Consider the following 57,671-nt stretch of genomic DNA (forward strand, 5'->3'; position numbering starts at 1 on the left):
CACCAGCCATCCTCGGTACGGGGATCGTCGTCGAGCACGTCGAACATCCACGTCATAGTGCTGATCGGCGCAACTTCGGAAAAACTCGCCATCGCGGCCGGCGGCAATGCATCGGCCAACGCGGCCAGGCCGACCACGACCGGGTCGATATCGCTATCGCGATGGCGTAGCCAGACAACGTATTCCGGCTCGTCGGACTGCGTCACTGGCATGGAACCGCGGGCGAAACGGCCTTCGAAATGCTGGGTGAAGTTGGGGGCAGTCTGGCCGGCGCGCTGAAAGAACGATTCGTACTCATCGGGCCCGGCGACTTGCGGCGCTTGCAAATCGGCATGGGCGATCTTCGAATCCCGTGCCTTGCCAAAACAAAAAGTACCGCGCGCCGCGATCTTGTCGCCGCTGAGCATGTCGACGGTAATGAACGCGGTGGACTTACCCTGGCGCACCACCACGGGGCGCAATGCGACGTCGGGGCCCGCGGGGCCGATGAAACTCAGCAATACGCTGCGCAGCGGCGGCAAATCGCGGCCGTGCTGATCGTAGATCGACTGCAGGCAAAGTGCCGCGGTAAGCCCGCCGTAGATCGCCCGGCCCTGCAGCCAGTCATCGGGTACATGTACATGCGAGACGTCGTTATCGAGCGTCATGCTCGCCAGCAGTTGCGATAGCGGCGTGCGCGCATCGGCATCGGTCATCGTTAAAATCCTTGCGAAAAACAAACACGAAGATTAGCGCAATACGCCAGCGTATGGAAAAGCAGCAGACGCTGTCAGGCGCGACAGGACAACAGCGTGTTCTGCATATCGGCCAGCGTGGGAAAATAATAGTCGGGCGCCTGGGCTTCGAGTTCGGCCCGGCTGCCATAGCCATAGCCCACCGCGGCATTGGCCACGCCGTTGTGGCGTGCGCCCATCAGATCGAAGCAGCGATCGCCAATCATCAGGGCATCGCCGGCGGCGATCTTCTCTTCGCGCAGGATATGCGCGATCAGGGCATGTTTTTCGGTACGCGTGCCATCGAGCTCACTGCCATAGACGCTGCAAAAGTAGGCGTCGAGACCGAAATGCTGCACGATCTGGCGCGCATAGAACCAGGGCTTGGATGTCGCCACGAACAGCTGGCGCCCGCTGCCTTTCAACGCGCGCAGCAGCTCTACGATGCCGTCGTAGAGCATGTTCTCGAACATGCCGACGCGCCCGAAACGTACGCGGTAATCGTCGACCGCTGTTTGCGCCTGGGTCGCATCGAAGTCGTAAAAGTCGATGAAGGACTGCTTGAGCGGCGGCCCGATAAAACGCTCCAGGCGCGACAGATCGTCGACCTGTATACCCTGGCGCGACAGCGCATACTGCACACAACGCGTGATGCCCTCACGCGGATCGGTGAGCGTGCCGTCCAGATCAAAAAGTAGAACCTTGTGGCGCATAAACGACCTCTCTCCTGCCCCTCGCACCGCTTTAATACTTATACGAGCCGCACCGTTGAGGCGGGGCCTGTAGTCGTTATGCAAAAACCCCGCCGCACGCGCCGTGCAAAGCGGTGGCGGGCAGTCAATGCTAGCGTGTGACTCATGATCCAAGACAAACAATTGGTCTTGCGCCCTGCCACGCACAGGCCGATCGCAGTGATTGGCGTGCTGCTGATCGGCACGCTGGTGGCGTTGCTCGGCGGCTGTGCTGCCATGCATGGCAGCGCCGATGTCTACCAACGCGGCGAAGCGGCCTACTATGCCCGCAGCTTTGACGGCCGGCGCACGGCAAGCGGCGAGCGCTTCGACTCGAACCGCCTTACCGCGGCGCATCGCCGCCTGGCATTCGGCACGCGCGTCGAGGTCACCAACGAAAACAACGGCCGTCGCGTGGTCGTCACCATCAACGACCGCGGGCCTTATACCCGCGGACGCATCATCGACCTGTCGCGCCGCGCGGCCGAAAAGATCGGCATGATTCGTAGCGGCGTAGCGCCGGTGACATTACGCGTGCTTGATTAAACCACCCTCGCCGCATGCCGGCCCGCACAACGCCCCGAGAAAATACAACCGCCCAGAAACGTGCCTTCCAGCGCGTTGTAGCCGTGATAGCCACCGCCGCCAAAGCCGGCCACTTCGCCGGCCGCATACAGTCCGGCGATCGGCGTGCCCGAGGCATCGAGCACCTGGCCGTCCAGATTGGTATGCAGTCCGCCCAGCGTCTTGCGGGTGAGAATATGCAGACGCACCGCGATCAGCGGGCCGTTGGCCGGATCGAGCATCTTGTGTGGCGTGGCGGTACGAAACAGCTTGTCGCCGAGGTACTTGCGCGCGCCGTGAATGGCGGTGACCTGCGCGTCCTTTGAATAAGCGTTGTCGATCTGGGCATCGCGGGCGACGATCTGGGCTTCGAGCGTGGCGTGATCGACCAACTCGTTGCCGGCCAGCCGGTTCATACCGGCGACCAGCTCGTTGAGGTTGTCGGCCACGACGAAGTCCTCGCCGTGCTGTTTGAAGGCCTCGACCGGCGGCGGTGCGCCTTTCGAAAGGCGGCTCTTGAGCACTTCGCGCCACTGCTGCGAGGTCATGTCCGGGTTCTGTTCGGAGCCGGACAACGCAAACTCTTTTTCAATAATCTTCTGGGTAAGCACGAACCAGGAATAATCGTGGCCGGTCGCCAGAATTTCGCGCAGCGTAGCCAGCGTATCGAAACCCGGCAGGCATGGTGCCGGCAGGCGTTTGCCCGTGGCATCGAACCATAGCGACGACGGCCCCGGAATGATGCGAATACCGTGCATGGGCCAGATCGGATCCCAGTTCTTGATGCCTTCGGTGTAGTGCCACATGCGATCGCTGTTGATGACCGCCGCCCCCGCGTCCTGCGTGATGCCGAGCATGCGTCCATCCACGTGATGGGGCACACCGGAAATCATGTGCGCAGGGGCAGGTCCCAGCCGTTCGACCGGCCAGTTGGCGCGCACGCGGTCATGGTTGCCGCCGATACCGCCGGCCGTGACCAGCACCGCGCCCGCACTGAATTCGAACTCGCCGGCGATATCGCGGCTGGATTGCTGGCCGCGCTCGACCGTGCTCGGCGCGAGAATCTCGCCGGCCACGCCGGTCGCGGCCCCGTCGGTCATCACCACGCGGCTGACCTGGTGGCGGCATTTGAGCGTGATACGCCCGGTGGCCATATGCTCGCGTACGCGGCGCTCGAAAGGCGCAACCGTGCCCGGCCCGGTGCCCCAGGTCAGATGAAAACGCGGCACCGAGTTGCCATGGCCATCGGCCAGCGAGCCGCCGCGCTCGGCCCAGCCCACCACCGGAAACCAGCGCATGCCCTGCTCGTACAGCCAGGGTCGCATCTCACCGGCTGAAAATTCGATGAAGGCTTCAGCCACCTTGCGCGGCCAGTAATCCGCGTCGCGATCGAAACCGGCCGAGCCCAGCCAATCGTTGAGCGCGAGCTCGGGGCTGTCCTTGATACGCATACGCCGCTGTTCGGGGGTATCGATCATGAACAACCCGCCGAGCGACCAGAAGGCCTGGCCGCCAACCGAATTCTCGCCTTCCTGTTCGACGATGAGCACCGACTTGCCGGCATCGGCCAGCTCGGCGGCTGCGACCAGCCCGGCCAGGCCCGCACCGACCACGATACTGTCTGCTTTTTCAGTCATCCGCTGCCCCTCGTCGCACAGGCCCGTGGTACACGGGCTATAGAAATCGTTGTTGTGCGTCCGAGTGTAGCCACCCGGTTGGTAGGCGGCCAGTCGGTTGGGATCGGCCGGACCGCGTCGGGCGCGGCGCCATCAATCCCGGGCAATCAGCCAGTCCGCGATCTCGCCCCAGGTTTCAGCAAGCGCGGTTTCACTGGAGACAATCCCGACATGACCGCCCCGAATCGTGCGACAGGTGACGTCGTCACTGGATACGAACCGGGTCATCGCCTGGCTGCAGGACGGCGTGACGATCGGATCGCCGCGACCGCTGATATTGAGAATCGGCGCCTGCACGTTCGACAGATCGGCCGGCGGGTCGGGCATGGGCAGACGGCCTTCGCCGAGCATATTGTCGATCCACAGGTAATCGATGAAGTCGGCGACCACGCCGCCCGGGTAGGCCACCATGTCGTCCAGAAACGCGGCGTTGGTCGCGTGATTGCTGACATAGTCTTCGTCGTGAAGATTCGCGGCCAGCCCGGCATAGCTGCGAATCGCTGCCATTGGACTGGTGGCCTTGAACACCAGCGAATTGAGCACGCCGGGCGAGCGCAACAACGTCGGCGGCATGTTGTGGGCGGTCAGCCCGGTCTTGTCGTGTGTCCAGTGGCCCGCCCGCGCCAGCGCCTTGTAACGCTCACCGAGCACGCCGTTGTCGTGATAATCCACCGGCGCGCCCACCAGCACGAGATTGGCAATACCCTCGGGCGCGATCGCCGCATGGCACAGGCTGAACAGCCCACCGAAACTCCAGCCGTGCAGGTTCAGCCGCTCGACACCGCTATGTGCGCGCACGCGATCGAGCGCCGCCGGCAGGAAACGATCGAAATAATCCGCCAGCTGCAGATCGTCCTGGGCACGGGTCGGCCGGCCCCAGTCGACCAGATAAAGCTCGAAGCCGCGCGCCCGCAGATAGCGCACGAGGCTGCGCTGGGGAAACAGATCGTAGATGAGCATGTTTACCGCCAGCGGCGGCACGATTACCAGCGGCGTGCGCTGTGGCGTTTGGGCAACGTCGACGCGTGTGCCGTCGGCCAGCTCGATTTCACTCTCGGCGAGCGGCGGGTAATAGCGCAACGAGACCAGGCCATCCGTGTGGATGACTTCGAACGGCGTATGCCCGGCCTGTACGAGCGCTTCGCGATCGAAAACACGCTGGCGCAGATGCCGCAGGCGTGCCCGGCTGCGGGCGATCTCGCGGCCGAGACGGTCACGGGTAGCAGATAGCAGGGACATGAACGATAAAGCCTCGATCTCGAAAGAAGCCGAAGTCTAGGCGATTTTGCTGCGCTGCAACAACTCGGCTACGCAGCCGAAATCGGGTTTGAAACCCGATCCCGTCATACCAAACTTCAGCTTACATCTATAGACGGAGCCCGACATGCAGTACCGCACGCTCGGCAACAGCGGCCTGAAAATCTCCAGGCTCACCCTCGGCACCATGACCTTCGGCGGCGAGGGCTTCATGTCCAAGCTGGGTAACACCGGCGTCAAGGACGCACGCAAGCTCATCGACATGAGTATCGATCACGGCGTGAACCTGTTCGATACCGCCAATATGTATTCCGCCGGCGTATCCGAGGAAATCCTCGGCAAAGCGCTCGGCGACAAGCGCAACGATGTGCTCGTGACCACCAAGGTACGTTTCCCCATGGGCGACGGGCCCAACGAGGGTGGGCTGTCGCGCCTGCATATTCGCGAACAGGTCGAAGCCAGCCTCAAGCGGCTGAACACCGGCCATATCGATCTCTACCAGCTGCATATGTGGGATGGCACCACCCCGCTCGAAGAAACGCTGCAGCTCATGGACACGCTCGTCGGCCACGGCAAGATCCGCTACTACGGCATCTCCAACTTCTCGGCCTGGCAGGCGATGAAGGTGATGCAGGTCTGCGAACGCGAAGGCTTTACCAAGCCGATCAGCCAGCAGATTCACTACACGCCGCAGGCGCGTGAAGCCGAATACGAGCTCATGCCCATGGCGCACGATGCCGGCCTGGGCACCATGATCTGGAGCCCGCTGGCAGGCGGCCTGCTCTCGGGCAAGTATCGCCGCGACAAGGATGCGCCCGAAGGCACGCGCTTTTCCGAAGGCTGGCAGGAACCGCCGATTCACGACGAAAAAAGGCTGTTCGACCTGATCGAAACCCTCGTCGAAGTCGGCGATGCCCACGGCGTATCAGCCGCCCAGGTGGCACTGGCCTGGATCACCGAACGTCCGGGCGTAACCACGGCCGTGATCGGTGCCCGCAAGGCACACCAGCTCGAAGACAACCTTGCCAGCGCGCAGCTCGAACTGAGCGCCGACGAGCACGCGGCAATCGAACGCGTCAGCCGCCCGCGGCTGATCTATCCGTACTGGCACCAGGCCATGAACGCCAACGACCGCTTCGGCGCGGCCGACTGGGTTCTGCACGCCGATCATGCCGAGGATTATCAGGACTGATAGTCGGTAGACTCGCCTGAGGATCGGCCGTGAATTACGGCCGACAGACTGCCCCGCGGCATGGGAACGTGCCGTGGGGTTTTTTGTTTCAGTCACCGTCTCGGAGCGGGATGCTCGCCGCACGTTCCCAATCGACGCTGAGTTCAAGCTTAGATGGGTTTTTCTCGCTGCGCCGCGGGAAAAATTCGAGCAATGGGTCAAGGCTTGAAGACTTAAAATCCGAACCGTTCGCTTGCGGAATCGACGTTGCGGGTTAATTTCGGCTTGGGGTTTCGCGCTGCTGCGCGAGTGACTTTCATTTGCTTGTCCAAATGAAAGTCACCAAAGCAAAGGACACCCTGTCTTGCGTCGGCGCTACGCGCCGATACCCTCCCATCGCAGCCGGCAAGCGGGACGGCCGGAAACTCGCTGCGCTCAAACATCCGGCCGTCTTTTCCGCTTGCCGGCTGCGCTGCTCGGCGCTGCGCCCAAGGGGCCCTAATACAGGCAAGCGTCGCTATCGCTCGCTCAAGGTCACGTCTTCTGTAGGTCGGCTTAGCGAAGCGTAAGCCGACAAGAACGCAGCCACAGCCCCAGCATCAAGTACATGGTTGTATGGACGCGACGCTACGGGCTAGCTGCCTGTATTCGGACCCCGTGTGGAGCGAACGAGAAGCACAGGACCGAAGGGTGTGCGGCGCACTGCGCCGGTGCGCGTAGCATGTTTGAGGATCGCCAAAGCGATCCGAGTTCTGCGCGCATCCCTTCGGACCGAGCATCGCAGTGGTTCGGCGCGCAGCGCCGACGCGTAACCCGGGCGTCTTTTCCTTTGCTTCCTTTCGTTTGGACGAGCAAACGAAAGGGAGTCACGCTGCAGCGCGAAACGGAAGGTTCGACGAACTTGTGAGCGCCGAAAGACGCCCGGCCCTATCCGTTCACATCTTGAATCAACTCGCGGCGAATTCTTGCTTGAGGTTTCGCATCGCCGGCCGTGCGACCATACAACCCGTGATCGATCTCCACTCCCATTCCACCCGCTCCGACGGCCGCCTGACGCCGACCGAACTGGTCGCCCGTGCAGCCGAGGCCGGTGTCGAAACACTGGCGCTGACCGACCACGACACCATCGACGGGCTGGCCGAAGCACGCACCGCCGCGCAGGCCCACGGCATCCGCCTGATCAACGGCGTCGAGATTTCGGTGACCTGGCAGAAACGCACGCTGCATGTCGTGGGCCTGGCCTTCGACCAAACCCACGCCGGTCTTGCCGGTGGTCTGGCCGCCCTTCAGCAGGTCCGGCGTGAACGGGCCGAACGCATCGCCGCGAAGATCGAAAAACAGGGTGTTGAGAACGCGCTGGAACGCGCCCAGGCGCTGGCCGGCGATGGACAGATCACGCGCCCGCATTTTGCCCGACTGCTGATCGAGGACGGCATCTGTCGCGACAACGCCCAGGCGTTCAAGCGCTATCTACGCCCCGGCCGCGACGGGCACGTGACCGTCGAATGGACGACGCTGATCCGTGCCGTGCAATGGATTCAGGGCGCCGGCGGTATGGCCGTACTGGCGCATCCGTTTGGCTACGGTTTTTCCGGCGCCTGGCGCCAGCGCGCGGTGACCGCGTTCGCCGCCGCCGGCGGCGATGGCCTGGAAATCTGTACCGGGACCACCGATCGCCAACAGGAAGTCACCGCCGCACGCGATGCCGACCAGCACGGGCTGGCCGGATCCGTTGGCTCGGATTTCCATGCGCCGGAACAATTCTGGCTCGCCCTCGGCCGACTGCGCGCGCTGCCGGGCGGCATGCACAGCGTCTGGGACGATCCGCGTTTCGACACCTGACCTCAGTACACGTCGCGCAGATAGCGATGTTCCGACGATAGCGTTTCCACGTAGCGCTTGGCCTGGGCCTCGCTCATCTGGCCCTGCTCCATCACGATATCGTGCAAGGCCTTGTCCACGTCCTTGGCCATACGCTCGGCATCGCCACAGATATAAATCACAGCACCGGCTTCCAGCCAGGCCCAGAATTCGCGTGCCTGTTCGCGCATACGGTTCTGCACGTACACCTTTTCCTTCTGATCGCGCGAAAACGCGAGCGTCAGCCGGCTGATCAGCCCGCTGCTGCGCCATTGCTCGAGTTGGTCCTTGTAGATATGGTCCTTGGCCGATTCCGGGTTGCCGAAGAACACCCAGTTTCTGCCGGCGTCACCGCGCGCCTCGCGTTCCTGAAGAAACGCCATCAACGGCGCGATGCCGGTACCGGGGCCGATCATGATGGCCGGGTGGTCGCCATCGGCGTTCACCCGGAACTCCTGGCTGGGCTGGATATACATCGGCACTTCGCCATGCCGCGACAGACGCTTGGCCAGAAAGGTCGATGCCACGCCCTTGTAACCACGCCCGTAGACGGCCGTTTTCACCACGGCGACGGTGGTATGGATCTCCGTGGGATACGGGCGTGACGACGAGGCAATCGAATATAGCCGCGGCTGGAGCGGGCTAAGCGCATCGATGAGATCCTGCAGCTTCGGCCGCGCGCTCGGATAAACGCGTACGATCTCGAGCAGCGTCTGGCCCTCTTCCACGCCGCGCTCGGCAAGCATGCGCAGGTCCTCGGCCTCGTCCGCATCGCTCGCCGATTCAGCCAATACCGATACCACGTCGTCGCTGGGCTTGGTGATATCCACCTCCTTGAGCAGCACCTGTCGCAGCAACTTGTTTTCGCCGTCGTGCGATTTCACCTTTTCGCCGCCGGAGCAATCGATATCCGCGAGAATCGCGTCTACGGAGCGCGGGTCGTTCTCGGGATAAATGCCCATCGAGTCGCCGGCCTCGTACTCGATGCCGGAGTCGCCCAGGTCAATGACCACATGGCGCGTATCCTTGCTCGAGCCTTCGGCGTTGAGCGGCGTACTCGATTTGAGTTTGGCCATATACGGATTGTCGCGCGTGCCCAGCGGCGCTTTTTTCTTCGGTTTCGGCTTGGGTTCGGGTTTTTCTTCTTCGCCCCCACCGCTATTCGCCGCTTCGTGTTCGGCGACGAGTTCCTTGAGCTTGCGCTCGGTTTCCTTGGCGCCGGGCACACAGCGGTTGAGGTCCTCGCCTTCGAAAGCGATGGCTTCTGCATAGGTCTTGCACAGATAGCCGCATTGACCACAGTCGAGCTGCGCCATGGCCGCCATGAGTTGGCGCTCGTGGGGCTTGCCTTCGGCCAGCTCCATGCGTTCTTCCATTTCCATGCCCGGATCGTGCCAGGGGAAGGATTCCTTGGCTTCGCCGCCGCCCTGCTCGGCGCCGCCCAGCGAGCCTTCCCAACCGGCCAGCGCGGAAATCAGGCCATTGAGCCATTCGCGCTGTTCGACTTCGAACGGCGCGTCTTCGGGAATCAGATCGACTTGTGTGGGCATGTGCTACCTCGTGCTCGTTCGGACTTCTACGTCCTTCTCAAACGACTTTTCGCCAATGACTGGTTTCGAAACAACGGGACTTCAGCCCGTGCGTTGGCCGTCCTGAGCGGCTTCGGCCTCGTCCGGCGTGCGGTCGTAATCGTCTGTGGCGGCATCGTCGCGTTCGGTTTTGACTTCTTCCGGCGTATCCGCCTGTGCTTCGGCCTCGGAATAGGCTTTTTCTTCGGATTCTCTTTGCGCTGCTGCCGCTTTATCCGAGCGCTCGGCCAAACGCTTGCGAAGATCATCGATCTCCTGGCGGCGCGCGAAGGCAACAAAACGCTCGCCGTCCTGGCGTTCTTCGAGATACAACCCCAGCAGGTTTTCCAGATAAGCGTTCAGATGCACGACGGGGATCGAGGTCGCCAGCTCGCGGGCGATGCCTTCCTCGCTTTCGTAGCCGCCGCCGATATAGACATGAAAACCGTCGACCTGGTCGGCCTCTTCTGGATCGTCGGCCTCCGGGTCGGCCACGCGCGCACCGAGCAGGCCGATATCGCCGACATAATGCTGGGCACAGGAGTTCGGACAGCCGGTCATATGAATATTGAGCGGCTCGTCCAGGTCGAGCGTGGCTTCGAGATGGTCGACCAGCTTGAGCGCGTTGCCCTTGGTTTCGGCGTTGGCGAACTTGCAGCCGAAGCTGCCGGTACAGGCCACCATGCCGGTACGCGCGGGGCTGGCGTTCACATGCAGGCCGAGTTGCTCGATACCGCTGACCAGCGCGTTCATGTCGGACTTGTCGACGTTGCCCAGCAACAGGTTCTGCCAGACCGTCGTGCGCATCTTGGAATCGGCATAGCGGTCGGCCAGATCGGCCAGGCCGTGCATCTGGGGAATGGTCAGCTTGCCGACCGGCAATACGATGCCGGCGTATTGCTTGTCGTCGCCGTGATCGTGGATGCTGATATGGCCGGCTTTTTCGACCGGATGCCGGGCTTCGCAACGCGATAGCGGATAGCGCCGCAGCGTGAACGGCAGCTGTTTCTGCACTTCGCGCATGAACTTGTCGAAACCCCAGCGATCGAGCACGTATTTCAGGCGGGCCTTGTCGCGGCTGGTGCGATCGCCGTTGGCAAGAAAGACATGCAGCACGGCATGGGCCACCGGTACACATTCCTCGGGCTTGAGCATGACGCCGGTATCGCGGGCGAAATCCTTGTGGCCGGTGATACCGCCCAGACCCATACGAAAATACGGCCGGCGCGGCAGTGGACCGTCGGCTTTGGGCATGACGGCCGAAAAACCGATGTCGTTGGTGCCTTCCAGGGCGCTGATGCGCCCGCCGCCGTCGAAGGCGATATTGAACTTGCGCGGCAGGCCGTAGAGCTCGCGGTGGTTGAGAATATGGTGGTGCATCTGCTTGCAGTACGGCGTGACATCGATCAGCTCATCCGGATCGATACCGGCGAGCGGGCTGCCGGTGATGTTGCGAATGTTGTCGCCGCCCGAACCCTGAACCACCAGACCGACATCGGCGAGGCCGGTGAGCACGTTGATCGGGTCTTTCGGGCCGATCTCGCGAATCTGCAGGTTCGCGCGGGTGGTGACATGGGTATAGCCACCGCCGTAGGTGTCGGCAAGATCGGCCACGGCCCGGAACTGGTGCGACGAGAAAATACCGCCCGGCATACGCAGCCGGCACATATAGCTGTCCTGATTGGGGGCGACATAGAACATGCCCCGCCCTTTCATCAGAAATACGTCGTCACCCTTGGGATATTCGCCGGCGTTGGCGAACTGCACCATCTCGTTCCACATGTCGTTGGGGTTGAGATCGGCCTTGGCTTGTTCCTGGCTGGTCAGCTCGCCGCCCATCGCCTGGGCACGAATACGCGCCTGCGAATGGAAATCGTCCGGTCGCAGCCGCTTGCCGGTGGTCAGCCCGGTCATCCCGGGCACGCCCCGGGCAATATGCAGCCCGGCGGTCACGCCCTTGAGATAGCGCTGCTGTTCTTCATCAAACGTGTTGTCGGTCATATCGAACTCCGGTTCTCGGTCCGGCTTTGAGTCGTAAACGGAAGCGATCCGCACTGCGTGAATGGCGTTGTCGCGCCCAACGGCTGTGCTTGCTCTGCGTGCATCTGCGCCAACCGGCGAGCGTGTGTGTCGGTGCTATTCATCTGCCTGGGTCTCGGCGATGAGCGCCGCGATTTCAGGCTTGCAGGAGCCACAATTGGTGCCGGCTTCGAGGGCCTCGCCCACGGCGGCGACCGAGTCCAGGCCCTGCTCGTCGATCGCACGGAGGATCGTGTTGCGCGCGACGCCGAAACAGGAACACACCTGCGGACCCGGATCGGCGCCCGGATCGGCCGGGCGGCCGGCCAGCAGGCCGATGCGCTCGGTCTCGTCGACGGGCTCGCCGGTGAACAGGTTGGCCAGCCAGCTGCGCTCGGGCAGCGCTGCCGGTTCGGGGGCGACGAACACACAGGCCTCGATATGGCCGGCGTCCATATGCGCCGCGCGATAGCGCCCGGCGGCGGAATCCACGGCTTCCAGCCAGTCCGCCGTGCGCTCGCCCACGCCGAGCCAGCTGCGCGCGGTTGTAGCCCAGGCGTCCGGCGTTGTCAGGCCGGCGATCTCGTAGCGATAGAAACGCTCGCCCGGCACTTTCACCCAGTAATCGATGCTCGACTCGGCCGCCAGCTGCAACGGTCGGCTGGCCAGAATGAAGCCATGCCAGGCTGCGTCGAACGGTGCGATGGCGGCCGGCGTGTGCTTGAACTCGGGTTCGCCCGAAATCGGACAGACCGCCGGATTGGCGAGCGCGCCCACGCGCGCACGGGCTGCGAACTGGTCGTTCCAGTGCATGGGCACGAACAGCGTGCCTTCGCGCTGGCCGGCCGTGACAATCACGCGAACATGCGCTTCGCCCAGCGCGGTCGACACCGTGGCGATGGCGCCATCGGCTACCCCGTAGCGCTTGGCATCTTCGGGATGCACTTCCACGAATGGCTCGGGAATATGCGCAGCAAGCCGCGCGGACTTGGCGGTGCGCGTCATCGTATGCCAGTGGTCGCGTATGCGCCCGGTATTGAGCGCCAACGGCCACTCATTGCTGACCGCGTTGGCCGGCCCGCGCGGCGTGACCGCCACCAGATGGGCCTGGCCGTCGCGGGTGGGATACACGCTGTCGGTAAACAGACGCCGGCTATCCTGTGCGACCGGCATTGCCCCCGCAGCGCGCAGGGTCTGCGGCGCGAATATCGGCCAGCGCACCGGCTTGAGTGTGTCGTATTCGCTATCGGTGAGATCCGTCAGACCGGCGAGGTTGAGCACGCGCTCGCCATCGTTTTCGAACGCGGTGAGCGCGGCATGCTCGCGAAAGATTGCGGCGGCGCTATCGAAATCGAAGCCGTCAGCGAAGCCCATCCGACGTGCCACATCGCAGATGATGTCCCAGTCGGCGCGCGTATCGCCGGGCATCGGCAGGAACGACCGCTGGCGCGAAATGACGCGTTCGGAGTTGGTCACCGTGCCGCTTTTCTCGGCCCAGGCCGCGGCCGGCAGCAGCACATGGGCCCGGTCGACCGTATCGGTATGGCGCATGCAGTCCGACACGGCCACGAACTCGCAGGCTTCAAGTGCGCGCTTGGCGCGATCGGCATGCGGCAGGCTCACCAGCGGATTGGTGGCCATGATCCAGACCGCCTTGACCTCACCCCGCTCGATCGCCTCGAACAGTTCGACGGCTTTGAGTCCCGGTTCGTCAGCAATGGCCGGCGAGCCCCAGAAGCGTTGCACCCGCTCGGCCGCGTCGAAGCCCATATGCGCGGCCAGCGTGCTGGACAGCCCGCCGACCTCGCGCCCGCCCATGGCATTGGGCTGGCCGGTGATCGAGAACGGACAGGCGCCCGGCTTGCCGATCCGATCGGTCAGCAAATGGCAATTGAGAATGGCGTTGACCTTGTCCGTGCCCGCCGAGGACTGATTCACGCCCTGGGAGAACACCGTCACCGTACGCTCGGTTTGAGCGAACAGCTCGAAGAAGGCGGCGACGGTGTCGCGATCCACGCCACAGGCCTCGGCCACGGCATCGATATCGCCGATCTTGTGCGCCTCGGCGACGGCGTCCTGCGTGCCGGGCAGATCGCTGGCAACACCGTTCTCGGCCAGATAGCCCAGCAGGCCGTTGAACAGATGCACGTCCGTGCCGGGCGCTATGGGCAAATGCAGGTCCGCGCCTTCGGCGGTGGCCGTACGACGCGGATCGATCACCACGAGTTTCTTGTTCGGATCGTTTTCCTGGGCGGCGACGATGCGCTGATAGACCACTGGATGGCACCAGGCGGTGTTCGAACCAACCAGCACGACGAGGTCGGCGACTTCGAGATCCTCGTAGCAGCCGGGCACCACGTCCTCGCCGAAGGCGCGCTTGTGGCCGGCTACTGCCGACGACATGCACAGCCGCGAGTTGGTATCGATATTCGCCGAACCGATATAGCCCTTCATCAGCTTGTTGGCGACGTAGTAGTCCTCGGTGAGCAGCTGGCCCGAGACATAGAACGCGACAGCGTCCGGGCCGTGTTCGGCGATGATCTGGCCGAAGCGGGCGGCGACCTCGTCCAACGCGTCGTCCCAGCTCGCGCGCCGGCCATCGACCACCGGATGCAGCAATCGGCCTTGCAGCCCCACGGTGTCCGCCAGTGCCGTGCCCTTCGAACACAGGCTGCCGAGATTCGAGGGATGCGCGCTGTCGCCCGCCACGCTGACCGCGTCGTTATCGACCACGGCATTCACGCCACAGCCGACACCGCAATACGGGCAGGTGGTACGGGTGGTCACCGCGTTCATCAGGCAGCCTCCGCGTCCACGGGTTCTGCGCCGGGTAGATAGGCCTGACCGAACAACAGCAGATCGCGAAAAGCCGAGACGTCCGCGCCCTCGCGCATGAGCTTGAAATACCAGCCGCCGTCGCGGGTGTCGCCATAGAGCACGACGCCGACAATGCGATCGTCGCGCAGCACGATGCGCTTGTAGACGCCACGGCGCACATCGGAAAACGTCAGCGTTTCGCTGCCCTCGGCGTCGGAAAAATCGCCGGCGGAATAGACATCGATGCCGGTAACCTTGAGCTGGGTGGCGGTCACCGAGCCTTCGTACTGGGTATGGCCGCGGTAGGCCAGATGATTGGCACAGACGCTGGCCTGATCCCACAGCGGCGCGACCAGGCCATAGACCGAATGGCGATGCTCGACGCATTCGCCGACCGCATAGATACGCGGATCGTAGGTCTGCATCGTGTCGTTGACGACGATGCCTTTTTCGCAGTGCAGACCGGCGGTCTTCGCCAGTTCGACATTCGGGCGGATGCCCACGGCCATGACCACGATATCGGCATCGATCTCGGAGTCGTCGGCATCGTCGAAGCGCAGGCCGGTCACACGGCCGGCTTCGTCGCCGAGGATGGCGGCAGTCTTCGCGCCCATGCGAAACGACAGCCCGCGCTGGGTAAGCGAGTACTGCAGCAGATCGGCCGCGGTGGGGTCGAGCTGGCGCTCCATGAGCGTGTCCATGAGATGGACGATGGTCACGTCCATGCCGCGCTTGTGCAGACCATAGCCGGCTTCCAGACCGAGCAAGCCACCGCCGATGACCACGGCCTTGCCGCCTTTTTCGCTGGCCTCGACCATGCGATGCACATCGCCGATATCGCGAAAGCTGATCACGCCGTCGAGCGTATGGCCGGGCACGGGCAGTATGAACGGCGTGGAACCGGTGGCCAGCAATAGCCGGTCATAGCCGATCTCGCGCCCCGACTCGGAAACGACCATGCGCCGACGGCGGTCGATTTCAACAACCGCTTCGCCCGTGTAGAGCGCGATATCGTTGTCGACATACCACTCGCGCCCATGCGTTTCGATTTCGGCGAAATCCTTGTCCCCGGCCAGCACCGGCGAAAGCATGATGCGGTTGTAGCTGGCATGGGGCTCGGCGCCGAAAACCGTGATGCTGTAGCGTTCCGGTGCCGCCTCGAGCAGGTCCTCGATCACGCGGACACCGGCCATACCGTTACCGATGACCACCAGATCGAGTTTCGGTTGTGTCGCGTTATCGCTCACGAACCTGCTCCTACGCCGGTTCCGGCGAATCGCTGCCACGGGCCTTGATCGGGTCGTCACCGGCCGAAGCCGTATCGAAAACGGCTTTCTCTTCGGCCAGCACATCGGCCGAGAAGCGCACGAAAAACGCGAAGAACGAACACACGAGCACGGCACAGCCGAGAATCATCAGCCCCTGGCCGTAAGACAGCGACTCTGTCTTGAATAGAAAACCGGCCAACACCGCGCCGGCGTTACCGCCCGCGCCGACGATGCCGTTCACCCCGCCCAGCGCTTTCTTGTTCATGAACGGCACCAGGCCGAAGGTCGCGCCTTCCGACATCTGCACGAACAGACTGAATACGATCATGGTCGCGATTGCAGCCGTCAGCACTTCCATCTGGGAGAATGCGATGAGCGCGATGCCTTCAATGAACATGGCCGCGAACAGGAATCTCACCCGCCCGTTCAGGCCCATAAAACGCGCTGACAGATCCGAAAAGAAACCGCCCATGGTGCGCGCGAAGATGTTCATCAAGCCGAACAGGCCAGCGATCAGCCCTGCGGTCTTCAGATCGACGTCGAAGTTGTCGAAAAAGTAGATTGCGGCCACATTGTTGATGGTCAGCTCAACGCCAAAGCAGCCGGCATACACCACGAACAGTGCCCAAACCCGATAGTCCTTGGCGGCATTGCGAAAGCTCGACCAGCCGCTGTTTTCGTTTTTGGCTTCAGGAATCTTGCCGGCGGCACGCAGATCCGAATAGTTGCCGTCGGGCGCATCCTGGGTGAACTTCCAGTACGCGATACCCAGCGCAAACAAAATCACGCCCGGCACCACCATGGCCAGGCGCCAGCCCAGCGTTTCGCTGATGCCCAGCGACACGATCGCGGTAAAGATCAGCGGCATGACGATCTGGGTGGTCCCGCCACCGAGATTGCCCCAGCCCGCGGTGGTGGCATTTGCCGTACCCACGATATTGGGCGCGAACATCACCGACGTGTGGTACTGGGTAATCACGAACGACGCGCCGATCGCGCCGATACACAATCGCGCCAGCAGAAAGCTCTCGAAGCTGTCGGCAAAGCCGATACACATCACCGGAATCGAGCCCAGAATCAACAGCGACGAATAGGTCTTGCGCGGGCCAAATTTGTCGCACAGCGGGCCGATGAGCAGACGCACCAGCACCGTGATCGCGACCGAGGCAATGATGGTCGAGCCGACCTGCGACTTGTCGAGGTTCAGATCCTCGCGCACCACCGCCATGAGCGGCGCAATACCGAACCAGCCGAAAAAGCATAGATGAAAGGCCAGCCAGCTCATGTGGAAGGCCCGCATCTGTACCGATTTGAAATCGAACAAGCGAATACGGGTCGCTTTGTTGGCAAGTTCCATGGTCTAGGCGCTCCTGCAGAGAAATTCGGTAACGAAAGACGACGAATCGAAGCGACGCATCACGGCGTCATGGCGCCATGCCGGCTGCCGGCTACAGGCGCGTCGAGCGAGGCGTTGAGAGTTTCCAGGCGGCGATAGAGCGTAGGGCTGAAACGCGCGCGATCCGGCGCGAGATACGCCATCACAGCGCTCGGGTCGAAGATCGCGTGGTCAAGGAACCGATCGGACGCCATCGCGATCGAGCCACCGCCGGACGCCTGCAGCGACCACGGCCCTTCGTGGGCACCCTCGGTCTTGTGATCGGCGGCCGGACACGCCACGCCGAGCGGCTCTACCGCTGCACGATAGATATCCGGGCGATAGACACAGTCGGCGGTAGCAGCGATATCGACCGCCTCGCCGATCTGCCCCCAGCGCAACATCTGGGCGATGAACCACATCGCATGCGAGCGCCAGGTAAACGTAGCTGCATGACGATGAAACACGTTGAAATACGGCGCCGGCCGCGGTGCCGCGCCCGGCTGGTAGCAAAAGCGCCCGGACAGCGTGCGCCGGATGACTTCGGCTGGCGCGCCCACGTACTCGGGTGCGGCGATGGTGTCGGCAGCAAATTCGCGATTTTCGTGACTATCCAGCCACGCGGCGGTACGCACGACGGCCCTTACCAGCGCGCGGTGGGTACGCGGATAGGCCTCGGCCCATTCGCGGGTCACGCCCAGAACCTTTTCCGGCGCGTTGTTCCAGATCTCGTAGCCGGTAATCAACGCACGCCCCAATCCGGCGCGTACTGCCATCTGATTCCACGGCTCGCCGACGCAATAACCCGCCAGTCGGCCAGCCTGGAGATTAGCGACCATGCGCGCCGGCGGCACGACGATCAGTCGAGCATCGCGGTCGGGATCGATACCGCCCGCGGCCAGCCAGTACCGTAGTTGATAGTTATGCGCCGAGGTCGGATGCACCATGCCGAACGTCAGCGGCGCGAGCCCCGCTTCCCGATCGGCTTCGATTACCTGGCGTAGTGCCTGCGCGCTGCACGGGCGTGCCGCAGCCGCCTGCGGGTCGAGCGCTTGCATTCGCTCGTAGAGGGCATTGGATACAGTGATCGCGTTGCCGTTAAGACCCAGCGATACCGCCGTGACCATGGCATGCGGCGCCGCGCCCACGCCGAGCGTGGACGCGATCGGCATGCCGGCCAGCATCTGGGCGCCGTCGAGCAGTCCGAGCGCCACCTTGTCGCGAATCGCTGCCCACGACGATTCGCGCGAGAGAGTCACATCAAGACCTTCGGCCGCGAAGAATCCGGCTTCCTTGGCCATGACCAACGGCGCGCAGTCATTGAGCGCAATGAAGCCCAATTTGAGCCAGGGCCGCTCCACGGCCGGATCGACCGCATAGGGCATACGTCCGAATGTTGCTTCGTGCCAGTTGGTCATCGCGTTGCGTCCTTTTTCCACCCTCACTGCGGGCCCGTTTTTCGCGCATAAAAAAAGCCCGGCTGCCTGCGTGGCGAGATGCGCCACGCGACATGCCGGACTTCGTTGTCCTGATCGAGTTGTGTCGTGCGTCGCGATCGTTCGCGCTATCGCACTCAGGGCTTATCCAAGCTAAAACCGTGCCACCTAATACCGGCGGCGTCCGCATCCATTTCAGTTCATGCACTTGCCCATCGAACGCAATGCGCCAGCCGAAGCAAACACGGCGCCCCTACGACCCGCATCGACGTTTCGCAGTGCACAATCGCACTCTATTCGTGCAGCCGCGGCGTCACTCGTTGGCGGCATGAACCATGAGCTGGCGCGCAATTTCGGGCAATGGCAGGCCGCGGTCCATCGCCGTCTTGCGCAGGCGCGTATAGGCCTGTTTTTCGCTGATCGCACTACGCTCCATGAGCAGGCATTTGGCACGATTGACCACCTGACGATCCGCCAGGGTTTCGCGAGTTTCCGCCAGTTCGCGCTTGAGCGACTCCATCTGCTGGTACTGGCGCATGGCCACGTCCACGAGCGAGCGCACCAGCGCCGGTGACAGTCCTTCCATCACATAGGCGCTTATACCGGCCTCGGACGCCTGCGCCATGAGCCGGCGATCGTCTTTCGAAGACAACATCAACAGTGGTTTGGGATAACGCTCGCCGAACGTGGCCAGATCCTCGAGCACGTCGCGCGAGGGCGACTCCGCACCCACCACGATCGCATCGGGCGCATGACGATCGACCGCCGCATACAGATCGGCGTCCTCGTCGAGCACATCGACGACCTCGAAGCCGGCCTGCTCGATGACTGCACGAAGCGTCGACAAGCGAGCCGAATGACGATCTACGAGCAACACACGCATGTCCGTGTCCATGGACGATCCACGCCTGCATTGGAGCAACAAACGTGCCAGTGACTGGGTGCCACGCGTGGTGGACGTATCCGCGAATAAGAATTTCCGCACACCGCAATCTGGTCGCAATGCGTAACCGCAGAAGGCCATCAAACACCAGCCGATCGAGTTAACCCATTAGTTGGAAATCGCCGCCGTCGCTACGCTGAGCCGCTCTCACGAGCGTCGCTCGCTCGTCGAACCTAGGGGTTCGAACCAAGACCTCTCCCCCAGCCAGACCAAAAAAAACCCGCCGAAAGGCGGGTTTTAATCTGGCTGGGGGAGAGGGATTCGAACCCCCGTTGGCGGAGTCAGAGTCCGCAGTCCTACCACTAGACGATCCCCCATCAACCATTTTCAGATGACAGCCGGGATAGGCAGCGGCCATCTGATGCCAAACGCGTTTAGCGCTTGGAGTACTGCGGCGATTTACGCGCCTTGTGCAGACCGATCTTCTTACGCTCGACCTTACGGGCGTCGCGTGTCATATAGCCTGCGGCACGCAGCGGTGCGCGCATCATTTCGTCGTACTGAACCAGCGCACGGGACAGGCCATGGCGAATCGCGCCAGCCTGGCCGTTGGGGCCGCCACCGGCGACGGTCACGTTGATATCGAAACGATCGCTCGCATCGGTGGCTTCCAGGGCCTGACGCACGATCATGCGCGAAGTCGGACGGCCGAAGTATTCGTCCAGCGACTTCTTGTTAACCGTGATCTGGCCACTACCCGGCTTGATGAAAACGCGGGCGGTCGCGGTCTTGCGACGGCCGGTACCGTAGGCTTGTTCTGTTGCCATTAACTAAATCTCCAGCGTCTGCGGCTGCTGTGCGGTATGCGGATGCTCGGCGCCCGGATAGACGCGCAGCTTGCGCGCCATCTGGCGGCCCAGCGGATTCTTCGGCAGCATGCCCTTGACGGCGTGCTCGATGACGCGCTCCGGGTGTGCGGCCAGCTGATCCTCGAGCGTGATCGACTTCAGGTTGCCGACATAACCGGTAAACCGGTAATAGATCTTTTGCTGCGGCTTCTTGCCGGTGACCTTAATCTTGGACGCGTTCACGACCACGATATGGTCGCCGACGTCCATATGCGGCGTATATTCCGGCTTGTGCTTGCCGCGCAGGCGCGTGGCGACTTCCGAAGCCAGACGACCGAGCGTCTTGCCATCGGCATCGACGACATACCAGTCACCGGGGACTTCGTCTTTCTTTGCAGAAAACGTCTTCATTGCACTGTATCCTGAACCAACGCGATTAGGCAGCCGGGCGGCTGCGAAAGCGCGCAATTCTATAGGGGGTACACGGGATTTGCAACGCCCGTAACGAGCGTATGCGCAACCTCAATCAGGGCCGCGTCGTTAGTATCCGATCCAAATCGCTGCGCTGGCTGCGCGGCTGGCGTTTCGGATAGCCATACCATAGCAGACCGACGCAGTATTCGCGCGCGCTATCGATATCCAGTATCGATGCCAGATCCGGGTGACGCGTCACTTCGCCGCTGATCCACTTGCTGGCCAGACCGGCGCTATGCAGATAAAGCGACAGATTTTGAATCGCGCAAGCGCAGGCGGCATAGTCCTCGCGGGCGGTCACCGGATCGTCCTCGACCACGCAGGTGATTGCCAGCCAGCCCGGCATCGATTGCCAGCGCTCGCGCTTGGCGATCGCGACCTCGTCACCCTTGCGCTCGGCCACTAGCCGCGTATTCAAGTCGATGATCGCGTCCTGCGTTTTTGGGCCTAGCTGATAGAAACGCCACGGCTGCGTCAGGTGATGATTCGGCGCCCAGCGCGCCACCTCGACTGCATCGCGAATGATGGCGGGATCCGGCGTGTCGTCGGTGAACTGGTCGACGCTGCGGCGCCCGCGTATGAATTCGGCCGCGTCGGCGGGCGTGATCGGGCTGGCCTTGAGGATGCTGCGATCGGTCATGCTCGACGGCTCGGTTGCGACGATTGGCGCGTTACTCTAACGCGCCAGCTTTTCGTTCGCAGTCGCCACCCGCAGCAGAATCAGATTCGCGAGCTCTTCGTGCATGCTCGTCAGCAGCTCGCTTTGCTCCTGTTCTGCGCCCAGGCGTTCGGTGTTGTCGAAACTATAGCTGCGGCTCACCGACAGTGTTTCGTTCTCAAGCTGGCTCGCACCGTTGACTTCGTAGTCGAAGGCGACTCTCGTGGTCAGTTCGTATTCCGCCACCTGCCCATCCACAGGGCTCACGGAAACGATGCGCTGACGATTTTCGATATCTTCAATCGACAGTTTCGCCGGCGCACCGCTATCGCCGAGCACATGGCGTTCGCGCAGACGCTGGCGCAGCGTTTCCACCAGCGGCGGATCGCCGACGCGGTAGTTGTCGCTGTAGCTGACGTACATGCGATCGATACCGTCGGGCAACGGCGACGCGCCCTGCAGATGAAAGCCACAGCCGGCAAGTATTACCGTAACCGCCAACACGGCCGCGAGGACGCCGAGCCGGCGACTGATACGAGAACGGGCCGTGGGCCGTGGATCGAGAACGGCAGCAGATATCGATTTCATGACGCGATCTATACCACGAGATTGACGAGTTTGCCCGGCACGACGATCGTCTTCTTGATCGGTGCACCGTCGATGAAACGCACAACGTTGGCTTCGGCCTGCGCGATTTCGGCCACCGCATCGCGATCCGCCGCCGCCGGCACATCGATTTTGGCGCGCACCTTGCCATTGACCTGCACTACCAGCGTAAGCGTGTCGCGCGTCAGCGCCGAATCATCTGCCTGCGGCCAGGCCACGTCCAACAACAAGTTGTCGTGGCCCAATTCGCGCCAGAGCGCATCGCAGACATGCGGCGTGATCGGCGCAAGCATCTTCACGACGGCCTCAAGCGCTTCCTGACGTACGGCCTGCATGCCGGTCTTTGCGCCGTCGAGTTTGCCGAGTGCATTGCACAGTTCCATGACGGCCGCGATCGCCGTATTGAATGTCGTTCGACGGCCGATGTCGTCGCCGACCTTGGCAATGGTTTCATGCAGTTTGCGCCGCAGCTCGCCGGCGTCGCCATCAGCACTTGTGGCCGGCGCCACGATGCCCGCCTCGACGTGATCCGCAACCAGCCGCCAAAGCCGCTTAATGAATCGATTGGCGCCTTCCACGCCGGCATCGGACCATTCCAGCGACTGGTCCGGCGGCGCGGCGAACATGGAGAACAGACGCACGGTATCGGCGCCATAGGTTTCGATGAGCGCCTGTGGATCAACCGTATTGCCCTTGGACTTGGACATCTTGGCCCCGTCCTTGAGCACCATGCCCTGGGTGAGCAGGCGCTTGAACGGCTCGCCGGCCTGGGTGAGGCCCTCGTCGCGCATGACTTTCTGGAAAAAGCGCGCATAGAGCAGATGCAGAATCGCATGCTCGATGCCGCCGATGTACTGATCTACCGGCAGCCAGTAGTCGGCGCGATCGTCGAGCATCGAATCGGCGTCCGGACAGGCGAAACGGGCGAAATACCACGACGACTCCATGAAGGTGTCGAAGGTATCGGTTTCGCGCTTTGCCGCCTTGCCGCACTGTGGACACGCGGTGTTCACGAACTCGGGCATATCCGGTAGCGGCGAGCCCGCGCCTTCCGGGGTGACGTCTTCGGGCAGCACGACCGGCAGATCAGCTTCGGGTACCGGCACCGCGCCGCAATCGTCGCAGTGGATGATCGGAATCGGCGCGCCCCAGTAACGCTGACGGGACAGCCCCCAGTCGCGCAGACGGTACTGGGTCTTGCGGCGCGCTATACCGCGACCTTCCAGACGGTCGGCAATGTCGTTGAAGGCGGTGTCGAAATCCTTGCCGTCGTCGTCGCCGGAATTGATGAGCACGCCCTTTTCGGTGCTCGCCGCCGCGCTGATATCGGGCGCGACGCCATCGGCGGTCGCGATGACCGGCACGATGGGCAGGTCATAGGCGGTGGCGAACTCCCAGTCGCGCTGGTCGTGGGCCGGTACGCTCATGACCGCGCCGGTGCCATAGCCCATCAATACGAAATTGGCGGCGAAGATCGGCATGCGCTCGCCCGAGAGCGGATGCGTCGCCTCGATCGGCAGGCGATAGCCTTTCTTCTCGCGTGTTTCCAGGCTGGCTTCGGCGGTGCCGGCTTTGCGGCATTCTTCACAAAAGGCAGCCAGCTCGGCATCGTGCTCAGCTGCGGCCGCGACCAGCGGGTGATCGGCGGCGACCGCCATATAAGTGGCGCCGTGGAGCGTATCCGGTCGCGTCGTATAAACCGTCAGCGGATTGTCGTAGCCGACCACTTCAAAATCGATTTCCAGACCGGTCGAGCGCCCGATCCAGTTCGCCTGCATGGTCTTGACTGCTTCCGGCCAGCCTTCCAGCGCGTCGAGATCGTCCAGCAGTTCGTCGGCATAGTCGGTGATCCGCGCAAACCACTGCGGGATGGCGCGCTGCTCCACGACCGCGCCCGAACGCCAGCCGCGGCCATCCACCACCTGTTCGTTGGCGAGCACGGTCTGATCGACCGGGTCCCAGTTGACGATCGATTCCTTGCGATAGACCAGCCCTTTTTCGAAGAGTTTGGTGAACAGCCACTGCTCCCAACGGTAGTAGCTCGGATCGCAGGTGGCGATTTCGCGCGACCAGTCGTAGGCAAAGCCCAGCTGGGCGAGCTGTTCGCGCATGGCCGCGATGTTTTCGCGGGTCCATTTCGCTGGCGGCACGCCGTTCTTGATAGCTGCGTTTTCAGCGGGCAGCCCGAAAGCATCCCAGCCCATGGGCTGGAGCACGTTCTTGCCGCACATCCTCTGATAGCGCGAGATGACGTCGCCGATGGTGTAGTTGCGCACATGCCCCATATGCAGCTTGCCGCTGGGGTACGGGAACATCGACAGGCAATAGAACTTCGCGCGGTCGTCGCGCTTGACTTCAAAAGCGCGCGCCTCGCGCCAGCGAGCCTGAACATCGTTCTCGATTGCATCGAAACGGTAGGTGGAATCCATCGGCGGCTATCGATCGGGAAGCAAAAAACGGCCGCCTAGTGTACTCGATACGCTCGCGCCACTTCACCGCCGGGCGCGTGCTGCCCGGCTCGGCCCTGATTGCCTAGCGGGTGCTCGGGCGCACTTGCGGCAATCACAGCGAACCGCTGAATCATGGAAGCCGGCGCAGCGTGGAATCGGATTTCATTGTGCAAAATACAAATGCGAATGATTTGTATTTACGCGCAGGGTGAATATTCTTCCCCGCATCTTCACGGGGGACACCATGCACAGACTCTTGATTCTGCCGACCTTGTTGGGCGCGACATACGCCGTTCATGCGCAGCAGCTGCCCACAACCGCAAGCGGCGAGACCACACGAGAAAACGAAACACGACGCGAAACCCAGGCCGCCGACCGTAAAAGCCTCAACGGCGCCTTGTCTGCCGACATGCCGGGGCTTAACGAGATCCTGGTCGCCGCCGACCCTCTGGACGCTCAAATCCAGAGCCTGCCGGCCGCATACATCCGCAGTTCGGCGCGCTCGGATCTGGCCGAGGCGCTTTCGGTCATCCCCTCGGTGCGGGTGGCGGAAAGCGCCAGCTCGAGCCGGCAGCAGGGCGATATCAAGCCGGCCGAGTTCTCGATTCGCGGCGCGGCCCCCTATCAGAACCGCTTTGTGCTGGACGGCGCCTCGGTCGACAACCTCATCGATCCCGCCCAGACCGAACGCGCCGACAACTACGCTCTCGTGGCCGGGCATTCACAGGGCCAGTTCATCGACACGCGCTTCCTGCAGAACATCGAGGTCAGCGACACCAACATATCGGCCCGCGAGGGCGGCTTTACCGGCGGTGTGGTCAAGGCCGAAACGCGCGCCTATGCTGGGACAAACGAAGCCCATGTGTCCTATCGCGGTACCAGCGACAGCCTCACCAACCTGCATATCGATAAAACCCAGGAACGCGAATTCGAAAGCGCGGCCGCGCAAATGCCCAACGGCGTGCCCGGCGAATTCCAGCCGGATTTCCGCAAGAGCGAATTCACCCTCGACGGGGCAACGCGTGTTGGCGATATCGGCATTTTTGCCGGGTATAGCGAAAAGCGCTCCACCATCACCCAAAAGCAGCTGCTCACGCTGGATCCGGACAACTTTCTGGAGACCGGCCAGCTCTACACCCCCAGCGAGAACCGCACGCTGGACAACAAATCACGCTACGGCGTCGTGCGCATGGACCTGCTCGATCGCGACTACGAGCTCAACGCCTCCCTGTCCTATACGAACTTCGACAAGGACAGCTTTCTGATCAACTACCTCGATTCCGACTTCGTGGGCGGGCATGAGGGCATGAACCTGAGCGTCAACTACGGTAATTACATCGGGGCGACGCGCGTGGACGTTAACTTCAACGCCGGGCAGACCAGCGATGAGCACGATTACGACCGCCATACCCTGACCCAGTACAAGAGCACGTCGATATTCGATGGCGGCATCATCGGCGGACTCGGTGATCTCGAGAACCAACAGCGCAAGCTCGGCGGCTCCCTCACCTTCACCACACCGATCAACGATATCTGGACCACCGATTACGGGGCCGAAATCGCCTATCTCGACTATGAACAGCACCGCGATCAGGATTTCGTGGCCGAAGACTACCGCCTCGATTACAGCCAGACACCGCTGCCCGACCCGATCGGCCCCGGCTCCTATGCCCCGGCGACCAATACCAGAGCCGCGTGGCGACCTACCGCGCCGGCGATATCGCCTTTTCGAATACCAACTGCGCCGTGTTCGGCGAGCTGGCCGCCGACGGCAGCCGGTTTTTCGGCCGTGCCGGGCTGCGGGTCGAACGCGACGGCCTGCTGGAAAACACCAACGCCGCGCCGCGCCTGAAGGCCGGGGTCTATCTCGATAACAGTCAGAACATGCGCCTGATCGCCGGCGCCAACCGCTACTACGGCAAGTCCTTCCTCTCCTACAAACTGCGCGCCGAGGAACGCCGGCTGGTCGAGGTACGCGAGCGCGACAACCCGAACGATCCGTTCACCGCGGTCGCGGACCGAAGCGACTACGACTACCGCGATCTCGACACGCCCTACGACGACGAATACTCGCTGGGTATCGCTGGCACGCTCTGGCACGGCGATATCGGCCTGACCTATGTGCGCCGCCAGGGCCAGGATCAGATCCGCACGAACTACGATGGCGGTAGCGAGTTGTACAACTACGACAACTCGGGGCGCAGCACCACCGATCAGGTCGACCTCTACTGGCGCTCGCAGCCGTTCGCAATGGTTGGCGCCAACTGGGGCGTCAATCTCGGGGTGTCGTGGATGGACAGGGAAACCGATGCCAGCTACGGCAACGACGACAAAGGCTATAACGACATACCAAACGACGAAGACGTGGTTTTCCAGGGCCGGCGCGTTCGCCGCTCGGAGCTGCCGGCACGCGATTTCGCCACGCCGGTGAGCGCACAGGTCGACGTCATTACCTCGGCTTTCAATGACCGACTGTGGGTGCGCAACGCGCTGAGCTACACCGACGGTTACCGCTATCTTCTGCGCGAGGGCAGCGACCCGGCCACGGGGCTGCAACGCTACGACATCGAAAAGCAGGACAACACGCTGCGCTGGGACCTGAGCACCCGCCTCGCGCTGCTGCCGGGCGATCACTCGCCGTATATCGGCGTCGACGTGCTCAACGTCACCGACAGCCGCAATATTGTGCGCAGCGAGTCGGGCGTCCAACTGTTCGGTGTCGGTCGCCAGTACTGGCTGGAAGTCGGCTATGACTTCTGAAGTAACCACCCGCTCACCGCACTGCGGCGACCTCACGAACTACAGCCAGGCGCTCGGGCGGGCGCCCGCGCTGCCCTGTTCGCTGGCCCAGGCATGGCGTGAATACGCGGCCGCCGTGGCGGCCCTTCGCCGGCCGGGCGAACTCGTGCCGCGGTGAATTGCAGCGGCATGCGACGGCGTATCGGCGCATGGCGGACGCGCCGCGAATGGCTCGTCGTCGCCCTCGTCGCGGCGGCAACGGCCACGTTCATCGGTTTGGTATGGCTGATGGCCCCGGCCATCGAACGCGCGCGGCTGGTCGAACGCTACCGCGGCCCCCAGGCCGATTGGCCGCGGCTTCAAACACTGGCCGGCCGCGATATCGAACCGCTGGCAGCCTTGCCCGAGCAGCCGGATTTCCCGGCCAACAATCCCTTCAGCGAGGCTAAAGCGGCGCTGGGCAAACGCCTGTTCTTCGACCCGCGCCTGTCGGCGTCCAATCAGATTGCCTGTGCGTCATGTCACGATCCCAGCCTCGGCTGGGCAGACGGCCGCCACAAGGCGGAAACGCAGATCATCGCCAGTTGGTCAAATCCCATCGAAATGGCTGGCACCCCCACGCAGAGCGCGCGCCAACTGGCGGGCGTGGCCGGCTATGCGCCGCTGTTCGAAGCGGCCTACGACGATCCGAGGGTCACGGTTGACCGCATGACCCGGGCGATCGCGACGTTCATGCGTACGCTCAACACCCCAAACACGCGCTTCGATCGTTTCATGCGCGGCGCACGCGATACCTTCACGGCTGCCGAAATTCGAGGGCTCGACCTGTTTCGCGGCAAGGCGAACTGTATTCGCTGCCATAACGGCGCGCTGCTTACCGATGGTGATTTCCATCACCTGGGCACATCGGTGCACGGCGTCGGCAATTATCTGGGCCGCTATGGCGAAACCGGCGCGCCCGCCGACGTGGGCACGTTTCAGACACCGGGGCTGCGTAACATCGGACGTACCGCGCCCTATATGCACAACGGCTTCGGCGAAGGTATCGACCTGAAATCGCTGCTCGCGCTGTACAACATGGGATGGTGGCAGAACGCGCCGCCGGGCGAAAAAACGCGCGACATACCGCTCGCGCAGCTATCGCCGCTGATCGAACCGCTCGGCCTGAGTGCCGACGAAATCAACGATCTGGCCGCGTTTCTGGGAACGCTCGACGGCGCCTCGCTCTATATGGCGCAGCCGGAGCTACCGTGAAGCGCCAACCTTTTTACGCCGACGCGAGAGCAGCAGACCACCCAACAACGACAGCAGCGTGATCGCCGAACTCGCCAGCCAGAGCGGTCGATCGCCGATACGCATATAGGGCGTTTCGCCGCTGCGCGGCTGCACCCGCGACTCGATAGCCGCAATTTCGAATTCCTGGGTACGTTCACGCACACGGCCGTCGTAGTCGATGATCGCCGAGATACCGGTATTGGCTGCGCGCAGCATCGGCCGCCCGGCTTCCAATGCGCGCATGCGCGCGATTTCCAGATGCTGGGCGGCGGCCGTCGTGCCGGCGAACCAGGCATCGTTGGTGACGTTCACCAGCACGCCCGCTTCGGGCAGCGCCTTGGCGATCTCGTAGCCAAAGACATCCTCGAAACAGATCGACAGACCCAGCTTCACACCGTCGACCTCAATCAAGGGCTGATCGTCGGCGCCGAAGCCGAAGTCGCTATAGCGCATGTTCACGCCGTCGACCAGCGTCTTGACGAATTCGGGTACAGGGAAATACTCGCCGAACGGCACGAGATGGCGCTTGTAATACCGCCCTTCGCCGGCGCCGAGCGCCAAGACGGCGTTGTAATACGGCGCATCGTCGGCTTCGTGAACCAGGGTCCCCGCGAGCACGGTCTGGTTGCGCTCGCCGGCCAACGTTGCGATCTCGTCGAAATAGGGTTGGACCTGATTCGCCGGCGCCGGAATCGCCACTTCGGGCCAGACCACCAGATCGGCATCCGAGGCCCGCGTCATCGCCCGATAGCGCTCGAGCGTGGTGCGAAAGACGTCGCGATCCCATTTGATCGCCTGAGCAAAATTGCCTTGGATGATATCCACACTCACGGGCTCGCCACGGGCCTGTGTCCATTCGGTGGCCGGCGGCGTATACCACAGCCCGAGCGGCGCGAGCCCGATCATCACCACGGCCAGTGCGCGTGCCGGTATCGAGCCGGCAAACAACAACACAACCGTACCGGCGCTCACCATCATCAGCGCGCCGAGAAAATATACGCCCCCGATCGGCGCAAGCGCAGTGACCGGTGCATCGATGAGCGAGTAGCCCAGCGATAACCACGGGAAACCGGTCATCACCCAACTGCGCACCAGTTCGGCGAGCAGCCAGGCGCTAGGTATCACGACCAGCGCCCAGAGCGTGCGCGGCAAGCGACGCGTGGTGCCGGCGAGCGCGCCCACCAGTGCCGGATAGAGCGCCATATAAGCGGTGAGCGCACAAACCAGCACGATAGCCATCGCCAATGGCGCGCCGCCATAGTAATAGGTGGAGACGAAGGTCCAGTAGATCCCGCTACCGAAATGAGCGAGCCCGAACACGAAACCGCGCCAGGCGCCGCGACGTGCGCTTGCGCCCCACCAGAGCGAGACCAGGCCGACCAGCGCAACGAACGTCAGCCCGTAGTATCCAAACGGCGCAAAGCCAAGGGTTGCCAGCCCGCCCAACAGGGCCGGCAGCAACACATCCAGACCGGCAATACGCGCCACGCGTTTTGCGCCCATGCGCTACTCGGACGCCTCCGGCAGCACGGTCATCTGAAACAGATGAATACGCCGCGAATCGGCACGCTGCACGTTGAACTGGAAGCGGTCGATGATGGTGGTCTCGCCGCGCTTGGGCATATGCCCGAATTCGTGTACGACCAGTCCGCCGATCGTATCGAAGTCTTCGTCCGAGAACTCGGTATCGAAGTATTCGTTGAACTCCTCGACCGGCGTGAGGCTGCGGATTAGAAAACGATTGTGTTCCTGGCGCAGGATGTTCGCGCCTTCGGCCTGATCGTATTCGTCGTCGATTTCGCCGACGATCTGCTCGAGCGCATCCTCGATGGTCACCAGCCCCGCCACACCGCCGTATTCGTCCACGACGACGGCCATATGGTTGCGCGATGCCTTGAACTCCTTGAGCAGCACGTTCACGCGCTTGGATTCGGGCACATACACCGCCGGGCGCAGCACCGCGCCCAGTTCGAAGGCCTCGCTTTCCTGACGATCCTCTGCAAGCTGAAGCATGTCCTTGGCCAGCAGAATACCCACGACCTCGTCGCGGGATTCGCCGATTACGGGGAAGCGCGAATGACCGGACTCGATCGCGATGGACAGAATGTCGGCCGCGGCCGCATCGGACTCGACCACCACCATCTGCGAGCGCGGCACCATGATGTCGCGCACCTGCTGTTCCGACACCTTGAGCACGCCCTGCATCATCCAGAGCGCATCTACATCGAGCAGCTCGTTTTCCTGTGCTTCCTTGAGCACCTCGACCAGCTCGTCGCGATCGCGCGGTGGCCCGGCCAGGCTCATGCCGATCTGTCGTAGCCAGTTGCCGCTACTTCGACTCTGCTCGCTGTCGTCCTCGTCGCTCATGTCGTGCGGCCGCAGCCGCGCCCTCCTCTCAAGCCTTGATGTCTGGCTCGGCCCTACGGCCTGCGGTATCGATTTCAGGCACTCACGGTGCGGTAAGGATCGTCTTGGCCGAGATCCGCCATCACATCGCGCTCGAGCGCCTCCATGGTTTCGGCCTCATCGTCGCCGATATGGTCATAGCCGAGCAAGTGCAAAACGCCGTGTACGACCATATGACACAAATGCGCATCGCGCGTCTTGTGCTGCTCGCGTGCCTCGCGCTCGATGACCGGCATGCAGATCGCGAGATCGCCGAGCACCGTCAACCCCGGCAGCTCGGCGCCGGCCGGAAACGACAGCACGTTGGTGGCATAGGGCTTGTCGCGATAGTCGCCGTTGAGCTGGGCGGACTCTGCCTCGTCGATCAGACGTACGGCCAGTTCGTAGACGGGTTCGTCACTGCAACGCGCGCCTTCGAGGGCGGCGATTGCCGCGCGCTCGAGCATGTGCGGATCGGGCGCGTCGATGCCGGGCGCGCAGTCCAGCGCGAGTTCGATATTCATGCGGTTGCCGCCGACTAGCCGTGCTCGCCTGCTTCGCTTTCGCGATCGTAGGCCTGGACGATGCGTTGAACCAGCGGGTGGCGTACCACGTCGCGCGCCGAGAACTTGGTGACGCTGATGCCTTCGATGCCCTGCAACAGACGAACCGCATGACGCAGACCGGACTTCTTGGCTACCGGCAGGTCCACCTGGGTCATATCGCCCGTGACCACCGCGGTCGAGCCGAAGCCGATCCGGGTGAGGAACATCTTCATCTGTTCGACGGTGGTGTTCTGGGCCTCATCGAGAATGATGAAGGCTTCGTTGAGCGTACGCCCGCGCATGTAGGCCAGCGGCGCGATCTCGATCACGTTGCGCTCGATCAGGCGGCCGACCCGGTCGAAACCGAGCATTTCATAGAGCGCGTCGTAGAGCGGGCGCAGATAGGGATCGATCTTCTGGGCCAGATCACCGGGCAGAAAACCCAGCCGCTCGCCGGCCTCGACCGCGGGGCGCACCAGTAGCAGCCGACGTACACGTTCGGATTCGAGCGCATCCACCGCAGCAGCCACGGCCAGATAGGTCTTGCCGGTCCCGGCCGGGCCGATGCCGAAATTCAGATCGTTATCGGCCAGATTGGCGAGATAACGACGCTGGCTCGGGCCACGGCCACGCACCAGCCCGAGGCGCGTCTTGATGACAACGTCGCGCGGTTCGGCCTGCGCCGCCTCTTCACCGCCGCGCAGTTCGCGCTCGGCCGTACGCGCCACAATATGGACCCGGTCCGGGCCAAGCTCACCGGCCGCGGTTGCGCTGTAAAGCTCGTTGAGTGCGTCGATCGCAGCCGTGGCCGCCGCTTCGGCGCCCTCGACCTGGAACATATGGCCACGATTGTGGACCTGTACGTCCAGCGTACGCTCGATCAGACGCAGATACTGATCCTGCGGACCGCACAAATACGCCAGACGGGTCGTATCTGGCGGGGTCAGTTCCAGGGTCTTGCGGATGGATTCGTTCAAAATGACTCGTCGGGTTGGTGGCGCGACCGATCAGCCGGCCGCAGCGGCGAGCTCGGGCACGGGCGCCTGGTTTTCAGTGGTCACGACACGGCCACGCAGGGAATTGTCGAGCGCTTCCGTAATTTCGACCTCGATGAAATGACCGGCCATGCGCGGGTGCCCATCGAAGTTGACCCAGCGATTGGAATCGGTACGTCCAGCCATCTGGCCACCGCCTCGCTTGGATTCGCGCTCGACCAGCACGCGCTGGATGGTTCCGATCATATCCTGCATGTACTGGCGATTGAATTCGGCGATACGGGCCTGCAGACGCGCCAAGCGTTTCTTCTTGACCTCGCGCGGCGTGTCGTCGGCCATATCGGCCGCCGGCGTGCCGGGGCGCTTGCTGTAGACAAAGGAAAAGGCGGCATCAAAGCGCATGTCTTCGACCAGCTGCATGGTCGCTTCGAACTCGGCTTCGCCCTCGCCGGGATGACCGACGATGATATCGGTCGACAGGCTGATATCCGGACGCACCTCACGCAGTTTCGCAATGCGTTCACGAAAATGATCCGCCGTATAGCCACGTTTCATGTCCGCAAGCACGCTATCCGAACCGGACTGCACCGGCAGATGCAGATAGTTGGCCAGCTTGGGCACCCGCGCATAGGCCTCGATCAGCGCATCCGAGAATTCCAGCGGATGGCTGGTGGTATAGCGAATACGCTCGATGCCGTCGATTTCCGCGACGAACTCGACCAGCATCGCCAGATCGCAGATCGAGCCGTCTTCCATCGGCCCGCGATAGCCATTGACGTTCTGACCCAGCAACGTGATTTCCTTCACGCCCTGTTCGGCCAGCTCCGCGACTTCCAGAATCACGTCGTCGAACGGGCGCGATATCTCTTCGCCGCGCGTGTAGGGCACCACACAGAAGCTGCAGTATTTCGAGCAGCCTTCCATGATCGACACGAACGCGGTCGCGCCTTCGGCCCTGGCCGGCGGCATATGATCGAACTTGTCGATCTCGGGAAACGCGATATCGACCACACCGGCGCCGTTATCCTGGACGGCGTCGAGCATTTCGGGAAGCCGGTGCAGGGTCTGCGGACCGAACACCATATCCACGAACGGTGCACGCTCGCGAATCGCATGGCCTTCCTGGGAGGCCACGCAGCCACCGACGCCGATGACGATTTCCGGGCGCTCGGCTTTCAGCTCGCGCCAACGCCCGAGCTGGGAGAACACCTTCTCGGCCGCCTTTTCGCGAATCGAACAGGTGTTGAGCAGGATGATATCGGCTTCTTCCGGCGTATTCACGCGCTCGGCGTTGCGCTGCTTGCGCAGCACCTCGACCATCTTGGCCGAGTCGTATTCGTTCATTTGGCAGCCCCAGGTCTGAACGAAGACTTTGGGTTGGGTCGTGCTGGTCATGGCCCGTCCGGCCCGCATCGGGGCGAATTCAAGCAAGCCGCACAGTGTAAACGATCGCGCAAGGCACTGGCCTGCCGGCGGCACGGCCAGGCAGCCCCGCGCCCGATTGTCATGACTGGTCTGCCACCCACGCGCCGCGGCTCGAGCGTTCGCGCAACGCATCGCGATCAAGGATATCGACACGATTCTGCGACACCTTGATCACCCCGGCACGCTGGAGCCGGGTCAGCACCCGGCTGACGGTCTCCAGACGCATCGAAAGAAAATTGGCCAGATCCGCGCGCTTCATATTCAACGGAACAGACGAGGCCGGCATGCCGCGCAGCGCGCGGCGGCGGCTCAAGCCGAGCAACAGGCTGCTGATACGCCCTTCACTGTCCTTGCGGCCCAGGGTGAGCATCATGCGGCCGTCTTCGGAGAGCACCTGACTCATCAGCCGTACCAACCGCTGGCGCAGACTCGGCAACTCATCGACCAATGCATCGAGCTGGTCCACCGGAATCCGACAGAAATGGCTGGTTTCCAGCGCTACGGCGCTGCAATGGTGATGTTGGTCAGCGAAACCATCGAAACCGAGAATATCGCCCGGGTAATAGAACCCCAGTATCTGCTCGAAGCCTTCTTCGTCGATACGTACGGTCTTTGCCGAGCCATTGCGCACGGCATAGATATGCGTCAGGCCCTCGCCTTGGGCGAAAAGCTCCGTTTCTGCCAGCACCGGCGCACCGGAGTCCACCAGGCGCTCGAGTTTTTCGAGATCATGGCTATCGAGATGATCGGGCAAGCACAGATAACGTAGCGAACAGTGGCTGCACGTCTCGCTTAACTGCTGCATTTGCTGGGAAAGTGGCGCCATGTCCGGTTGCCTTGTTGCCGAAGCATAATAAATGCGTTTGTCAGCGCTAGCTTAGTTAAATAACGCCGATGTTTCAGACTTCTTTAATGGGAGGCCAATACATTGCAGCGCAATCGTTAGGACGCAACCTTTTGCGCGCCCCGCGGCGAACCAGCTTTCACTGCGATTGACCTGGATCAATACAACCACTTCACAATCCACCCAACCTGTTCACCAGACATCTACTACTACAGAACAGGAGCCCTGCCATGACGTCCTTCCCGCGTGCCGTAATCGCCCCCGCGGCCCTCGCACTGACCTCGGTATTCGTAACGGGCGTCGCCCAGGCCGAAGCCGGTGATTGGATCGTGCGCGGCGGCGTGACTTACGTCGCACCCAACGATGATACCTCAAGCCGTAACGGCGAACTCGCGCCCGCACTCCAGGGCACCGATGTCGCTGTGAGTTCGGAGCCGCAGTTCGGCGCGACCGTAGCCTATCTGTTCACAGACAACCTCGCCGTGGAGCTGCTGGCCGCAACGCCGTTCGAACACGACCTCACCCTGGACGGTGGTGCGCTGGACGGTGCCCCGCTTGGTGATATCAAGCACCTGCCGCCGACCATCAGCCTGCAGTATCGCTTCAACAGCGATTCGGCGTTCACGCCTTATGTCGGCCTGGGTCTGAACTACACGTTCTTCTTCTCGGAAGACGTGTCCGATGAAGCTCGCGCACTGGGCATCGAAAAAATCGAACTCGACGATTCTTTCGGCCCGGCCGCACAGGTCGGCGTGGACTACGCGCTCAACGACAACTGGCTGATCAACGCCGACGTGCGCTATCTGCAGATCGATACCACTGCGGAAGTGCGCACCTCGACCGGCAGCACCCATGTCGATGTCGATGTCGACCCCTGGGTTTATACGCTCGCGCTGGGCTATCGTTTCTAACGCGAATGCGGTTTCGGGATCGAGCCAATCGATCCCGCGTTACGGGGGCAGGCCAGGTGCCTGCCCCAGCGTCGTAACTTCGACGCTGAAAGCTCGGACTTTGCCCTGTAACTGCGCTAACGCAGAATCTAAGCAGGCGCTTTAGCTACGCGATGTCGATCGGCTGCACCCGCGTCGTTTCGACTGGCGCTTGTCGCCCCCACACTCTGCATGAGCGTACCGTCGTTGGCGCGCCCGGACGCGACCGCCAATCACATACCCCTTCTCTATCGCAATGCATACGGTGCGATGCCGCGCGTGACGCAGCCACGCTCTGCCAAACGCCACAATTGACGCGTTATACCGCACCGTGCCGCGATTAGGCATCAGGGTACGACGCTGCTGCTGCGCTGCACATTTCATCCATAAAAATAGCAACCTATTCGGCCCTTCAGCGAATTAACCGGCGTTTGATCCAGATCAACAGCTCTGCCGCCAACCCGCGCGATACTGCAGTCACCCTAAAAAGAGGAGATTGATATGTCGCAGACCATTCTTGTCCCGCTGGACCTCAATCAGGACGCCGTATTTGAAAGCGTCTTCGAAAACGTCAATCGCGTCGCCGCCAACACGGGCGCCACGATCATTCTGCTCAGCGTTATTCCGCAGATCGATGCCGGGGATTTCCCGTACGTCGGCACGGACTATGTAAAGAAACTCGGCGAGACCGCACACGCGCAACTCGAGCGTGTCGGCCAGCAATACCTGGGTGAACAGACCAACTGGCAGGTCGACGTACGTGTCGGGCCAGTCGCGCGCACGATCGTGCGTCGGGCCGATCACTTCGGCGCCGATCTTATCGTCATGGCATCGCATAACCCGAAGTTCTGGGACGTGCTACTAGGCAGCATCGCCAGCCAGGTGGTCAAGCATTCCCAGCACTCCGTGCTCGTAGTGCGTCAGAAGCGAGATGCGCATGCCGCCGATATTCATGACGAGAGCCGTGACGCACTGTCTGGCTGATAGAACGACTTCCGCCTGGAGTCGCGCCACCGACTATTCGAGCGAGTGCCGACATGAAGAATTGCATCCTCGTACCGATCGATCTATCGCACGAAGCGAATTTCGATTTGATCTTTTCGGCTACGACGACGCTTGCGCGTCGGCATAACGCAAAGCTGCATCTGCTGACCGTGGTACCCACCGAAATTTCGGTCTGGCCTTATGTGCCACAGAACTTCGTAGGCGAAGCCCAGAAACTGTCGGAGTCCCAGCTCGCCGAGCTGGCTCGCCTCGAGTATGCCGATGATATTAGCTGGACGAGCGAAGCGGTGATCGGCCCCATCGCCCAGACCATCGTTAAGCGTGCGCACGACATCGGCGCCGGTCTGATTGCGATCGGCTCGCATGACCCGAAGGTGCGCGATCTGTTGCTGGGGGGCACCGCGGATCGCGTACTACGACGTACGCGCTGCAGCGTACTCGTGCTGCGTCACGGCGATTGCTGGGAGTGGTGCTGAAAGGCGAATAGCCGGCCTGTCGAACGCCCGGGCAAAACCCGGGCGTTTTTTTATGGCTCCTGCACGGCGGATTGCCAACCGCCGTCCGGTGCGCGTTCGAAAAGCCGACGTGGGTGCAACCGATGCCATCCGGCGGCCCAGAACTCCAACCGCGTGGGCACCAACCGATAGGCAACCCAGTGCTCTGGCCGTGGCACCCGCTCGAAGTCGTAGGCTTCACGTTCGCGCTCGCGCCGTTCGAGAAAGGCGTCCGGATCACCGAAGACGGCATGCTGCTCTGAACTGCGGGCGGTCAACTGGCTCTCGCGCGAACGCTGTGCCCAGAGATGGTCGGCTTCCACATCGCCGAGCGCTTCGACCACGCCTTCGATATTGACCTGCTGTTGCAGCCCATGCCAGAAGAAACAAAGAGCCGCATACGGATGCCATTGCAGATGCTGCCCCTTGCCCGTATGGGCGTTGACGAAGAACACCAGCGTATCGTTATCGATCTGTACATTGATCGTGCGCACGCTTGGCTTGGCGAACGCCGGGTCCACCGTAGCGAGCGTCGCAGTCTGCGGATCTGGCTCGCCGCGGTCACGCGCGGCGGCCAGCCAGTCGAACAGACCGCGTACTGGATCTGAAATATCGGGTGCGTTCATACGCCATACCTCGCATCGAACTACAGTTTGCCTGGCGGATTCCTAGGTTCGCGCCACTGCATGCTTATCGCAATGCGCTCAACCTCTATGGAGGCTAGCGCGATCGCGGTGTCGGTTATTGATCCGAATCAACATCAGGAAGATGTGCCGGATTTGGCACTCAAGGCATGCCGCAGACGCTTCGGATTGGGCACTTCGATCGTGCGTCCTCCGCACAGCACGATCGTGCCATTTTCTGCGAGTTGGCGGAGCGTGCGCGAGAAAGTCTCCGCGCGAATCGCCAGGCGGCCGGCGATCGCACTTTTGGAGGTGGGCAGGCGCAGCCTGACCGGCCCGCTCGCACGTTCTGGAATCAACTCCAGGAGATAGTTGACGACACGATAGCGACTGTCCCGTAGCGTCAGCGATTCGACCTCGTCGAGCAGCCGCTCTATGCGCGCGGTCAACTTGTACATGACCGACATGCAAGTTTGAAAGGAATGCTGTATTTCGTCGAGATAATCGCCACGACTGATCGCTACAACACGGCTTTTTTCCAGCGCCTGCGCGCTTACCGGATAGCGCGGCGGGTGCATGAACAACACGCCCTCGCCAAAACTCTCACCGGTGCCGACCAATCCCATAATTTTTTCGTCACCGTCGATCGAGAGTCGATAAAGCTTTACCCGGCCGGCCAGAACGACGAAAAACGTATCGGCTGGGTCGCCACGATGAAAAAGCGTCTGCCCTGCAGCAAACGACTGGGTCGCTGCGCTTCGCACCAACCGCGCCCGCTGCACATCGCTCATGCCTTCGAGAAAGTACTGGTGCTTGAGCGCCTCTCGTATTTCGCGGGCGCCGTCGCCGTCGTTAGCTGCCATCTGGGAACTCGCCCCGACTGCGCCGAACCCACGTGCAAGCGCGGGCCGCGCTTGGCCCAGGCATGCCAGCACCGATCACGGCCGCTAAATACGGAAGCGCAAAAAATGAGTCAAAAATGAGCGTAGCGGCATCGATATGCCGCGCCTTGCTGAGCCAGATCACGATGACCGCGGCCCGATCGCCCCCAGATGAGCGCAACACCCTACCAAGCGTGATAAGACACGCCGTTGCGATGGGCTATAGCGAGGCGACACGACAACCGTGTATGAACGTGGTTTCATCGCGCGATAATGGCGCGCGGCTGATGCGAGCACATTGATCTGAGTCAATGCATCACCGCCCCCCGACGCCCAAGGGCACGGGGGACGCTCGTGCGTTACGCTATCAGCCCATCAAGTCACTGGCGTCGCGATCGCGCCATACCTGGGAAGACAGCGTCCAACCAGCCTCTGGCGGAATACGTCGGCCAGTAATTCGATAGATGGACAGACACAGCAGATACTCGGGCTTGCCGCCGACAAGCGGTTGGGGTCGCAACGCCTCGATATCGTATTTATCCACGACATCGAGCGTGCCGCGAATCATGACGCTCCAGGCCGACCCCCGCTGCTCATCGTGTCCGTCCACCTGAAATGTGGCCGGCTCACGCGCCAGTGCCGCCGTATGTTTTGCGCCCGGGCCAGTGCACACGAAAATACCGTCGCCATCGACGATATAATTGACCGGCAGCACTTCGGGGCTCGGGTCAGCATTGAAAGCGAGCCGACCAACCGAATGCGCGCGCAGCAACTGAAGACAGGTGCGCGTGTCGAGCACGCTCAAACGCCCGGGTTGCGAAGATTCCGACATGGCGATGCTCCAGCTTCGAATGTGCCAGAACGCCAGTCTGGAATAGCCGATACGCGCCGGCATTGATCTGAATCATCAAACCGGGCGAACCAGCCGCGCCCCGTTCTTTCGCAGCCACATTCTCCAGAGCGCTTATCCGTCGCGGCTACACAGGAGCGGGGCGGGCTATACGAGCACATCACGCAAGAACGCGATCGCAGGGACCGCGTTCTTGTTCGTCGCCCGATCAGAACGGGATATCGTCGTCCAGATCGTCGTCGAAGCCGGGATCGCCACCGGCCGGCTCGCGCTGGGGCGGCTGGTAGGACTGCTGACCGCCGCGGCCGCCGCCTTGGCTGCTTTGCCCACCCCCGTAACCACCGCCACCCTGCTGGGCCGGGCGTTGCTGCTGGCCGCCACCACCGCCGAACGGGGCGCTGCCACCGCCGCTGCCGCCTTTCGAATCGAGCATCTGCATTTCGTTGCCGACGATCTCGGTGGTATAGACGTCCTGGCCGTCCCTGTTCTGATACTTGCGGGTCTGGATACGACCCTCGACATAAATCTTCGACCCCTTGCGCAGGTATTCGCCGGCGACTTCCGCCAGACGCGCGAAGAACACCACCCGATGCCATTCGGTGCGTTCCTGCATCTCGCCGCTGGATTTGTCGCGCCAGGTATCGGAGGTGGCGAGATTGACGTTCGTCACCGCGGTGCCGCCGGCGGTATAGCGCGTTTCCGGGTCGGCCCCGAGATTGCCGATCAGAATCGCCTTGTTGATGCCTCTACTTGCCATTGCAACACTCCATCGAGTTAGGTCGGCCGGCTCGCACTAAGCCTGTGCGGGCCGCCGGGAAAATGCGTCGAGATCGACCTCGTCGGCCTGCGCGCTGTCGACTTTTATATAGGCCACGCCTTCATCGAGCGCAACCGCCGCTTCGACCACACCGGGCTGTGCGAGCAATTCGGCTTCCAGTGCCCGCGCCTCACCCGAATCGGCCACGGCCACACTGATCATGCGCGTGCGCGTAAAACGCGGCGGTTTCATGGTCACCGCCACCCCGAACCATAGCAGCGCCACGATCGCCGAGAAAATAAAGACCCCGGCCGGCCCACCGAGGCCATAGGCCCAGCCGCCGATGGTGCCACCGACGAAGATGCCGAAGAACTGCGAGCTCGAATAAACGCCCATGGCCGTGCCCTTGGCTTCGGCCGGCGCAGCCTTGGAAATCAGCGACGGCAGACTCGCCTCCATGGTATTGAAGGCGGCGAAAAACAGCGTTAGCACCACCACCAGTTCGACCAGGCTCGTATGCCAGGCCAGCAGCGCGAGCTGACTCAGTCCCAGCGTGACCACCGCGCCGACGAACACCGCCTTCATCTGGCGCTTGGCCTCGGCGAGGATAATCATCGGCACCATGATCATGACTGATACGGCCAGCACAGGCAGATAAACCATCCAGAGTTCGTTTTCGCCCACGCCGACGACATCGCGCAGCAGCACCGGCACGGCGATGAAGCTGGCGGTAAGCATGGCGTGCAGCGCGAATATGCCGAAATCCAGGCGCAACAGCTGACTATCGGTGAGTACTCGCTTGAACATGGCCGGTACCGCCCCCGTATCGCGATGCGATTGCAAGGCGTTTGGCTGCGGGGTGACGCGATACAGCACGGCAATACCGGCCAGCGCCATCACTGCGGTCGTCCAGAAGATGCCGGACACGCCGATTACGGCGTTGAGCAGCGGCCCGAGAACTAGCGCAAGCGCAAACGACAGGCCGATGGTCATACCGATTACGGCCATGGTCTTGGTGCGCTGTTCTTCGCGGGTCAGATCCGCGCCCAGAGCGAGAATGACCGAACCGACGGCGCCCGCGCCCTGCAGGATACGGCCAGCGATCACGCCGTAGATACTGCCCGACAGCGCCGCCACCACGCTGCCGAAGGCAAAGATCAGCAGGCCGATACAGATCATGCGTTTGCGGCCGAAGCGATCGGAGAGCATGCCGAAAGGAATCTGCAACAGCGCCTGCGTCAGGCCGTACGCACCCAGAGCCAGCCCTACCGTGAACGGCGTCGAGCGTCCAGATGCTTGGCATAGAACGTGAACACCGGGTAGATCATGAACAGGCCGAGCATACGCAGGGAGAAAATGCCTGCCAGCGAAAAGGCCGCCCGGGTTTCGAATCTGGTCATGAAGCAACTCTTGCCAGGTATGTATGCAATACCGGCGGCAGTACGACTGCATACCGTGCCTTTCGCGCGCCGCTTGTCGGTCACAGCGCGTGATCGAGCGGCATTCGCGAGTCACGTCACCACGTAACAGAGCACGAACGCACGGCTGCCAGGCCGTCGATCGGCAGGGCCAATCTGGGCGCGAATTCTAGCACAGGGCCCTAGGCGCGCTTTATGTAACGCTGTTTTGGGACGCGCTTGCGGCGCTGCGTATACTTGTTCGTTATCTCTTCTCATTGCGCCCGCTTCATGGACAGTATCCGCATTCGCGGTGCCCGCACGCACAACCTTCAAAACGTCGATCTCGACCTGCCTCGCAACAAGCTGATCGTCATTACCGGCCTGTCCGGCTCGGGCAAGTCGAGCCTGGCCTTCGACACGGTTTATGCCGAGGGCCAGCGTCGTTATGTCGAGTCGCTGTCGGCTTACGCCCGCCAGTTCTTGTCGATGATGGAAAAACCGGACCTCGATTCCATCGAAGGCTTGTCACCGGCCATTTCCATCGAACAGAAATCGACCTCGCACAACCCGCGCTCCACCGTGGGCACGGTCACCGAGATCCACGATTATCTGCGCCTGCTGTTCGCCCGTGCCGGTACGCCGTACTGCCCGGACCACGACGAACCGCTGACCGCCCAGAGCGTATCGCAGATGGTCGATCAGACGCTGGAAAAAGAGGCCGAATCGGCCTGGATGCTGCTCGCGCCGGTGATTCGCTCACGCAAGGGCGAGCATCGCGACATCTTCGAACAGATGCGCGGCCAGGGTTTCGTGCGCATGCGCGTGGACGGCGAAATCGTCGAAATCGACGAAGTGCCCGAGCTCAACCCGAAGGTGAAGCACGATATCGAAGTGGTGGTCGACCGCTTCAAAATTCGTGACGGCATCCAGCAGCGCCTGGCCGAATCCTTCGAGACCGCGCTGCGCCTGTCCGAAGGCATCGCCTGGGTTCTGCCCTGGCGCGGCGACGGCGATCCCGAAGTCTTTTCCTCGCAGTTCGCCTGCCCGGTCTGTGGCTATTCCATCAACGACATGGAACCGCGGCTGTTTTCGTTCAACTCGCCGCACGGCGCCTGTAACGCCTGCGATGGCCTGGGCTCGCTGGCCGTGTTCGATGTCGACCGGGTGATTACCGACGACTCCTTGAGCCTGGCGGGCGGCGCGGTTCGCGGCTGGGACCGGCGTAACCCCTATTTCTTCGGCCTGATCCAGTCGCTGGCCGAGAAATACGAATTCGACGTCGATACGCCCTGGCGCGATCTGCCCGAAAAAGCGCGCAAGATCATCCTGCACGGGTCGGGCCGCGAGAAGATCGAGTTCCGCTACGTAAATGCTCGCGGGCGCACACGCGTGCGAAAGCATGCCTTCGAGGGCGTGCTCGACAACATGCAGCGCCGTTATGCCGAAACCGATTCGATGGCAGTGCGCGAAGAACTGGCCAAGTATCTGTCAGACAAGGCCTGCCCCACCTGCGGCGGCGCCCGGCTGAACCAGGCCGCCCGGCATGTACGCGTGGCCGGTCGCACCCTGCCGGAAATCAATGCCGCCAGTATTGCCGGCGCTTACGAAATTGCCGAATCCCTGGATATCCCCGGCCATCGCGCCGAGATCGCGGAACCGATTCTCAAGGAGATCAAGGCGCGGGTGAAGTTTCTGCTCGACGTGGGCCTGAATTATCTGACCCTGTCACGCAGTGCCGAGACCCTCTCTGGCGGCGAAGCCCAGCGTATCCGGCTGGCCAGCCAGATCGGTGCGGGCCTGGTCGGCGTGATGTATGTGCTCGACGAGCCGTCGATCGGCCTGCATCAACGCGACAACCGCCGCCTGCTCAACACGCTCGAACGCCTGCGTGATCTCGGCAATACCGTCATCGTGGTCGAACACGACGAAGACGCCATCCGCGAAGCCGAGTATGTCGTCGATATGGGCCTGGGCGCCGGCGATCACGGCGGCCATGTGATTGCCGAGGGCAGCGCGGAACAGATCGCGGCCAACGACGAATCGCTGACCGGCCAATATCTGTCCGGCCGGCTTACCATCCCGATTCCCGAAAACCGTATCGCCTTCGATAAGGAACGGGTCATCCAGATCGACGGCGCCCGGGGCAACAATCTCAAGAATGTATCGGTTGCTCTGTCCATGGGCCAGCTGACCTGCATCACCGGCGTATCCGGCTCGGGTAAGTCGACGCTGATCAACGAAACGCTGTTCCCGGCAGCCGCACGCCAGGTCAACCGCGCGGTCGCACGTGCCGCGCCGATGACGTCCATCACCGGCCTGGAGCATCTCGACAAGGTCATCGATATCAGCCAGGCGCCGATCGGGCGTACGCCGCGTTCGAACCCGGCCACCTATACCGGCCTGTTCGGCACGATCCGTGAATTGTTCGCCAATACCCCGGAAGCCCGAGCGCGCGGTTATCAACCCGGTCGGTTTTCCTTCAATGTGAAAGGCGGACGTTGCGAAGCCTGTCAGGGCGACGGTGTCATCAAGGTGGAAATGCATTTTCTGCCGGATGTTTATGTCACCTGCGATACCTGCAAGGGGGCACGCTACAACCGCGAAACCCTGCAGGTGCACTACAAGGGCAAAACCATTTCCGACGTGCTGGAAATGCGCGTGGAAGCCGCGCTCGAGTTCTTCGCGCCCGTGCCCAGCCTGAAACGCAAGCTGGAAACCCTCATGGATGTGGGACTGAGCTATGTAAAGCTTGGCCAGAACGCGACCACCCTCTCCGGCGGCGAAGCACAGCGCATCAAACTCGCTCGCGAGCTGTCCAAGCGCGATACCGGACGCACGCTCTATCTGCTGGACGAGCCCACCACCGGCCTGCATTTCCACGACATCAACCAGCTGCTGAAAGTGCTGCTACGCCTGCGCGATGCCGGCAACGCCGTGATTGTGATCGAACACAATCTGGACGTGATCAAATGCGCCGACTGGCTTGTCGACCTGGGCCCGGAAGGCGGCGAAGGCGGCGGCGAGATCATTGCCACCGGCACGCCCGAGGCCGTGGCCGAAATCGAGGCCTCCCACACCGGGCGCTTTCTCAAACCCATGCTGGGTAATACCGCGCCGGGCACCGGGCATAACACCAGCGGCGACAAGCGTGATCTCGCCCTGCCGCCGAAGAAAGAGAAGCCGGAGAAGAAGAAGCAGGCGGCGAAGTCTTCTACAACCCAGCCCGGCACGCGGGCGCGCAAGAAGACGTCGAGCAACTAGCAACGATATGGACATCGTTAGCACGACGATTACTAGTGTTCTAACCGGTGTTCTCACCGGGCTTTATTCGAGCCTGATAATTACGAGGTTTGGTAGATTCGTAGCGCTTCGCGACGAGGCACTCCGACTTGTTCGGTCGGCGGTCTATATCGCTGAAGAGTCAAAGCTAAATTTTCCGCAGCAACCGGAATATAAGCGGATGGTTTTGATTAGTAGTGATTTTTTTGCCCTTAAGCACAGTAAAGCGGCAAACGAAATTAACGATCTCCATGGTGAGATATACAAAGCCACCCTTGAAGCGCAATCAGGTCAGCTAGATTTCAAGGCCTATGACCACGCATATACCGAGTGGCAGCGACGAATCCGTATGCTTAGGCCTAATTATCGCTCTTTGATTACGTTATATCCGCGTCTGTAGCTAAAGCTGGCCGTTGGCGCCAGATCAGGCTCGCCATGCGGCCGGTTTCCGGCTCGCGCCGATAGGAATAGAAACGCTGTGCATCGTCGATCGTGCACAGCCCACCGCCGTAGACGGCGTGCACGCCAGCCCGTTCGAGGCGCGCGCGGGCGAGCGCATAGATATCGGCCAGATACTTGCCGGGCGTGTCGCGAGCCACGAATGCCGACGCATCGGCCTCGGCGCGGTCGCAAAACGCCGAACGGACGTCTTCGCCCACTTCGAAGTTGTGCGCGCCGATCGAAGGCCCAAGCCAGGCCATGAGATTGGCGGGCGCCGCGGGTAGCGCCTCAATGGTGGCTTCGAGCACGCCGCCCGCCAGACCGCGCCAACCGGCATGGGCCGCGCCCCAGCAATCGCCGCGCGTGTCGCAGAACAATACCGGCAGGCAATCGGCCGTGAGTACGGCACATACGGCATCCGTACGGCTGGCCGAACTGGCGTCGGCTTCGCCCGAGGTATCGCCGCCCGCATCGACCACCCGCGTGCCGTGTACTTGATAAAGCCAGGCGGGCGCACTGGGCAGGGCCAACGCGTCACGCAGGCGTTCGCGGTTGGTCGCCACTGCCGCCGGGTCGTCGCCGGCCCGATCGCCCAGATTGAGGCTATCGAACGGGGCCTGGCTCACTCCGCCCGTACGCAGCGTGGTGCCAGCTTTGATATGGGCCGGCGCCGGCCAGTCGGCGGCCAGGAACCCGATCGCTTCATCCATCGCCATGGGCCTGGGCATCGGCGGCGAGCGCGGCCAGCAGCTGCTCGAAATCGTCGGGCCGGGGCGCGCTCCAGCTCATGTACTCACCGGTCACCGGGTGATTGAGCCCGAGCCGGCGCGCATGCAGTGCCTGGCGGCGAAAGCCCCGAAGCGCGGTGGCGAACGCGTCGCTGGAATCGCGGGGCACGGCCAGCCGTCGGCCATAGGTGGCATCGCCCAGCAACGGAAACCGGATATGGGCAAGATGCACGCGAATCTGATGAGTGCGGCCGGTTTCCAGCCGACAGCGTACGTGCGTGTGTGCCCGATACCGATCGATCACGCGGTAATGCGTGATCGCCTCGCGCCCCGACTCGCGTACGGCCATGCGCTTGCGGTCGACCGGATGGCGATCGATCGGCGCATCGACATGCCCGCCCGCGGTCATCACGCCTACGGCAACGGCCTCGTATTCACGCTTAACCGTACGTTCGGCGAGATCGGCGACCAGCTTTGCATGCGCGGCGAAGGTCTTGGCCACCACCAGAATCCCCGAGGTGTCCTTGTCCAGCCGATGCACGATCCCGGCCCGCGGCAAGGCGGCCAGCGACTCGTCATGATGAATCAACGCATTCTGTAGCGTGCCGTCGGGGTTGCCGGCACCGGGATGCATGACCAGCCCGGCCGGCTTGTCGAGCACGATGATCGCAGCGTCTTCGTGGATGATATTCAGCGTGATGGGCTCGGCGACCACGCGCGCGTCGTCCGGCTCGCTGGGCACGGTCAGGCGCACCGTTTCGCCGCCGGCCACCTTGGTCTTGGCCGGCGGATTTTCGCCGTCGACCGTCAAGGCCCCGTTGGCCAGCCAGCTCTGCAGGCGCGAACGCGAATAGTCGGGCAGCATGGCCGCCAGGGCACGGTCCAGGCGTGCACCGTAAAACTCTTCTGGAATCGGCGCCTCGAAATCAGGGGCGCGGCAATTTGCCGACATGGGCATTTCTCTTGGTTTGCGAACACAAAGCGTGACATGGCGTATCGCGCGACCGTATAGGTATACTCCGCGTTCGTTTTTGATCTGTCGACGTGCGGCGCACGTCCGGGACTGGCATGCGGAAAATCGTTCTCGCGCTTTGTATTCTGATGGTTCTTGCGATCACCGGTTGCGGCGGCGACAAGGGCGTCAACGAAACCGGCTACAGCGACGAGCCGCTGATCGACCGCGAGGGCAACAAGCTCGACTCGGCCGACGCCGGGCGTCTTTATGAATCCGCGCGCGAATTTCTCGTCGACGGCGATCCCGACCGCGCGCTGAGATTATACGCAGAAGTCCAGGCTCGCTTTCCGTTCTCGCCCTATGCGGCCCAGGCTGAAATGGAATCGGTCGCAGCGCATTACAAGGCCCAGGAATACGAGGCGGCGGTCTCGGCCGCCGACCGCTTCATCAAGCAGCGCCCGCGTAACGCGCATATCGATTACATCTATTATATTCGCGGCTTGTCGAACTACGATCGCAACGATCCCGGTCTGCTCGGCGGCGATCCGGACAAGCGCGACACCCGCTTTCTCAAGCAGGCGTTCACCGACTTCAACCTGCTGGTCGAGAACTACCCGCAGAGCGTCTATCGCAAGGACGCACAGCTGCATATGGTCGAAATCCGCAATCGATTGGCGGAATTCGAAATCAACGTGGCCGAGTACTATCTGCGCCGGCGCGCCTATGTGGCCGCAAGCCGGCGTGCCGATAGCGTAATCCAGCGCTATCAGGGCTCGGACTCCGTGCCCCGTGCGCTGGAAATCATGGAAGAAAGTTACGCAAAGCTAGGCCTGTCCGACCTGGCTGAAGATGCGCGCGCCATTCTGCAAGCCTCCTACCCGAACTACGTGCTGCATCGCGACGAGTTCTATCGCCAGCGTGCCGGCGAGACGCCACGCTACGCACTACCCGCGATGGATTCGCCCGCCAGCGAAGGCGAAGTAATCGACAGCGACGCCGATAGCGACGCGACGCAGGCTCAGTAGCATCGTATGCGATCGGCGGCGTTCAAGCCGCCGCCGTGATACTTAGGGTACGCACGAGGCCCCTAAGCGTTTTAACGCAAAACCAGGCTGTCTATAGATCGCCATAGACGGCGGTAATCGGATAGCGCCGGTCACGACCGAAGGCTCGACGAGTAACCTTCGGCCCCGGCGCGGCCTGACGGCGCTTGTATTCGTTGCGCCGGATCAGCCCTGCGACCTGACGGACATCGTCCTCGGCAAAGCCGCGCGCGCAAATACCTTCGATCGACTCACCGTCCTCGACATAGGCTTCGATGATCGGGTCCAGCACATCGTATTCGGGCAGCGTGTCCGTATCGGCCTGATCGTCGCGCAGTTCTGCCGACGGCGGGCGCGTGATCACACGCTCGGGAATCACATCGCCGCGCGTGTTGCGGAATTTCGCCAGTCGATACACCCAGGTCTTGTAGACATCCTTGAGCGGCGCAAAACCGCCGCACATATCGCCGTACAGCGTGGCATAGCCGACCGCCATTTCCGACTTGTTGCCGGTTGCCAGAACAACATGGCCGAACTTGTTCGATAGCGACATCAACAGTGCGCCGCGAATACGCGATTGCAGGTTCTCTTCGGCGGTATCGGGTTCGCGATCGCCGAACAGCGGTGCGAGCGTATTCAGCAACGCACTGAAACCATCTTCGATCGGCAGCTCGTCGTAGTGCACGCCCATGCGCTCGGCCTGATCCGCCGCATCGACGTTACTGATATCGGCGGTATAGCGCGACGGCATGGACACCGCCCAGACACGATCGCCGCCCAGCGCGTCGGCGGCGATTGCCATCGCCAGCGCCGAATCAATACCGCCGGAGGCGCCGATCAAGGCACCGGGGAAGCCGTTACGGTCGACATAATCACGCGTCGCACGCACGAGCGCATCGTAGATGAGCGCTTCGTCGGATTCCTCTGCCACGATCGAGGGGGTGCCTTGCGTACCAGACTGCGCCTGCGTATCAACACAAAAAACGCCCGATTCGAACGCCGGCGCACGCAGCGTCAGCTGGCCGGAACGGTCCACCGCGCAGGAACGCCCGTCGAAAACAAGCTCGTCCTGACCACCGACACAGTTCACATAGCAGATCGCGAGATCGTTGGCTTTTGCGCGCTGGGCGAGCAAGCCTTCACGCTCACCCTGTTTTTCGACATGGAACGGCGAGGCATTGAGATTGATCAGCACTTCGGCGCCGGCCGCTTTGGCCTGGGCAGCCGGCCCCTGCTCCCAGATATCCTCGCAAATCGTCACGCCGATACGGCGCTTGCCCAGCTCGAATACGCACGGCGCGTCACCCGAACGATAATGCCGGCGTTCGTCGAACACCCCATAGTTGGGCAGGCATTGCTTGCGATAATGGGCCACGCGCTCGCCGTCGCTTATGACCGCGGCCGCGTTGTAAATGTCCTCGCCCGCGTATTCCGGATAGCCCACAACGGCAGTGATGCCGGTTAGCTGTTCGGTAAGCAACGCCAATGCCGATTCGATCGCATCGGGCAGACCGCGCCTGAGCAACAGATCATCCGGCGGGTAGCCCAGCAGCGCCATTTCCGGAAACGCCACGATGTCCGCGTGGTCCCGATCGCGCGCGGTCGCCGCCGCTTCCATCATCTGGCGTGCATTGCCCTCGATATCGCCCACCCAGACATTGAGCTGGGCCAGTGCGATACGTAGCGAAGATTCGCCCATAGCGTGTTGAACCTCTCGACTCGTGCCGACACCTACTCGCGCGGCGCGATGTGCATGACAGGCGCCAAGGATACGCCAGCTCTTATCGCTTGTGGCCTATCTGCGACCCGTCGATCATTGCCCCAAAGCGGTTGGACGCATTCAGCCGCTCAAGCCCACCGCCGAGCCGTCGTCGCATTTCTCCAGATCGTCGTCGATATCGAGCACGCGCTCACGGTAGAACAGGTGCAACGTCGGCGCGAGTTCGTCCGGGAGCTCGCCGTCGTTGGCCTTGCGGAAGACACCGTGCGGAATCACCGGAATACCCGGCTTGTGCACGCCGTACATCATCAGGCCGCATTTGGGGCAGCCGTAACGGGTCATCTGCTTGCCGTCGGTTTTGTGCACGAACAATTTCGATTCGTCCGGCAGATCGACGTTCTCGTGCGCCCAGCCGGTGGCCGACAGGACGTCGACGTTGTAGAGATCGCGACAACTGCTGCAATGGCAATGCAGCGACAACTTCGGCTCACCGCTGGCCGTCATGGTGACGTGGCCGCAGTCGCAGCTGAGTTCGTAAGTCTTGCTCATTTCGATTGTGCTCAATTGAACTATTGGGCTTATTCGAGCATTTATGGGTGGGGTAACTCTATAACGTCGCGGTGAGGAGCTGCGGCATTGATTTAGTTAGCGAACCGATTGAGCTGTTTGGGCTTTTGCCACTCGCAAGTTTGTCGGACCTACGGTTTCGCACAGCCGTGCAAAACCCCAAGTCGAAATTCGCCGACACAGTTGATTCAAGACGAATCAACTTAAACCAAGCGCTGGTCTGCCCTTCAAGACCACGACACACAGCAAAGCGCCAGAACGGTCACCACAAAAAAGCCGACGCCGCAGGAGCGGACGCCGGCTTCGATCATCCAGCGGATGACGATGCAATCAATACATCGATCAGCCCAGGATTTCTTCCATCTTGCTGCCGATCTCAGCGGTCGAACGCACGGTGGCCACGCCTGCGGCTTCGAGCGCTTCGAACTTGTCGTCGGCCGTGCCCTTGCCGCCCGAGATAATGGCACCGGCATGGCCCATGCGCTTGCCGGGGGGCGCGGTCACGCCGGCGATGTAGGCCACGACCGGCTTCTTCATATTGTTCTTGATGAACTCGGCGGCTTCTTCTTCGGCGGTGCCGCCGATTTCGCCGACCATCACCACACCTTCGGTCTGGTCGTCGTTCTCGAACATTTCGAGCACGTCGATGAAGTCCAGGCCGTGGATCGGGTCGCCGCCAATACCCACGCAGGTGGACTGGCCGAGGCCGATGTTGGTGGTCTGGAAGACCGCTTCGTAGGTCAGCGTGCCCGAGCGCGAGACGATGCCGATCTTGCCCTGCTTGTGAATATGCGCGGGCATGATGCCGATCTTGCACTCGCCGGGGGTGATCACACCGGGACAGTTCGGGCCGATCAGCACGCTGTTGGATTCATCCAGCACCGAGCGCACCTTGAGCATATCCATGACCGGGATGTGCTCGGTGATGCAGATGATGGTTTCGATGCCGGCCGCTTCGGCTTCGAGAATCGCGTCGGCCGCGAACGGGGCCGGCACGTAGATCATCGTGGCGTTGGCGCCGGTTTCTTTCACTGCGTCCGCGCAGGTATTGAATACGGGCAGGTCGAGATGGGTTTCACCGCCGCGGCCGGGGGTCACGCCGCCGACGATGTTGGTGCCGTAGGCGATGCACTGTTCGGAATGGAAGGTGCCCTGGGAGCCGGTGAAGCCCTGGACGATGAGTTTGGTGTCGTTATTGACGAGAATGCTCATGATTTGATCCTGGTCTAAAGCGTGTTCGTGGGAAGATCGATCGAAAGCCGGGCGATTAGCCCTGGGCCTCGGCGACGACCTTCTTGGCCGCGTCGGTCAGATCCTGAGCGGCGATGAGATCGAAGTCGCTCTCTTCGAGCAGCTTGCGGCCTTCTTCGGCGTTGGTGCCTTCCAGGCGCACGACCACCGGCACGCTGATGCCGACATCCTTGGCGGCAGTGATGATGCCTTCGGCGATCAGATCACAACGCACGATACCGCCAAAGATGTTGACCAGAATCGCCTTCACGCCCTCGCCCGCGGTGATCAGCTTGAAGGCCTCGGTCACGCGCTCGGTGGTGGCGCCGCCGCCGACGTCCAGGAAGTTGGCCGGCTCGCCGCCGTGCAGCTTGACCAGATCCATGGTGCCCATCGCCAGGCCGGCGCCGTTGACCATGCAGCCGATGTTGCCGTCGAGCTGGATGTAGTTGAGATCGTGTTCGGCCGCCTGGGCCTCACGCTCGTTCTCCTGGGTGAGATCGCGCATGTCGGCGAACTCTTTATGCCGAAACAGCGCGTTGTCGTCGAAGTTGAGCTTGCCGTCGAGGGCTACGAGACCGCCCTGCTTGGTGGTGACCAGCGGATTGATCTCGACCAGCGAGGCGTCGCACTCCACGAACATCTCGTACAGGCCTTTCATGACCTTCACGAATTCGCCGACCTGCTTCTTGTCCAGACCCAGGAAGAAGCCGAGCTGGCGACCCTGATAGGCCTGAAAGCCCGCGGCCGGATGGATCGCGACCTGGGTAATCTTTTCGGGGGTGGATTCGGCGACTTCCTCGATATCCATGCCGCCTTCGGGCGAGGCGATGAAAGTTACGCGGCGGGTGGCCCGATCGACCAGCACCGAGAGGTAGAGTTCGGATTCGATATCGGCCGGCTTTTCGACATAGACCGAGTTGATCGGCAGGCCGACATCGCCGGTCTGCTTGGTCTTGAGTTCGCCGCCGATCATATCGGCCGCGGCCTGCTTGACCTCGTCCACGCTGGAACAGATCTTCACGCCGCCGGCCTTGCCGCGCCCGCCCGCATGGACCTGGGCCTTGACCACCCATTTGTCACCGCCGAGCGATTTGGCGGCTTCGACCGCCTCATCGGCGGACGCTGCGACCTTGCCTTCGCCGGCAGGTACGCCATAGCGCGCAAAGATTTCCTTGGCCTGATATTCGTGAACGTTCATGGCATCGCCTTTTTGCAGAATCAATTCGTCGAGATGCCGCGCATTGTCGCTCTTGAACTTCGACGCGACAACTTTGCCTGTTCGTCGCATCCAAGCGGCTCGGCGGCGTCGGCACTCGTAACGTATGATGAGACTACAATCAATCGCGGCTTTTTCGGTCGATTTCACGCCATGGCACGTCTGCTCGGACTCCTGTTAATACTCGGCCTCGGCTGGCTGGTCGTCAGGCAATTGCTCGGTCCACGTCGCAGGCCCAGTAACGAATCCACGCCACCGCGATTCGAGAAGACCGTGCGCTGCAGCCGTTGCGGCGTACATCTGCCCCTGGCCCTGGCACATCGGGATGACAGCGGCGCGCCCCTATGTAATGACGCCAACTGCAGCACGCGTCAGTCCAGAGATAAGTCCGCACGCTGATGGGCTCGCGCGCCGGTGTCGGTCTGATCCGCCATGCCGAGGACTGGCGGGCGATTACATCGCTGAACATGTATCGCAGCCTGATCAGCTTCGGGCTTGTCGGTGTTTTGTTGTTCGGCGTGGCCGAAAGCATGTTCGATGTCGAACTGCCGGATACCTTTCGGATCACATCGCTGTTGTATCTGGCGCAGTGCGCGCTCGGCCTGATCGCCGCCCTATTGCGCAAACCCGCCCTGCGCGTTCAGGTCGTTGTCGCCTGTTCAGTGGATATCGTCGTATTCACGGCGCTCACCCTTGCCAGCACGGGCGTATCGGGCGGGCTCGGCATGCTTTTGATTACGTCGGTGGCGGCAGCCGGAATGTTGTTGCCGGCCCGTCTGGCTGCGCTATTGGCGGCGTGTGCGGCCCTGGGCATTCTCGGCCAGGAGACGTGGCGGTCTGTCCAACTGCCGGCCGGGCAAGCCGAGTTCGTACAGGCGGGTATTCTCGGTGCGGTGTTTTTCATCACCGCGGGGGTCGCACACTGGCTGGCGCTGCGTGTACGCGAAAGCGAGGCTCTGGCCGCGGAGCGTGCCAGCGAGGTGCGCGACCTTGCCGCCCTCAACCGGCATATTATTCAGCAGATGGAAGTCGGTGCCGTGGTGGTGGATAACCGGCGCCATGTGCAACTGATAAACGACGCGGCCATTCGGCTGCTGGAACTCGAAGACCGTTCACATACCGGACGCGCGCTGACCAAGTTGTCGCCGGCACTTGATAGCGCATTGTCTCAGTGGTCGGCACACAACCCGGCCGCCAGCGAGATCATCCGTGCGGGGTCGCACGCACTGTTACCGGTGTTTTCGACGCTGGGCGCCAGTGATCAAGCCGGCGCGCTCATATTCCTCGAAGATGCGCTGCGCCAAAGCGAGCAGGCACAGCAGCTCAAGCTGATTTCGATCGGCCGCTTGTCGGCCAGCATCGCGCATGAAATCCGCAATCCGCTGGGTGCGATCAGCCATGCCGGCCAGCTGCTAGCCGAATCCCCTTCGCTGGGCCCGGACGACAGCAGAATGCTGGCTATCATCCATCGCCATACGCGCCGTATCGACGGCATCGTCAATAGCGTGCTCGGCCTTTCACGGCGCTCGCAGACATCTCGGCGTACACTGGCCCTATCGAACTGGCTCGACGATGCGATCGACGACTACCTGACCTATAACGATGACTCGCCGGATTTCGATGTCGACCCATTCGATCCGCAGCTGCAAGTCGAATTCGATCCCGATCATCTACGCCAGGTACTGTTCAACCTCTGGGACAATGCGCAATCCTATGCACGCCGCGACGGCGTCGTGCTCACGATTCATCTGAGCGGCCAGTGCAACCGTAGCAACCGCTTCTGTCTGGATATCCGCGATAACGGCCCGGGTATCGATACCGCAATTTTCAACCAGATCATGGAACCGTTCTTTACCACCACGCGCGAGGGCACGGGTCTGGGCCTGCATATCGCTGCCGAGCTGTGCGAAGCCAACGGCGCTCAGCTCATGCCTGTTGCACATTCCAGCGGGGCCTGCTTTCGTATCGTATTCGCTCATGTGCGCACGCCGTCTGCCCCGGCGGCCGCCTCACCCACGCCAAACAACGTTCATGACTTCGACTGAAACCGCGCCCTATGCCCTGATCGTCGACGACGAAGCCGATATCCGCGAGTTGGTGGAAATCACGCTGGCGCGGATGTCGATCAAGACGCTTGCGGTCGCGAACCTGACCGACGCGAAAGAAGCCTTTAACGGCGAGCGCTTCGACCTGTGCCTTACGGACATGCGCCTACCCGACGGCGATGGGCTCGATCTCGTGAGTTTCATCAGCGACAACCATCCGCACTGCCCGGTCGCGGTCATTACCGCTTATGGCAGCGCCGATAGTGCGGTTGCCAGCCTCAAGGCCGGCGCGTTCGACTTCGTGTCCAAACCGATCGACGTGGCGGGCCTGCGCGCGCTTGTGGCGCAGGCGCTCAAACTGGCCGGCCTCGATAACGACGCGCCGCCGCACCCCTCCCTAGACGCCTCGCCGCGATTGATCGGCAATACGCCATCGATGCAGCAACTGCGCGAAACGATCGGCAAACTCGCGCGCAGCCAGGCGCCGGTCTATATCACCGGCGAATCCGGCACGGGCAAGGAACTGGTCGCCCGCATGATCCATGCGGAAGGCCCGCGCATGGGCAGCGCTTTCGTACCGGTGAACTGCGGCGCGATTCCGTCGGAATTGATGGAGTCGGAATTTTTCGGTTATGTGCGCGGCGCTTTTACTGGCGCGATGCGCGATACCTCGGGCCTGTTTGCACGCGCCGACGGCGGCACGCTGTTCCTCGACGAGGTCGCGGATTTACCGTTGACGATGCAGGTCAAACTGCTGCGAGCCATTCAGGAACGTGCCATTCGTCCGGTGGGCGCGAACGATGAGACGGCGGTGGATGTGCGTGTGATCTGTGCCACTCACCGCGATCTCGCTGCAGAAGTGGCGCGTGGCCGTTTTCGCGAGGATCTCTACTACCGGTTGAACGTCATCGAGGTGCATGTGCCACCGCTGCGCGAACGACGCGCCGATATCGCGGCCCTGGCCGGGCGCATTCTCGAGGCGCTGTCGCGCAAACTGCGCCTGCGTCATTCACCGACGCTGGCGCCCGACGCACTTGAGGCACTGGAGCAGTATACGTTCCCCGGCAATATCCGCGAACTCGAGAATATTCTGGAGCGCGCAGTCACCTTAAGCGAAGATGCTGTCATCGAACGTCAGTACTTGCGCCTGAACTCGCCGCTTCTGGAGGGCCATGCGCGCGCCCAGCCGGCGCCTGTCGAGGCCCATCCCGCTACCGAAACGAGCGCGGTTAGGGCTGTGCCCGCTCTGGATACCAGGGTCGGCCTGGAAACCCAGCTCGAAGCGCTCGAGCGCGAGCGTATCCAGGACGCACTGGAAACGTGCCACTACAACAAAACCAAGGCGGCCAAGCATCTGGGTATCACGTTTCGCGCATTGCGCTATCGTCTGGCCAAGCTGGGGATGAATTAATAACGGTTGCCGCCGATAACCCTCTATGCGGCATACGGCCACGTCGATCGACGTTCAGCAGCACGGGATATCATGGCAAGCACGATGAGCGAGAACCAGACATTCTTCTGGATCGGCACCGACCGAAGCGGCGCGCGTATCAAGGGCCAGACCGATGGCCCGAACGAAGCCATGGCCAAGGTCGCGCTGCGCAAACAGGGCATCAACCCGATCCGCGTACGCAAGCAGACGACCATTTTCGGGCTGGGCGGCAAGCGCAAGAAAAAGATCAAAGCCGGCGATATCGCTATTTTCGCGCGCCAGATGGCGACCATGCTCGCAGCCGGCGTGCCCTTGGTGCAGTCACTCGAGATCATCGCCAAAGGTGCAGACAACCCGTCGCTCGCCGAGCTGGTAGATGCGATTCGCAAGGATATCGAGGACGGTATTCCCCTCGCTCAGGCGCTTTCGCGCCACCCGAAATATTTCGACGATCTGTTCGTGAACCTCGTCGATGCCGGTGAAAAGTCCGGCGCGCTCGAATCGCTGCTCGACAAGATCGCGACCTACAAGGAAAAAACCGAGGCGATCAAGGCCAAGGTACGCAAGGCGCTGTTCTACCCAAGCGCGGTGATCGTGGTTGCGATCATCGTCGTGGGTATTCTGCTGTACTTCGTGGTGCCCCAGTTCCAGTCTCTGTTCCAGGGCTTCGGCGCCGATCTTCCCGCCTTTACGCTGCTCGTAATCAGTTTGTCCGAGACCGTCCAAGCGTGGTGGTGGCTGATCATCGGCATCATCGCTGCGGCGTTTTACGCGTTCTTTCAGGCGCGATTACGATCTAGATCGTTCAGGCGAATGAACGACCGGCTTGCGCTCAAGCTGCCGGTGATTGGCGATATTCTCTACAAGGCCGCGGTCGCGCGCTTTGCGCGTACGCTATCGACCATGTTTGCAGCCGGCGTGCCGTTGGTCGAGGCCATGGATTCGGTCGCGCGCGCGTCGGGCAATATCGTGTTCGAAGAGGCGATTCTGCAAATGCGCGATCAAGTCTCGTCGGGCGTACAGCTGCAGCTTGCAATGAACAATACCGGTCTGTTTCCGAGCATGGCCCTGCAGATGGTCGCCATCGGCGAGGAGTCGGGTTCGCTCGATGCCATGTGTGCGCGTGTTGCCGATTTCTATGAAGCCGAGGTCGACAACCAGGTGGATTCGTTGTCGTCGCTGCTCGAACCCATGATCATGGCGATCATCGGCGTTCTGGTGGGCGGCCTCGTTATCGCCATGTATCTGCCGATCTTCAAGCTCGGCTCGGTCGTCTAGACCGCTATTCTCCGGGCAAGCGCATGATGCACCGTCCGACTGATTGCAAGAATTCGAATTAACGTCGATGCAGACACTATTCGCCGAACAGCCGGTCTTTTGCTATATCGCAGTCGCGCTGCTCGGTCTGATCGTCGGTAGCTTTTTGAACGTTGTCATCCTGCGCCTGCCGCGCATGATGCAGGCCGAATGGCGTGCCAGCGCCGCAGAAAT

47 protein-coding genes, 1 tRNA gene and 2 pseudogenes (2 of these 50 running past the window's edge) are annotated in these 57,671 nt (G+C 62.2%); 16 read left to right on the plus strand and 34 right to left on the minus strand.

The window, feature by feature from the left end; genetic code table 11:
* Positions 1–695: the 5' portion of a thioesterase family protein gene (locus tag SSPSH_RS01085; RefSeq protein WP_006913203.1), read on the minus strand. Its footprint begins 121 nt before the window's first position; the window shows 695 of its 816 coding nt (coding positions 1–695); the start codon lies at positions 693–695; its stop codon lies beyond the left edge, outside the window.
* Positions 696–769: 74 nt separating this feature from the next.
* Entirely contained in the window at positions 770–1,426 is a 657-nt protein-coding gene (locus SSPSH_RS01090; protein WP_006913202.1) for an HAD hydrolase-like protein, read from the minus strand.
* A gap of 255 nt (positions 1,427–1,681) precedes the next feature.
* On the opposite strand from SSPSH_RS01090, the gene SSPSH_RS01095 reads away from it, so the two are divergent.
* Positions 1,682–1,990: a septal ring lytic transglycosylase RlpA family protein gene (locus SSPSH_RS01095; protein ID WP_051339719.1), complete on the plus strand. Its 309-nt coding sequence runs from the start codon at positions 1,682–1,684 to the stop codon at positions 1,988–1,990.
* Here SSPSH_RS01095 and SSPSH_RS01100 read toward each other — a convergent pair.
* Positions 1,987–3,645, minus strand: coding sequence for an FAD-binding dehydrogenase (locus SSPSH_RS01100; RefSeq protein ID WP_006913200.1), 1,659 nt, complete (start codon positions 3,643–3,645; stop codon positions 1,987–1,989). The genes SSPSH_RS01095 and SSPSH_RS01100 overlap by 4 nt on opposite strands.
* A gap of 132 nt (positions 3,646–3,777) precedes the next feature.
* The gene (locus SSPSH_RS01105) at positions 3,778–4,923 is read right to left on the minus strand and encodes an alpha/beta fold hydrolase (protein WP_006913199.1); all 1,146 of its coding nucleotides are present in this window, start codon (positions 4,921–4,923) and stop codon (positions 3,778–3,780) included.
* A 145-nt stretch (positions 4,924–5,068) separates the two neighbouring features.
* Here SSPSH_RS01105 and SSPSH_RS01110 point away from each other — a divergent pair, with 145 nt between their 5' ends.
* Positions 5,069–6,133: an aldo/keto reductase gene (locus SSPSH_RS01110; RefSeq protein WP_006913198.1), complete on the plus strand. Its 1,065-nt coding sequence runs from the start codon at positions 5,069–5,071 to the stop codon at positions 6,131–6,133.
* Positions 6,134–7,120: 987 nt separating this feature from the next.
* Positions 7,121–7,954: a PHP domain-containing protein gene (locus SSPSH_RS01115; RefSeq protein ID WP_006913197.1), complete on the plus strand. Its 834-nt coding sequence runs from the start codon at positions 7,121–7,123 to the stop codon at positions 7,952–7,954.
* A gap of 2 nt (positions 7,955–7,956) precedes the next feature.
* Here the strand turns inward: SSPSH_RS01115 and SSPSH_RS01120 are convergent, their stop codons facing one another.
* The 13 genes and pseudogenes from SSPSH_RS01120 to leuS all read right to left on the minus strand — a co-directional run bounded on the left by SSPSH_RS01120 (position 7,957) and on the right by leuS (position 24,353).
* Complete coding sequence (locus SSPSH_RS01120) at positions 7,957–9,522, minus strand: sulfite reductase subunit alpha (RefSeq protein ID WP_006913196.1); 1,566 nt, start codon at positions 9,520–9,522, stop codon at positions 7,957–7,959.
* Between the two features lie 81 nt (positions 9,523–9,603).
* Positions 9,604–11,541 (minus strand): NirA family protein, encoded by a 1,938-nt coding sequence (locus tag SSPSH_RS01125; protein WP_006913195.1) that lies wholly within the window; start codon positions 11,539–11,541, stop codon positions 9,604–9,606.
* Between the two features lie 135 nt (positions 11,542–11,676).
* Positions 11,677–14,355 (minus strand): nitrate reductase, encoded by a 2,679-nt coding sequence (locus SSPSH_RS01130; RefSeq protein WP_006913194.1) that lies wholly within the window; start codon positions 14,353–14,355, stop codon positions 11,677–11,679.
* A gap of 35 nt (positions 14,356–14,390) precedes the next feature.
* Positions 14,391–15,623, minus strand: a pseudogene (locus SSPSH_RS01135) (NAD(P)/FAD-dependent oxidoreductase); the annotation flags it as partial.
* 10 nt (positions 15,624–15,633) lie between these two features.
* Positions 15,634–17,001 (minus strand): MFS transporter, encoded by a 1,368-nt coding sequence (locus tag SSPSH_RS01140; RefSeq protein WP_006913192.1) that lies wholly within the window; start codon positions 16,999–17,001, stop codon positions 15,634–15,636.
* Between the two features lie 59 nt (positions 17,002–17,060).
* Positions 17,061–18,437, minus strand: a complete 1,377-nt coding sequence (locus SSPSH_RS01145; RefSeq protein WP_006913191.1) for a CmpA/NrtA family ABC transporter substrate-binding protein — start codon at positions 18,435–18,437, stop codon at positions 17,061–17,063.
* A 331-nt stretch (positions 18,438–18,768) separates the two neighbouring features.
* Positions 18,769–19,350 carry an ANTAR domain-containing response regulator gene (locus SSPSH_RS01150; protein ID WP_021031264.1) on the minus strand — a complete coding sequence of 194 codons (582 nt, stop codon included), beginning with the start codon at positions 19,348–19,350 and terminating at the stop codon, positions 18,769–18,771.
* A 291-nt stretch (positions 19,351–19,641) separates the two neighbouring features.
* Positions 19,642–19,715, minus strand: a tRNA-Gln gene (locus SSPSH_RS01155).
* Between the two features lie 57 nt (positions 19,716–19,772).
* On the minus strand, positions 19,773–20,165 hold the full coding sequence (rpsI, locus tag SSPSH_RS01160) for a 30S ribosomal protein S9 (protein WP_006913189.1): 393 nt from the start codon (positions 20,163–20,165) through the stop codon (positions 19,773–19,775).
* A gap of 3 nt (positions 20,166–20,168) precedes the next feature.
* Positions 20,169–20,597 carry a 50S ribosomal protein L13 gene (gene rplM / locus SSPSH_RS01165; RefSeq protein ID WP_006913188.1) on the minus strand — a complete coding sequence of 143 codons (429 nt, stop codon included), beginning with the start codon at positions 20,595–20,597 and terminating at the stop codon, positions 20,169–20,171.
* Between the two features lie 115 nt (positions 20,598–20,712).
* The gene (locus tag SSPSH_RS01170) at positions 20,713–21,300 is read right to left on the minus strand and encodes a nitroreductase family protein (protein WP_006913187.1); all 588 of its coding nucleotides are present in this window, start codon (positions 21,298–21,300) and stop codon (positions 20,713–20,715) included.
* 36 nt (positions 21,301–21,336) lie between these two features.
* The gene (locus SSPSH_RS01175) at positions 21,337–21,906 is read right to left on the minus strand and encodes an LPS-assembly lipoprotein LptE (RefSeq protein ID WP_006913186.1); all 570 of its coding nucleotides are present in this window, start codon (positions 21,904–21,906) and stop codon (positions 21,337–21,339) included.
* A gap of 8 nt (positions 21,907–21,914) precedes the next feature.
* Entirely contained in the window at positions 21,915–24,353 is a 2,439-nt protein-coding gene (gene leuS / locus SSPSH_RS01180) for a leucine--tRNA ligase (RefSeq protein WP_021031265.1), read from the minus strand.
* A gap of 265 nt (positions 24,354–24,618) precedes the next feature.
* On the opposite strand from leuS, the gene SSPSH_RS01185 reads away from it, so the two are divergent.
* Genes SSPSH_RS01185 through SSPSH_RS01195 form a run of 4 tightly spaced genes read left to right on the plus strand, consistent with a single transcriptional unit; the run spans position 24,619 to position 28,367 of the window.
* Positions 24,619–26,226 carry a TonB-dependent receptor plug domain-containing protein gene (locus SSPSH_RS01185; RefSeq protein WP_021031266.1) on the plus strand — a complete coding sequence of 536 codons (1,608 nt, stop codon included), beginning with the start codon at positions 24,619–24,621 and terminating at the stop codon, positions 26,224–26,226.
* The gene (locus SSPSH_RS01190) at positions 26,121–27,134 is read left to right on the plus strand and encodes a hypothetical protein (RefSeq protein WP_040607158.1); all 1,014 of its coding nucleotides are present in this window, start codon (positions 26,121–26,123) and stop codon (positions 27,132–27,134) included. Before SSPSH_RS01185 ends, SSPSH_RS01190 begins: the two co-directional genes overlap by 106 nt.
* Positions 27,124–27,291, plus strand: a complete 168-nt coding sequence (locus tag SSPSH_RS18830; RefSeq protein ID WP_006913184.1) for a hypothetical protein — start codon at positions 27,124–27,126, stop codon at positions 27,289–27,291. Before SSPSH_RS01190 ends, SSPSH_RS18830 begins: the two co-directional genes overlap by 11 nt.
* Before the next feature lie 11 nt (positions 27,292–27,302).
* The gene (locus SSPSH_RS01195; RefSeq protein ID WP_006913183.1) at positions 27,303–28,367 is read left to right on the plus strand and encodes a cytochrome-c peroxidase; all 1,065 of its coding nucleotides are present in this window, start codon (positions 27,303–27,305) and stop codon (positions 28,365–28,367) included.
* Here SSPSH_RS01195 and lnt read toward each other — a convergent pair.
* The 6 genes from lnt to SSPSH_RS01225 all read right to left on the minus strand — a co-directional run bounded on the left by lnt (position 28,359) and on the right by SSPSH_RS01225 (position 34,564).
* A complete protein-coding gene (lnt, locus tag SSPSH_RS01200; protein WP_006913182.1) occupies positions 28,359–29,891 on the minus strand; it encodes an apolipoprotein N-acyltransferase in 1,533 nt (510 codons plus the stop codon). The genes SSPSH_RS01195 and lnt overlap by 9 nt on opposite strands.
* Before the next feature lie 3 nt (positions 29,892–29,894).
* Positions 29,895–30,755 carry an HlyC/CorC family transporter gene (locus SSPSH_RS01205; protein WP_006913181.1) on the minus strand — a complete coding sequence of 287 codons (861 nt, stop codon included), beginning with the start codon at positions 30,753–30,755 and terminating at the stop codon, positions 29,895–29,897.
* 74 nt (positions 30,756–30,829) lie between these two features.
* The gene (ybeY, locus tag SSPSH_RS01210; protein WP_006913180.1) at positions 30,830–31,297 is read right to left on the minus strand and encodes an rRNA maturation RNase YbeY; all 468 of its coding nucleotides are present in this window, start codon (positions 31,295–31,297) and stop codon (positions 30,830–30,832) included.
* A gap of 14 nt (positions 31,298–31,311) precedes the next feature.
* Positions 31,312–32,295 carry a PhoH family protein gene (locus SSPSH_RS01215; RefSeq protein WP_006913179.1) on the minus strand — a complete coding sequence of 328 codons (984 nt, stop codon included), beginning with the start codon at positions 32,293–32,295 and terminating at the stop codon, positions 31,312–31,314.
* Between the two features lie 30 nt (positions 32,296–32,325).
* Positions 32,326–33,708, minus strand: a complete 1,383-nt coding sequence (miaB, locus tag SSPSH_RS01220) for a tRNA (N6-isopentenyl adenosine(37)-C2)-methylthiotransferase MiaB (protein ID WP_006913178.1) — start codon at positions 33,706–33,708, stop codon at positions 32,326–32,328.
* Between the two features lie 109 nt (positions 33,709–33,817).
* Positions 33,818–34,564 (minus strand): helix-turn-helix domain-containing protein, encoded by a 747-nt coding sequence (locus SSPSH_RS01225; protein ID WP_006913177.1) that lies wholly within the window; start codon positions 34,562–34,564, stop codon positions 33,818–33,820.
* Positions 34,565–34,812: 248 nt separating this feature from the next.
* Here SSPSH_RS01225 and SSPSH_RS01230 point away from each other — a divergent pair, with 248 nt between their 5' ends.
* The 3 genes from SSPSH_RS01230 (at position 34,813) to SSPSH_RS01240 (ending at position 36,992) form a co-directional block, all read left to right on the plus strand.
* Positions 34,813–35,493, plus strand: coding sequence for an OmpW/AlkL family protein (locus SSPSH_RS01230; protein ID WP_006913176.1), 681 nt, complete (start codon positions 34,813–34,815; stop codon positions 35,491–35,493).
* Between the two features lie 519 nt (positions 35,494–36,012).
* Complete coding sequence (locus tag SSPSH_RS17620) at positions 36,013–36,495, plus strand: universal stress protein (RefSeq protein ID WP_006913175.1); 483 nt, start codon at positions 36,013–36,015, stop codon at positions 36,493–36,495.
* A gap of 53 nt (positions 36,496–36,548) precedes the next feature.
* Positions 36,549–36,992 carry a universal stress protein gene (locus tag SSPSH_RS01240; protein WP_006913174.1) on the plus strand — a complete coding sequence of 148 codons (444 nt, stop codon included), beginning with the start codon at positions 36,549–36,551 and terminating at the stop codon, positions 36,990–36,992.
* Between the two features lie 50 nt (positions 36,993–37,042).
* On the opposite strand, the gene SSPSH_RS01245 is transcribed toward SSPSH_RS01240, so the two are convergent.
* From SSPSH_RS01245 to SSPSH_RS01265, 5 genes and pseudogenes are all read right to left on the minus strand, one after another.
* Positions 37,043–37,636 (minus strand): pyridoxine/pyridoxamine 5'-phosphate oxidase, encoded by a 594-nt coding sequence (locus SSPSH_RS01245; protein ID WP_006913173.1) that lies wholly within the window; start codon positions 37,634–37,636, stop codon positions 37,043–37,045.
* Positions 37,637–37,770: 134 nt separating this feature from the next.
* A complete protein-coding gene (locus SSPSH_RS01250; protein ID WP_006913172.1) occupies positions 37,771–38,496 on the minus strand; it encodes a Crp/Fnr family transcriptional regulator in 726 nt (241 codons plus the stop codon).
* 385 nt (positions 38,497–38,881) lie between these two features.
* A complete protein-coding gene (locus SSPSH_RS17625; RefSeq protein WP_021031268.1) occupies positions 38,882–39,346 on the minus strand; it encodes a pyridoxamine 5'-phosphate oxidase family protein in 465 nt (154 codons plus the stop codon).
* Positions 39,347–39,572: 226 nt separating this feature from the next.
* The gene (gene ssb, locus SSPSH_RS01260) at positions 39,573–40,121 is read right to left on the minus strand and encodes a single-stranded DNA-binding protein (RefSeq protein ID WP_021031269.1); all 549 of its coding nucleotides are present in this window, start codon (positions 40,119–40,121) and stop codon (positions 39,573–39,575) included.
* Positions 40,122–40,157: 36 nt separating this feature from the next.
* A pseudogene (locus SSPSH_RS01265) lies at positions 40,158–41,521 on the minus strand (MFS transporter).
* 288 nt (positions 41,522–41,809) lie between these two features.
* Here SSPSH_RS01265 and uvrA point away from each other — a divergent pair.
* Positions 41,810–44,782, plus strand: coding sequence for an excinuclease ABC subunit UvrA (uvrA, locus tag SSPSH_RS01270; RefSeq protein ID WP_006913168.1), 2,973 nt, complete (start codon positions 41,810–41,812; stop codon positions 44,780–44,782).
* A gap of 395 nt (positions 44,783–45,177) precedes the next feature.
* Here the strand turns inward: uvrA and pgeF are convergent, their stop codons facing one another.
* Both pgeF and rluD read right to left on the minus strand, forming a co-directional pair.
* On the minus strand, positions 45,178–45,951 hold the full coding sequence (pgeF, locus tag SSPSH_RS01280) for a peptidoglycan editing factor PgeF (protein ID WP_021031273.1): 774 nt from the start codon (positions 45,949–45,951) through the stop codon (positions 45,178–45,180).
* The gene (gene rluD, locus SSPSH_RS01285; protein ID WP_006913166.1) at positions 45,944–46,921 is read right to left on the minus strand and encodes a 23S rRNA pseudouridine(1911/1915/1917) synthase RluD; all 978 of its coding nucleotides are present in this window, start codon (positions 46,919–46,921) and stop codon (positions 45,944–45,946) included. The genes pgeF and rluD overlap by 8 nt, the downstream gene beginning before the upstream one ends.
* Before the next feature lie 116 nt (positions 46,922–47,037).
* Here rluD and SSPSH_RS01290 point away from each other — a divergent pair, with 116 nt between their 5' ends.
* The gene (locus SSPSH_RS01290; protein WP_006913165.1) at positions 47,038–47,949 is read left to right on the plus strand and encodes an outer membrane protein assembly factor BamD; all 912 of its coding nucleotides are present in this window, start codon (positions 47,038–47,040) and stop codon (positions 47,947–47,949) included.
* Positions 47,950–48,040: 91 nt separating this feature from the next.
* Here the strand turns inward: SSPSH_RS01290 and SSPSH_RS01295 are convergent, their stop codons facing one another.
* The 4 genes from SSPSH_RS01295 to sucC form a co-directional block, all read right to left on the minus strand.
* Entirely contained in the window at positions 48,041–49,666 is a 1,626-nt protein-coding gene (locus SSPSH_RS01295) for an NAD+ synthase (protein ID WP_006913164.1), read from the minus strand.
* A 141-nt stretch (positions 49,667–49,807) separates the two neighbouring features.
* Positions 49,808–50,251, minus strand: a complete 444-nt coding sequence (locus SSPSH_RS01300) for a GFA family protein (RefSeq protein ID WP_161627791.1) — start codon at positions 50,249–50,251, stop codon at positions 49,808–49,810.
* Between the two features lie 345 nt (positions 50,252–50,596).
* Positions 50,597–51,466, minus strand: a complete 870-nt coding sequence (gene sucD / locus SSPSH_RS01305) for a succinate--CoA ligase subunit alpha (RefSeq protein ID WP_006913162.1) — start codon at positions 51,464–51,466, stop codon at positions 50,597–50,599.
* A gap of 55 nt (positions 51,467–51,521) precedes the next feature.
* Positions 51,522–52,685, minus strand: a complete 1,164-nt coding sequence (gene sucC / locus SSPSH_RS01310) for an ADP-forming succinate--CoA ligase subunit beta (RefSeq protein WP_040607260.1) — start codon at positions 52,683–52,685, stop codon at positions 51,522–51,524.
* 416 nt (positions 52,686–53,101) lie between these two features.
* On the opposite strand from sucC, the gene SSPSH_RS01315 reads away from it, so the two are divergent.
* The 4 genes from SSPSH_RS01315 to SSPSH_RS01330 all read left to right on the plus strand — a co-directional run.
* The gene (locus SSPSH_RS01315) at positions 53,102–54,748 is read left to right on the plus strand and encodes a sensor histidine kinase (RefSeq protein ID WP_006913160.1); all 1,647 of its coding nucleotides are present in this window, start codon (positions 53,102–53,104) and stop codon (positions 54,746–54,748) included.
* On the plus strand, positions 54,735–56,159 hold the full coding sequence (locus SSPSH_RS01320; protein ID WP_006913159.1) for a sigma-54-dependent transcriptional regulator: 1,425 nt from the start codon (positions 54,735–54,737) through the stop codon (positions 56,157–56,159). The genes SSPSH_RS01315 and SSPSH_RS01320 overlap by 14 nt, the downstream gene beginning before the upstream one ends.
* Before the next feature lie 84 nt (positions 56,160–56,243).
* Positions 56,244–57,458: a type II secretion system F family protein gene (locus SSPSH_RS01325; RefSeq protein WP_040607263.1), complete on the plus strand. Its 1,215-nt coding sequence runs from the start codon at positions 56,244–56,246 to the stop codon at positions 57,456–57,458.
* A 67-nt stretch (positions 57,459–57,525) separates the two neighbouring features.
* Positions 57,526–57,671: the start of a prepilin peptidase gene (locus SSPSH_RS01330; protein ID WP_006913157.1), read on the plus strand. It continues 736 nt past the right edge of the window; 146 of the gene's 882 nt are visible here — the first part of the coding sequence; the start codon lies at positions 57,526–57,528; its stop codon lies beyond the right edge, outside the window.

The sequence above is a fragment of the Salinisphaera shabanensis E1L3A genome (assembly GCF_000215955.2).
GTDB classification, from domain to species: Bacteria; Pseudomonadota; Gammaproteobacteria; order Nevskiales; family Salinisphaeraceae; genus Salinisphaera; species Salinisphaera shabanensis.

Coding starts and splice junctions, on each gene's coding strand:
- SSPSH_RS01090 (WP_006913202.1), bottom strand. CDS start 1,426: ATGCGCCACAAGGTTCTACTTTTTGATCTGGACGGCACGCTCACCGAT.
- SSPSH_RS01095 (WP_051339719.1), top strand. CDS start 1,682: ATGCATGGCAGCGCCGATGTCTACCAACGCGGCGAAGCGGCCTACTAT.
- SSPSH_RS01100 (WP_006913200.1), bottom strand. CDS start 3,645: ATGACTGAAAAAGCAGACAGTATCGTGGTCGGTGCGGGCCTGGCCGGG.
- SSPSH_RS01105 (WP_006913199.1), bottom strand. CDS start 4,923: ATGTCCCTGCTATCTGCTACCCGTGACCGTCTCGGCCGCGAGATCGCC.
- SSPSH_RS01110 (WP_006913198.1), top strand. CDS start 5,069: ATGCAGTACCGCACGCTCGGCAACAGCGGCCTGAAAATCTCCAGGCTC.
- SSPSH_RS01120 (WP_006913196.1), bottom strand. CDS start 9,522: ATGCCCACACAAGTCGATCTGATTCCCGAAGACGCGCCGTTCGAAGTC.
- SSPSH_RS01125 (WP_006913195.1), bottom strand. CDS start 11,541: ATGACCGACAACACGTTTGATGAAGAACAGCAGCGCTATCTCAAGGGC.
- SSPSH_RS01130 (WP_006913194.1), bottom strand. CDS start 14,355: ATGAACGCGGTGACCACCCGTACCACCTGCCCGTATTGCGGTGTCGGC.
- SSPSH_RS01140 (WP_006913192.1), bottom strand. CDS start 17,001: ATGGAACTTGCCAACAAAGCGACCCGTATTCGCTTGTTCGATTTCAAA.
- SSPSH_RS01145 (WP_006913191.1), bottom strand. CDS start 18,437: ATGACCAACTGGCACGAAGCAACATTCGGACGTATGCCCTATGCGGTC.
- SSPSH_RS01150 (WP_021031264.1), bottom strand. CDS start 19,350: ATGGACACGGACATGCGTGTGTTGCTCGTAGATCGTCATTCGGCTCGC.
- rpsI (WP_006913189.1), bottom strand. CDS start 20,165: ATGGCAACAGAACAAGCCTACGGTACCGGCCGTCGCAAGACCGCGACC.
- rplM (WP_006913188.1), bottom strand. CDS start 20,597: ATGAAGACGTTTTCTGCAAAGAAAGACGAAGTCCCCGGTGACTGGTAT.
- SSPSH_RS01170 (WP_006913187.1), bottom strand. CDS start 21,300: ATGACCGATCGCAGCATCCTCAAGGCCAGCCCGATCACGCCCGCCGAC.
- SSPSH_RS01175 (WP_006913186.1), bottom strand. CDS start 21,906: ATGAAATCGATATCTGCTGCCGTTCTCGATCCACGGCCCACGGCCCGT.
- leuS (WP_021031265.1), bottom strand. CDS start 24,353: ATGGATTCCACCTACCGTTTCGATGCAATCGAGAACGATGTTCAGGCT.
- SSPSH_RS01185 (WP_021031266.1), top strand. CDS start 24,619: ATGCACAGACTCTTGATTCTGCCGACCTTGTTGGGCGCGACATACGCC.
- SSPSH_RS18830 (WP_006913184.1), top strand. CDS start 27,124: ATGACTTCTGAAGTAACCACCCGCTCACCGCACTGCGGCGACCTCACG.
- SSPSH_RS01195 (WP_006913183.1), top strand. CDS start 27,303: ATGCGACGGCGTATCGGCGCATGGCGGACGCGCCGCGAATGGCTCGTC.
- lnt (WP_006913182.1), bottom strand. CDS start 29,891: ATGGGCGCAAAACGCGTGGCGCGTATTGCCGGTCTGGATGTGTTGCTG.
- SSPSH_RS01205 (WP_006913181.1), bottom strand. CDS start 30,755: ATGAGCGACGAGGACGACAGCGAGCAGAGTCGAAGTAGCGGCAACTGG.
- ybeY (WP_006913180.1), bottom strand. CDS start 31,297: ATGAATATCGAACTCGCGCTGGACTGCGCGCCCGGCATCGACGCGCCC.
- miaB (WP_006913178.1), bottom strand. CDS start 33,708: ATGACCAGCACGACCCAACCCAAAGTCTTCGTTCAGACCTGGGGCTGC.
- SSPSH_RS01225 (WP_006913177.1), bottom strand. CDS start 34,564: ATGGCGCCACTTTCCCAGCAAATGCAGCAGTTAAGCGAGACGTGCAGC.
- SSPSH_RS01230 (WP_006913176.1), top strand. CDS start 34,813: ATGACGTCCTTCCCGCGTGCCGTAATCGCCCCCGCGGCCCTCGCACTG.
- SSPSH_RS17620 (WP_006913175.1), top strand. CDS start 36,013: ATGTCGCAGACCATTCTTGTCCCGCTGGACCTCAATCAGGACGCCGTA.
- SSPSH_RS01240 (WP_006913174.1), top strand. CDS start 36,549: ATGAAGAATTGCATCCTCGTACCGATCGATCTATCGCACGAAGCGAAT.
- SSPSH_RS01245 (WP_006913173.1), bottom strand. CDS start 37,636: ATGAACGCACCCGATATTTCAGATCCAGTACGCGGTCTGTTCGACTGG.
- SSPSH_RS01250 (WP_006913172.1), bottom strand. CDS start 38,496: ATGGCAGCTAACGACGGCGACGGCGCCCGCGAAATACGAGAGGCGCTC.
- SSPSH_RS17625 (WP_021031268.1), bottom strand. CDS start 39,346: ATGTCGGAATCTTCGCAACCCGGGCGTTTGAGCGTGCTCGACACGCGC.
- ssb (WP_021031269.1), bottom strand. CDS start 40,121: ATGGCAAGTAGAGGCATCAACAAGGCGATTCTGATCGGCAATCTCGGG.
- uvrA (WP_006913168.1), top strand. CDS start 41,810: ATGGACAGTATCCGCATTCGCGGTGCCCGCACGCACAACCTTCAAAAC.
- pgeF (WP_021031273.1), bottom strand. CDS start 45,951: ATGGATGAAGCGATCGGGTTCCTGGCCGCCGACTGGCCGGCGCCGGCC.
- rluD (WP_006913166.1), bottom strand. CDS start 46,921: ATGTCGGCAAATTGCCGCGCCCCTGATTTCGAGGCGCCGATTCCAGAA.
- SSPSH_RS01290 (WP_006913165.1), top strand. CDS start 47,038: ATGCGGAAAATCGTTCTCGCGCTTTGTATTCTGATGGTTCTTGCGATC.
- SSPSH_RS01295 (WP_006913164.1), bottom strand. CDS start 49,666: ATGGGCGAATCTTCGCTACGTATCGCACTGGCCCAGCTCAATGTCTGG.
- sucD (WP_006913162.1), bottom strand. CDS start 51,466: ATGAGCATTCTCGTCAATAACGACACCAAACTCATCGTCCAGGGCTTC.
- sucC (WP_040607260.1), bottom strand. CDS start 52,685: ATGAACGTTCACGAATATCAGGCCAAGGAAATCTTTGCGCGCTATGGC.
- SSPSH_RS01315 (WP_006913160.1), top strand. CDS start 53,102: ATGGGCTCGCGCGCCGGTGTCGGTCTGATCCGCCATGCCGAGGACTGG.
- SSPSH_RS01320 (WP_006913159.1), top strand. CDS start 54,735: ATGACTTCGACTGAAACCGCGCCCTATGCCCTGATCGTCGACGACGAA.
- SSPSH_RS01325 (WP_040607263.1), top strand. CDS start 56,244: ATGAGCGAGAACCAGACATTCTTCTGGATCGGCACCGACCGAAGCGGC.